This is a genomic window from Luteibacter sp. 22Crub2.1 (assembly GCF_900167995.1).
Lineage (GTDB): Bacteria > Pseudomonadota > Gammaproteobacteria > Xanthomonadales > Rhodanobacteraceae > Luteibacter > Luteibacter mycovicinus.
Genome location: NZ_FUYT01000007.1, coordinates 225,381 through 267,439 on the forward strand (window position 1 = coordinate 225,381; position 42,059 = coordinate 267,439).

The 42,059-nt window shown below is 65.4% G+C and carries 29 protein-coding genes (1 of these 29 only partly in view); 8 read left to right on the forward strand and 21 right to left on the reverse strand.

The annotated features are described in order from the left end of the window. Both rpsA and cmk read right to left on the reverse strand, forming a co-directional pair. A protein-coding gene (gene rpsA / locus B5X73_RS09560) for a 30S ribosomal protein S1 (RefSeq protein WP_036113984.1) crosses the window boundary here: on the reverse strand, positions 1 to 93 show its 5' end (the start). 1,581 nt of this gene lie to the left of the window's left edge; 93 of the gene's 1,674 nt are visible here — the first part of the coding sequence; it begins with the start codon at positions 91 to 93; its stop codon lies beyond the left edge, outside the window. 171 nt (positions 94 to 264) lie between these two features. Continuing rightward, positions 265 to 945 carry a (d)CMP kinase gene (gene cmk, locus B5X73_RS09565; RefSeq protein ID WP_079521488.1) on the reverse strand — a complete coding sequence of 227 codons (681 nt, stop codon included), beginning with the start codon at positions 943 to 945 and terminating at the stop codon, positions 265 to 267. Positions 946 to 1,062: 117 nt separating this feature from the next. Here cmk and B5X73_RS09570 point away from each other — a divergent pair, with 117 nt between their 5' ends. Further along, the gene (locus B5X73_RS09570) at positions 1,063 to 1,335 is read left to right on the forward strand and encodes an acyl-CoA-binding protein (protein WP_079521489.1); all 273 of its coding nucleotides are present in this window, start codon (positions 1,063 to 1,065) and stop codon (positions 1,333 to 1,335) included. 101 nt (positions 1,336 to 1,436) lie between these two features. Here the strand turns inward: B5X73_RS09570 and treY are convergent, their stop codons facing one another. From treY to asnB, 15 genes are all read right to left on the reverse strand, one after another. Further along, entirely contained in the window at positions 1,437 to 4,049 is a 2,613-nt protein-coding gene (gene treY, locus B5X73_RS09575; RefSeq protein WP_079521490.1) for a malto-oligosyltrehalose synthase, read from the reverse strand. Further along, positions 4,046 to 6,124, reverse strand: coding sequence for a 4-alpha-glucanotransferase (gene malQ, locus B5X73_RS09580; protein WP_079521491.1), 2,079 nt, complete (start codon positions 6,122 to 6,124; stop codon positions 4,046 to 4,048). The genes treY and malQ overlap by 4 nt, the downstream gene beginning before the upstream one ends. 3 nt (positions 6,125 to 6,127) lie before the next feature. Then, positions 6,128 to 7,879, reverse strand: coding sequence for a malto-oligosyltrehalose trehalohydrolase (gene treZ, locus B5X73_RS09585; protein ID WP_217699758.1), 1,752 nt, complete (start codon positions 7,877 to 7,879; stop codon positions 6,128 to 6,130). Further along, positions 7,876 to 9,984: a glycogen debranching protein GlgX gene (gene glgX / locus B5X73_RS09590; protein ID WP_079521492.1), complete on the reverse strand. Its 2,109-nt coding sequence runs from the start codon at positions 9,982 to 9,984 to the stop codon at positions 7,876 to 7,878. Before glgX ends, treZ begins: the two co-directional genes overlap by 4 nt. Positions 9,985 to 9,995: 11 nt before the next feature. Beyond that, complete coding sequence (glgB, locus tag B5X73_RS09595) at positions 9,996 to 12,182, reverse strand: 1,4-alpha-glucan branching protein GlgB (RefSeq protein ID WP_079521493.1); 2,187 nt, start codon at positions 12,180 to 12,182, stop codon at positions 9,996 to 9,998. Next, positions 12,179 to 15,496 carry a maltose alpha-D-glucosyltransferase gene (gene treS, locus B5X73_RS09600; protein WP_079521494.1) on the reverse strand — a complete coding sequence of 1,106 codons (3,318 nt, stop codon included), beginning with the start codon at positions 15,494 to 15,496 and terminating at the stop codon, positions 12,179 to 12,181. The genes glgB and treS overlap by 4 nt, the downstream gene beginning before the upstream one ends. A 3-nt stretch (positions 15,497 to 15,499) precedes the next feature. After that, entirely contained in the window at positions 15,500 to 18,781 is a 3,282-nt protein-coding gene (locus tag B5X73_RS09605) for a maltotransferase domain-containing protein (RefSeq protein ID WP_139382717.1), read from the reverse strand. Positions 18,782 to 18,917: 136 nt separating this feature from the next. Beyond that, complete coding sequence (locus B5X73_RS09610; RefSeq protein ID WP_079521496.1) at positions 18,918 to 19,556, reverse strand: FMN-binding negative transcriptional regulator; 639 nt, start codon at positions 19,554 to 19,556, stop codon at positions 18,918 to 18,920. A 1-nt stretch (position 19,557) separates the two neighbouring features. Continuing rightward, on the reverse strand, positions 19,558 to 20,637 hold the full coding sequence (gene zipA, locus B5X73_RS09615; protein ID WP_079521497.1) for a cell division protein ZipA: 1,080 nt from the start codon (positions 20,635 to 20,637) through the stop codon (positions 19,558 to 19,560). Positions 20,638 to 20,663: 26 nt separating this feature from the next. Continuing rightward, positions 20,664 to 24,164, reverse strand: coding sequence for a chromosome segregation protein SMC (smc, locus tag B5X73_RS09620; protein WP_079521498.1), 3,501 nt, complete (start codon positions 24,162 to 24,164; stop codon positions 20,664 to 20,666). Positions 24,165 to 24,171: 7 nt separating this feature from the next. Next, positions 24,172 to 24,435 carry a BolA family protein gene (locus tag B5X73_RS09625; protein ID WP_079521499.1) on the reverse strand — a complete coding sequence of 88 codons (264 nt, stop codon included), beginning with the start codon at positions 24,433 to 24,435 and terminating at the stop codon, positions 24,172 to 24,174. Beyond that, the gene (locus B5X73_RS09630) at positions 24,432 to 24,731 is read right to left on the reverse strand and encodes a YciI family protein (RefSeq protein WP_079521500.1); all 300 of its coding nucleotides are present in this window, start codon (positions 24,729 to 24,731) and stop codon (positions 24,432 to 24,434) included. The genes B5X73_RS09625 and B5X73_RS09630 overlap by 4 nt, the downstream gene beginning before the upstream one ends. 24 nt (positions 24,732 to 24,755) lie before the next feature. Beyond that, positions 24,756 to 26,288: a lysine--tRNA ligase gene (gene lysS / locus B5X73_RS09635; protein WP_079521501.1), complete on the reverse strand. Its 1,533-nt coding sequence runs from the start codon at positions 26,286 to 26,288 to the stop codon at positions 24,756 to 24,758. Positions 26,289 to 26,378: 90 nt separating this feature from the next. Then, a protein-coding gene (gene prfB / locus B5X73_RS09640; RefSeq protein WP_139382718.1) for a peptide chain release factor 2 occupies positions 26,379 to 27,504 on the reverse strand; the annotation gives its coding sequence in 2 pieces (ribosomal slippage) (positions 26,379 to 27,428 and positions 27,430 to 27,504; 1,125 coding nt in all). A gap of 183 nt (positions 27,505 to 27,687) precedes the next feature. Beyond that, positions 27,688 to 29,358 carry an asparagine synthase B gene (gene asnB / locus B5X73_RS09645; protein ID WP_079521502.1) on the reverse strand — a complete coding sequence of 557 codons (1,671 nt, stop codon included), beginning with the start codon at positions 29,356 to 29,358 and terminating at the stop codon, positions 27,688 to 27,690. A gap of 332 nt (positions 29,359 to 29,690) precedes the next feature. Here asnB and B5X73_RS09650 point away from each other — a divergent pair, with 332 nt between their 5' ends. After that, positions 29,691 to 30,119, forward strand: a complete 429-nt coding sequence (locus B5X73_RS09650) for a hypothetical protein (RefSeq protein ID WP_079521503.1) — start codon at positions 29,691 to 29,693, stop codon at positions 30,117 to 30,119. Here the strand turns inward: B5X73_RS09650 and B5X73_RS09655 are convergent. After that, the gene (locus B5X73_RS09655; RefSeq protein ID WP_079521504.1) at positions 30,083 to 31,441 is read right to left on the reverse strand and encodes a formimidoylglutamate deiminase; all 1,359 of its coding nucleotides are present in this window, start codon (positions 31,439 to 31,441) and stop codon (positions 30,083 to 30,085) included. The two genes, B5X73_RS09650 and B5X73_RS09655, sit on opposite strands and share 37 nt — an antisense overlap. A gap of 123 nt (positions 31,442 to 31,564) precedes the next feature. On the opposite strand from B5X73_RS09655, the gene B5X73_RS09660 reads away from it, so the two are divergent. The 3 genes from B5X73_RS09660 to hutI all read left to right on the forward strand — a co-directional run bounded on the left by B5X73_RS09660 (position 31,565) and on the right by hutI (position 35,786). Further along, on the forward strand, positions 31,565 to 33,136 hold the full coding sequence (locus B5X73_RS09660) for a bifunctional GNAT family N-acetyltransferase/carbon-nitrogen hydrolase family protein (RefSeq protein ID WP_036114014.1): 1,572 nt from the start codon (positions 31,565 to 31,567) through the stop codon (positions 33,134 to 33,136). Between the two features lie 65 nt (positions 33,137 to 33,201). Next, a complete protein-coding gene (locus B5X73_RS09665; RefSeq protein WP_090352548.1) occupies positions 33,202 to 34,554 on the forward strand; it encodes a chloride channel protein in 1,353 nt (450 codons plus the stop codon). Beyond that, a complete protein-coding gene (gene hutI, locus B5X73_RS09670) occupies positions 34,551 to 35,786 on the forward strand; it encodes an imidazolonepropionase (RefSeq protein ID WP_079521506.1) in 1,236 nt (411 codons plus the stop codon). Before B5X73_RS09665 ends, hutI begins: the two co-directional genes overlap by 4 nt. Before the next feature lie 71 nt (positions 35,787 to 35,857). On the opposite strand, the gene B5X73_RS09675 is transcribed toward hutI, so the two are convergent. The 3 genes from B5X73_RS09675 to B5X73_RS09685 all read right to left on the reverse strand — a co-directional run bounded on the left by B5X73_RS09675 (position 35,858) and on the right by B5X73_RS09685 (position 39,712). After that, the gene (locus B5X73_RS09675) at positions 35,858 to 37,156 is read right to left on the reverse strand and encodes a hypothetical protein (protein ID WP_079521507.1); all 1,299 of its coding nucleotides are present in this window, start codon (positions 37,154 to 37,156) and stop codon (positions 35,858 to 35,860) included. Continuing rightward, complete coding sequence (locus B5X73_RS09680; protein WP_176167797.1) at positions 37,153 to 39,252, reverse strand: type IV secretory system conjugative DNA transfer family protein; 2,100 nt, start codon at positions 39,250 to 39,252, stop codon at positions 37,153 to 37,155. Before B5X73_RS09680 ends, B5X73_RS09675 begins: the two co-directional genes overlap by 4 nt. Before the next feature lie 127 nt (positions 39,253 to 39,379). Next, positions 39,380 to 39,712, reverse strand: a complete 333-nt coding sequence (locus B5X73_RS09685; RefSeq protein WP_079521509.1) for a hypothetical protein — start codon at positions 39,710 to 39,712, stop codon at positions 39,380 to 39,382. Between the two features lie 201 nt (positions 39,713 to 39,913). On the opposite strand from B5X73_RS09685, the gene B5X73_RS09690 reads away from it, so the two are divergent. The 3 genes from B5X73_RS09690 to B5X73_RS09700 all read left to right on the forward strand — a co-directional run. Beyond that, a complete protein-coding gene (locus B5X73_RS09690; RefSeq protein ID WP_079521510.1) occupies positions 39,914 to 40,933 on the forward strand; it encodes a hypothetical protein in 1,020 nt (339 codons plus the stop codon). 83 nt (positions 40,934 to 41,016) lie between these two features. Beyond that, positions 41,017 to 41,670: a class I SAM-dependent methyltransferase gene (locus tag B5X73_RS09695; RefSeq protein ID WP_079521511.1), complete on the forward strand. Its 654-nt coding sequence runs from the start codon at positions 41,017 to 41,019 to the stop codon at positions 41,668 to 41,670. A gap of 87 nt (positions 41,671 to 41,757) precedes the next feature. Further along, on the forward strand, positions 41,758 to 42,059 hold a 302-nt coding region (locus B5X73_RS09700; RefSeq protein WP_139382720.1), incomplete at its 3' end, for a helix-turn-helix domain-containing protein.

A 42,059-nucleotide genomic window follows, 5' to 3' on the forward strand; every position in this document is an offset into this window, starting at 1 on the left:
TTCCACAACGATACCCGTGACGATGGAGCCGGGCTTCAGCTTCGAAATGGCCTGCTGGCTCTGTTCAAACAGTTCGGCAAAACTTTCAGTCATGTTGATTCCAGGGTTATGAAAGGTCGTACCCGGCGCCTGCGTAACATCAATGAACGCGTGCGGACAGGGGACCCACCGGTTGTGGGCGCAATAAGAGGGCCGTTATGGGGCCGCTCCGCGCCGTTGCCAATATCCCGCGCACACTGCGCGGGGGTCGTGCCGGATGCGCCCTTACGGACGCACCACGGCGAATACTCGTTCCACCACCACGTCGATCGGCATGCCGGTGGTATCGATCACCACGGCGCCCTCGGCGGGCTTCAACGGGGCCACGAGCCGCGACGCGTCACGCTCGTCGCGAGCCTCGATCTCTCGTTGAAGGACGGCAAGTGTAACGCTCAGCCCCTTATCCTTCAACTGCTTATAGCGCCTTTTCGCGCGCTCGGCGGCACTGGCCGTGAGGAAGAACTTATGCGCCGCATCCGGGAAAATCACCGTCCCCATATCCCGGCCGTCGGCGACCAGCCCCGGGGCCTTGCGGAAGCCGTGCTGCATGTCCACCAGGGCCTGGCGGACGCTGGGGATCACCGCGATGGCCGAGGCCGCGGCCCCGGCCGTCTCGGTCCGCAGCTCGTCCGTGGCGTTGTGGCCGTTGACCAGAATGTAGGTCTCATCGCCACTGGGACTGGGTTTGAAGCGGATCTTCACGGTCTGAGCGCAGCGGGTGACCGCGTCGACATCGGACAGATCGATCCCCTCCTCGCCCGCCGCGTAGCCCACCGCCCGGTAGAGGGCGCCGGAGTCCAGCAGGTGCCAGCCGAGTTTCTCCGCCACCAGGCGACTGATGGTGCCCTTGCCCGAGCCCGAGGGCCCGTCGATGGTCAGGACAGGAGCAGCAGCCGATGGGGCCATGGGGAAACCTCGTTCGCGAAACGGGCATGATATCGCGTCGGCGCCCGGCAGTCGGCGCATGGACGCGCCCGTCCGTGCATGCTACAAGCGCCCGAACGATCGACCAGGCGCCCTTCCATGTCCGACGACCTCCGGAGCCAGTTCGAGCAGGCTTACCTGGACATCACCCGTCTGGGGCGTCGGCCGGACAATGACACGCTGCTGCGGATCTACGCCCTCTACAAACAGGGCTCCGAGGGCGACGCCGTGGGGCCGAAACCGGGCTTTTTCGATTTCGTGGGCACGGCCAAGTACGAGGCCTGGGTGAAGCTGACGGGGATGCCACAGGCGCAGGCGCAAGAGGAATACGTCGCACTGGTCAGGTCGTTAGGGGCCGAGGGGACGGGCTGATGGCGGTCTCAGGGGGCCCCGGCCGCCCTGACGAGGGAAGTTCCCACCGAACCGGCGCTCACCGGATAACTCGGTTCGGCGGGGCACGCTACCGGTGACTGCTAGGAAGCGCGCTGCGCCAGCCACGCCGCTACCGGCAATTCGCCAAAAAGCGTGGCTACCTCGATCGGCCCGCCGTCGACCCGCCCTTCCCCGAAAATACTCATCCAGCGCCCATCAGGAAGGGTCAACGACGTACCCTCCCAGTGGTCGGCGCCGATCGCTGGCGCGTCGCTGCCAGCGATCCATTCCGCCGTGTGCCGGGCGACCGCGATGAACAGGCGCTGCCCGCGATGCTCGCGGACGAACGCAAGAACATGCTCCGAGGCGGGGCCTTCCACCGCCAGGGCGCGGTAGCTGCCGCGGGCAAACAGCTCCGGGTGCTCGCGGCGCGTCGCCAGGAGCCGGGCGATCACCGACTGCTTGATCGCGCCGTCGCGCCAGTGCGTCAATGCCTCGAAGGGGGTCTCCGCCAGTTCCAGGGAGGCGGCGCGCGCCAGGAAATCGACCGGTCGCCGGTTGTCGGGATCGACCAGACTGAAGTCCCAGTAATCCGTACCCTGGTAGAGGTCGGGCACACCGGGCGTCGTCAGTCGCAGAACGGTCTGGGCCAACCCGTTGGCCGCGCCAGGCGAGGCGATGTAATTGGCGAAAGCCGCCAGCTCCGCCGCGACATCGCTGGACAGGATCGTCCGCAGGAAGTCTTCGCAGGCATCTTCGTAAGGCTCGTTGGGCGACGTCCAGCGCGTCCAGCGCTTGGCCTCACGCAGCGCCTTGCGCTGCCAGGCGGCGATACGCGAGGCGAACCGCTCGACGCCGTCGGTATCGTCGGGCGACAGGTGCAGAGGCCAGGCGCCGACCAGCATCTGGTAAAGCATCAGCTCATCGCCCGCCGAAGGCGCCATGCGCCCATCCGCCCGTTGCCGGAAGTCCGCGTGGCGAACACGCCAGCGCTCCGCGGTAACGACCCAGCGTTCGCTTACCTCGGACAGTACCGCCAGCCGGGCGCGCAGATCTTCGCCACGTTTGTGGTCGTGCGTCGCCGTCGCCAGCAGGTTGTGCGGCAAGGTATCGGCACGCATCGCACAGCGCGCATGGAAGTCTTCCATCGACATGGCCATACGCCCGGCGTCGACACCCACCTCGTTACGCGAGAGCAGGCGACCGTAGCGATAGCCGGCGGTGTCTTCGACGGCCTTGGCCGCCACCGGCGAGGTCGCCTGCTGGAACACCGCGATGGCGCGCTCGCGTGCCCGGCGTACGGGACCCGGTGGCAGCGATCGGGGCGCTTCCCCGCCAAGCCACAATGACACGAGCTGCAGCAGATCACTGTCTTCGAGCCGCAGGGTCCGTGAAGCGCCTTCCACCGCCCGGGCGAAGAAGACGTCGTCGATGGCGTCTCGCCCCGCGCCACCCGCATACGTGCGGTAGACAGGGAAGTGCACCAGCAGCTCGACGATCACCCGGCGGACCGCCGCCAGCGACACGTCGCGCGTGGCGACGTTGGCGCGTGCGGCCGTGAACAGCGCTCGTGCGGTGCGATCGAGCTCGGATTCGAAGCTGTCGACCAGAATCTGACGGCGTGCCCGCACCGCCTGCGTGCCGAAGTCCGCCGACTCACCGGTGAGCTTGCGCCACAGTTCGGTAAGTGGCGCTTCGCCACGCTGACAGTGCAGGACGGCCGAGACCTGGTCCATGAACTCGTAGCCCGTGGTGCCGTCGGTGCGCCAGTCCAGCCGGAGATCTTCGTCTTCGGCCAGGATCTTCTCGACGACGAGATAAGCGGCGTCGTGCGGCGCGGAGGATGGCCGTTGCGTACGCAGCGTTTCCAGCCGGTGGCGCAACTGCCGGCAGTAGCGACGCGGATCGGCGAGACCGTCCACATGGTCGCAGCGCACGCCATCGATCAGCCCTTCGGCGTAAAGACGGAAAATCGTCTTGTGCGTGTCCTCGAACACCGCGGTTCGCTCGATGCGAAGACCCGCCAGTTCGTTGATGTCGAAGAAACGACGGTAGTTGACCATGTCGCTGGCCAGCTTCCAGAACGCAAGCCGGTAATGCTGCTTTTCGATCAGAGCATGCAGCTTCGCCCTGCCCGTCTCCGTCGATGGGTCGTGCTCGTCGACCGCGTCATCGCCCAGTCCGGCAACGGAGGCTGGCGACAGCGGAAGACGATCGTCGTAGATGCCCAACATCCAGGTATCGCCGCGACGGCGCAGGCGCAGATGCCCCGACTGCAAGGTTTCCTCGTAACCGGCACCGAGGATCGGCAAGAGCACGCGACCGCGAATCAGCGGATCCGGCGCGGTCCATTCGATATCGAAGTAACCCGCGTAACTGCTCTCACGCCCGTTCCGCAGCACGTCCATCCACCAGGCGTTCTCGGTGCCGACGCCCATGTGGTTCGGCACGATGTCGACCACGAGACCCATGCCGTGCTCGCGCAGGGCGGCGACCAGACGGCGCAACGCGTCCTCACCGCCGATCTCTGGGTTGACCTCGTGGCAGTCGACCACGTCGTAGCCATGCGTCGAACCCGCACGCGCCTTAAGGATCGGCGACGCGTAGAGGTGACTCGCACCCAGCCGGGCGTAATAGCCGACGACGCCGACCGCGTCGTCCAGAGTGAAGCCCGCATGGAACTGCAGGCGAGCCAGCGCGCGCGGCGGGCTCATGTCCGGTTCCGGGTTTTGTCGATCGCCGCGCAGACCGCGTTGGCAATCGGGCCATCGAACAGGCGGGTGGACGAGTCGGGCATGCGCCGCCGCCAGTTCGGATGAATGGCATCGGTGGGGCCCGGAAGATTCGGCTGCTCATGCAGGCCGAGGATGTCCTCCACGGGGAAGATCGCCAGCGGTGCGGGCGCCTGAGACACGTGGCGCGCCGCCGCGACCACGACAGGAGAAATATCGTCCGTCGCGGGTGGCGCATCCTCGTTCCAGGCCGAGCCCGACGCGCACATCGCACGCCACAGCGCCGCGCGTTCCTTCTCACGCTGCGCCGCTTCGTCGACAGCGGGATCGTCCAGGCCGGTGCGCTTACGCCAATCGACATCGCGCCCGCTCCACCATCCCGCCACGGTCGAGACATCGTGGGTGCTCGTCGTCGCCATGGCATTGTCCGACCATTCGCGTGGCGACACGAAACCGCCGTCCGATGCACGCTCGAACCACAGCACGCGAATACCGAGCACGCCCTTATCGGCGATGGCATGACGGAAGTCGGCGGGTACGGTGCCCAAGTCCTCGCCGATGACGACGGCGCGGTGCAGATGCGACTCGAGTGCGATCAGCCGCAGCATGTCGGTGAGCGGGTAGCGCAGATAGGCCCCCTCGGTGGCGCCGGCGCCGTGCGGGACCAGCCACAGGCGTTTCAGGCCGAGCACGTGATCGATGCGGACACCGCCCGAGTGCGCGAGCGCCGCACGCAACATGCCGATGAAGCCACGGAAACCGGTTTCGCGCAGGCCACGCGGGGAGAACGTCGTCAGACCCCAGTCCTGTCCCAGCCGGTTCAGCGCGTCCGGTGGTGCCCCCACCGACAGGCCGCGCAGCATCTCCGCCTGATGCGCCCACGCATGGCTGCCACCCGAGTCCGCCCCCACGGCGAGGTCGGCGACGAGGCCGATCGCCATGCCCGCGTCACGCGCCGCTTTCTGCGCACCTTCGAGCCCTTGCGCGGCCAGCCACTGCAGCCAGGCGTGAAAGGCCACTTCGCGACCATGCTCGCGCACGAACGAAGCGACCTCGTTGCCGGCCGGGTCGTGGAATTCCGTGGGCCAGCCCTGCCAGCCACCGGGCCGGCCATGTGCGGTGAAATGCCCATGCAGCGCCTCGAAACGTGCGTGCCGCTCGAGCGGCTCGCCCTGCTCCCGCCTGAAAGCGCTGAAACGCTCCGAGTGGGCAAGATCCACCGACGCCCATTCGAACAACGACCGCAGAATGGTCATACGCGCACGGGCCGCGCGCGGCCAGTCGATCAGCTCGAGCCATTCGAGTTCGGCCAGTTCCTGACGCAGGTTGTGCGTGTCGATCACCGCGCGAACGGTCTGCTCACCACTGGTTTTCACCGGGTCGACATACAGACCGTTGAGAAACAGGCGGCTCGACGGCGCGTAGGGGCTGTAACGCTCGGGAGCGGCGGCGAACAATGCATGCAACGGGCTGATCGCGAGCGCATCCGCGCCTTTTTCCGCCGCGGCGCGCGCACAAAGCTCAAGCGCCGTGAAATCGCCGAAGCCGCCATCGCCGGGGCGACGGAGCGCGGACATCTGCACGGCCATGCCCCAGGGTCGGCGCGTACCGGCGACGTCGCCGACGCCAAAGGTTCGCGGCGGTGCGATCGCCAGCGTCACCTCGTCGTCGTCGAGCATCAACGTGTAATAGCCGGGTGTCGAGGGCGCCGCAATACCAGCCTCGCCCGACGGCAACGCGCCCTCGGCCACCTGGCCGCCTTCGCTGTCCAGCAGCTTCCACACGCGACCGCGCGGTACGGGCGGAATGGCTACCTGTGCGCCCGCATCGGCGGTAATCATGCGCGGCGGTCGTCGGCCGCTGCGCTCCTGCTCGAGCAGATTCAGGCTCGAGGAAACATCATCGGCGTTGTCCGCAGGCAGGCCGATCGCGCGAAGCACGGCACGAAGCGTGCTGGCCGGCGTGGTCTGCGGGCGGTCCAGCGCGTCGCGCCAGTCGACATCGATGCCAGCCTGTTCGGCAAGCAAAGCGAGACGATCGTCGAGGGGGGCGTTCACGGCTCAGGACTCCAGGCAGGCGACGGTACGGCGAGCAGGAAGCAGGCCGCGCGAAACGGAAGCGATATCCGCGGCATCGCCATGGAGCCATGCCGCGGACGCCGATGGTGGCCGCTGGATCGTGACGTCGGCGTCGCCGAGGTTGACGTACAAGGTAAGCGTCGCCGGTCCCAGTTTCCATGCGGCGGTAAAGGCGCGGTCGCCGACTGCCTCCGCTCCCGCCGCCCTGGCATCGCCTATGTGCGGAGCGACGTGCTTGTGCCGCTGGGCGATCAGTTCGCGAACCAGTTGCCGGCGCGCTTCACCCGCTCCTTCCTCACGGTTGGGAATGGACGCGGTGAACGTGTCGTAGTCGTTCGGATCGGGAATCTCCTCGCCGCCGAAGCTCGTGAATGCCTCGAACTCGCGACGCCGACCGTCGCGCACCGCCTTGCGAAGGTCCTCATCCTGGAAATCGGTGAAGAAGAGAAACGGCGTGCGGCTGGCCCACTCCTCTCCCATGAACAGCATAGGGACGAAAGGCGCAAGCAGCAGGAGGGCCAGCGCGGCCTCCATCGTCTCGGCGTCAATCAGCGTCGTCAGGCGGTCGCCGAACGCACGGTTGCCCACCTGGTCGTGATTCTGCAGGAAGTTGACGAAGCGCGACGGCGGCAGATGAGCGCTCGATTCGCCGCGACGCTTGCCGCCCATCGGCTCGCCCTGAAAAACGAAGCCCTCCTGCAGGCTGCGCAGAAGCTTGGGCATCGGCGCTTCGTAGTGCGCGTAGTAACCCTCGGCCTCACCCGTCAGCAGCACGTGCAGGGCATTGTGAAAGTCGTCGTTCCATTGCGCATCGAAGCGTCCCCTGCCGAGAAGGCTGGCCTGGTTCGCCTCGTTCTCCAGAATCAGGTGCACATGACGGTCCGGTCCCATGGCGCCGTGCACGCGCGCGGCGAGCGAGCCCAGCCAACCGGGATTGCCTATCGCGTGCACCGCGTCGAAGCGCAAGCCGTCGAAGCGGAATTCCTCGAGCCAGTAAAGCGCATTGTGCACGAAGAAGTCGCCGACCTGCGGCGTGGACACGCCAATCGCCGCGCCCCAGGGAGTATGTACGGAGCCATCGAAAAACGGTGATGCGTAGGCGCCCAGATAATTGCCGTCGGGACCGAAATGGTTGTAGACGACATCGAGAAACACCATCAGGCCGAGGCCGTGCGCTGTGTCGATCAGCGACTTGAGGTCTTCGGGTGAGCCGAACGCGTCCGTCGGGGCATATGGTAGGACGCCGTCGTATCCCCAGTTCCGCTCACCGGGGAATTCGGCGATCGGCATGAGCTCCAAGGCCGTGATGCCCAGCGAGGCGAGATGCGGCAGCACCATTTCCACACCGTGATAGCCGCCCAGCGCACCGACATGCAATTCGTAGATCACGGTGTCCTGCCAGGGACGCCCCTGCCAGGCGCCGTTCCGCCACTCGAAGGCCTGCGGATCGGTCACCACACTGAAGCCGTGCACATCGCCGCCTCGCTGCCGGCGCGACGCGGGGTCGGGTACCGCTGTGCCATCCGGCAGACGAAAGCGGTAGCCCGATCCAATCTCCGCGGGGCAGATGCATTCGAACCAGCCATCGTCCAGCGCACGCATCGTCGACGTGTGCCCGGTATCGCACTCGATCGACACGCTGTCGACATCGGGTGCCCACAGACGGAAGCGCGCCTTGCCCTCGCCCAACGGCTTCACGCCATAAGGCATGGCATGTACGTAACGCGCGCTCACGCGGGTTCGGTCCGCACTGTCGCTGCCAGCAACAGGACGCTCCGTCCCTCCACTTCGATCGTCGGCTCGGTCCACGGTAGCTCCGGCGCCAGGGGCGCGGCAGTGTTGCAACGCAGGCGCCAGTTGGCGGCGGGCTGCGGAAGGTGGAAAACATGCGTCTCAGGCGTGGCATTGATCAGAATCAGCGTCACGTCGGCTCGTTTCTCTCCGTACGCCTGGGCGCGCCGCAAGGCCAGCAGGCGCCCCTCGGTATAACCCCAGGTCTCCAGCGTCATTTCGGCGCCGCTTTCGTCGAACCACACGACTTCGCGCATGCCGGGCGCGACCTCCTTGTCGCCCCGCAGGAAGTGCGCGGCCCGCAAGGTGGGATGTTGTTCGCGCAGGCGTATCAGGCGGGAAACGAATTCGGACAACTCGCGACCCGGATCCGAACTGGCCAGCTTCCAGTCGTACCAGGACAACTCGTTGTCCTGGCAATAGGCATTGTTGTTGCCGCTCTGCGTGCGACCGAACTCGTCGCCACCGAGCAGCATCGGCGTGCCGTGCGAGAAGAACATCGTCGCCAGCATCGCGCGCTTCTGCCGGTCGCGCTGGGTACGGATGGAGGGATCGTCGCTCGGCCCTTCGACACCGTGGTTGTAGCTTTCGTTGTCGTTGCCACCGTCACGGTTTTCTTCGCCGTTGGCATCGTTGTGCTTGTCGTTGTAACTGACCAGGTCTTCCAGCGTGAAACCGTCGTGCGCCGTGATGAAATTGACCGATGCCCACGGCTTGCGCTTCTGGTGGTCGAAGAGCTCGCCAGACGCCTGAAGCCGACCCGCAAGCGCGCCGCGCATGTTCGAGTCGCCTTTCCAGAACTTCCGGATATCGTCACGGAACTTGCCGTTCCACTCGGCAAAGCCCGGCGGATGATTGCCCAGCTGGTAACCGCCTGGACCGATGTCCCACGGCTCTGAAATAAGTTTGACGTTGGCCAGCACCGGATCCTGCCGCATGGCATCGAACAGGCCGCAACAGGGGTCGAACCCATGCTCTTCGCGTCCCAGACTGACGCCGAGATCGAAGCGGAAGCCGTCCACATGAAAGGTCTGGACCCAGTAGCGCAGTGAGTCCATCACCATCTGCAGCACACGCGGGTGCGCCGTATTGACCGTATTGCCCGTTCCTGTGTCGTTGATGCAATAGCGCGGGTTGTCCGCCATCAGACGGTAGTAGCTCTTGTTGTCCAGGCCCCGGAAGGACATGGTGGTGCCCAGTTCGCTGCCCTCGCAGGTGTGGTTGTAGACCACATCCAGGATCACCTCGATGCCCGCCGCATGCAGCGCCTGCACCGCGGCACGGATCTCGTTGAGCGCACCTTCGGCAAGATACGCCGGTTCCGGAGCGAAGAACGACAGCGTGTTGTAACCCCAGTAATTGCGCAGCTTCATCTCGGCGAGACGCCGGTCCTGAAGAAACGCATGCACGGGCAGCAGTTCGACGGCCGTGATCCCCAGCTTGACCAGATAGTCGATGACGTAAGGATCGGCCAGCGCGATGAAGGTGCCGCGCTCGTGCGGCCGGATACGCTTGAGCGTTCGCGTTATCCCCTTGAGATGGGTCTCGTAAATGACCGTCTCATTCCAGGGGGTATGCGGGCGATTGTTCTGCGTCCAGTGCATCGGCTCGTCGACCACGACCGCCTTGGGCATCGCCGCGGCGCTGTCGCGACGATCGAACGACAGATCCGCGCGTGGCGAGGACACACGGTAGCCGTGAAGCGCATCGGACCAGCGAACCTGTCCATGGAGCAGGCGGGCGTAAGGATCCAGCAACAGCTTGTTCGGATTGAACCGGTGTCCCTCTTCCGGCTCATACGGACCATACGCCCGGAAACCGTAAAGCATCCCGCCACGTACACGTGGCAGGTAGCCATGAAACACCTCATCGGTACATTCGGGGAGGTCGTATCGCGCGATCTCGCGCTTACCGGATGGATCGAACAGACACAGTTCGATGCGCTCCGCGTGGGCGGAGAACACCGCGAAATTCGTTCCCATGCCGTCGCAGGTGGCGCCAAGGGGATGCGGCGTACCGGACTGCATGCGCTCGGGAAGTGCGGGCATCGGATTCCTCGTCAGTCGGCCACGAAGATGACCGTGGAAAGGGGTGGCAGGCTCAGCACCAGCGAACGATCGAAGCCATGCGATGGCACATCCTGCGTGTGCCGCTCGCCTTCGTTGCCGACGCCGGAGCCGCCGTAATCGGAAGCATCCGAGTTGAACGCTTCCTTCCAGCGGCCGCCGTCGGGCACGCCCAGGCGGAAGCCGTGACGCGGCGTGGGCGTCATGTTGCTGACCACCAGGGCCGGCCGTCCATTCTCCGCGAAGCGAAGCCAGGCAAAGATGCTCTGCGACGCATCGTCCCCGATCACCCAGCGGAAGCCGCGTGGATCGGTATCCCATGCGTGCAGGGCCGGCGTCGACGCATAGACCCGGTTGAGGTCGCGTACGGTCTTCTGCACACCGAGGTGCAGCGGGTTGTCGAGCAGCTCCCAGGCGATCTGCGCATCGTGATTCCACTCGTGTGGCTGCGCGATTTCGCCACCCGTGAACAGCAGTTTCTTGCCCGGATGACCCCACATGAAACCGTAGTAGGCACGCAGGTTGGCAAAACGCTGCCACTCGTCGCCGGGCATGCGTCCCAGCAACGACCGTTTGCCGTGCACGACTTCGTCGTGTGACAGCGGCAGCACGAACTTCTCGGAATAGGCATAGACCATGCTGAAGGTCATTTCGCCATGATGAAACTGGCGGTACAACGGATCGCGCGACATGTATTCGAGCGAATCGTGCATCCAGCCCATGTTCCACTTGAAGTCGAAGCCAAGGCCGCCCTGCTCCACCGGCTGGGTCACGCCCGGCCACGCGGTCGATTCCTCGGCGATGGTCATGCAGTCCGGATGCCGTTCCGCGACGAGCTGGTTCACCCGGCGCAGGAAGGCGATCGACTCGAGGTTTTCGCGGCCGCCGTACTGGTTCGGCACCCACTCGCCGTGCTTGCGCGAGTAGTCGCGATACAACATCGACGCCACGGCGTCCACACGCAGGCCGTCGACGTGAAAGCGCTCGAGCCAGGCCAGCGCGCTGGCGACCAGGAACGCGGATACCTCGTTCCGGCCGAGATTGAAGATCAGCGTGTTCCAGTCCTGATGGAAACCCTCGCGCGGATCGGCATGTTCGTAGAGCGGCGTGCCGTCGAAGTGCGCCAGACCGTGGATGTCCGTGGGGAAATGCGCGGGCACCCAGTCGACAATGACGCCGACGCCCGCCTCGTGGCAGCGGTCGACGAAGCGCGCGAACGCCTCGGGCGTACCGAACCGCGACGTCGGGGCGAACTGTCCCAGTGGCTGATAACCCCAGGATCCGCCGAAGGGGTGCTCCGACACCGGCAGCAGTTCGATATGGCTGAAACCCATTCCCGCCACATACGGGATCAGGCGTTCGCCCAGTTCATCCCAGTGCAGCTCGCGCCCATCGGGACCGCGCAGCCACGATCCGGCATGCAGCTCGTAAATCGACAGCGGGGAGCCCGCATGATGCAACGAACCGCGGCGACGCATCCATTCGTCGTCCGTCCAGCGGAACGCGGTCGGATCGGCAACGATCGACGCGGTAGACGGCGGCAGCTCAGCCGCGAGGGCGACCGGATCGGCGCGCTGGGTCAGCGATCCGTCGGCACCCCAGATCTCGTACTTATAGCGTGCGCCAGGCAGCAAGCCGGGCACGAAGAGTTCCCAGACACCCGCCGGTACACGCTTGCGCATGGGCAAGCGACGCCCGTCCCAGCTGTTGAAGTCGCCCACGACACTGACCCGCTGCGCATTCGGCGCCCAGACGGCGAAGCGTACGCCGTTCACGCCGTCGACCGTGACCGGATGCGCGCCAAGGCATAGAAACAGCTCCGTATGCGTTCCGGCGGACAGGCGCTGCAGGTCGTCGTCAGTGAGGAGGTTACCGAAACGATACGGATCGTGCGTGTCATGGGCGGCCGCAGGCCAGTGAACACGCAAGCGGTAATCGTCGTCGGATTCCGGGAAACCGGCGAACAAGCCGCCGTCGTGTACCTGCTTCAGCTCGCCCAGCGAACGTCCGGTCGCATCGATCAACTCCACACCCTGCGCCCCCGGCTGCAAGCTGCGCACGACCCGCCTGCCCTCGACGATGTGCGGACCGAGCAGAGCGAAAGGATCGCCGTGCCGTCCGTCGACGAGTGCGTCGACGGCGGCGGGATCGGTCAGGCCATAGGTACGGGGATCGGTCACGTGTCTTCCTTCAATTCTCGGGATGTCTCACCGCGCGCGGCGTGCAGCAGCCCGCGCACCGGCACATCGACCCAGCCGGGGCGGTTCGCCGCTTCATAGTTCACTTCGTACGCCGCCTTCTCGATGACGAACAGCTCCAGGATGGGTGCCAGCGTCTCGCCATCGACCCAGCGTACCGGTGCCGCGTCGAGGACGGCGCGATAGGCCGCCAGGAAGACGCGCGACGAACGCTCGCGGAAGCGGGACAGGTAATCGCCGAAGCCTTCGTCCTCGATCGGAGCAAGGCCATCTTCACCCCGGCGCGCCATGGCGGCCGCATAGTCGAGCGAACGCAGGAAACCGGCGACATCTCGCAGCGGGGAGCCCTTCGCCCGGCGCTCGTCCAGCGAACGAGCGGGTTCGCCTTCGAAGTCGATGATGTACGCGTCGTCCTGCACCACAAGGATCTGGCCGAGGTGGAAGTCGCCATGCACCCGGGTTTTAAGCGCGGATACGCCCGCCTTCGCCAGCTTGCCCACGCGCTCGTCCAGCGTACCCACGAGACCTCTGAGCGCCTCGACATCGGCAGCCACCGTCTCCGACAGATCGGCAAGGTGGTCGATCGACACCAGCGCACGGCCGATCTGTGCACGAACGCTGTCGCGTACCGCGTCGACGTCGGCGGCGCTCGCCTTTTCGGGCGAGAACGCGGGAATCTCGGACGGCTGCGCAAGCAAGGCGTGCAACTCGCCCAGACGCGTGCCCACCGCGGTCGCGAACGCGTCGTACCCCGCCTCGATCTCCGCCTTGCGCTCTTCCTCGTCGGAGTGACTGTATTCGTCGTAGCTGCGACGAAGGAAGTCGAGCGTCCACCGCCAGGCATCGCCCTGATTGCGCAGAAAGCCCTGCAACACGGCCAGCGTGGTGCGGTCGCCGTTTTCGCCGATGCGGACCACCTCACCGAGCAACGGCGAGGTGTTGGCGTAGCCGTGTTCGGTGAGGAAGCGACCCATCTCCACTTCCGGATTGATGCCGACGGAGGTGCGTCGGAACAGCTTCACCACACCGGCGTCGTGCATGATCATCGAGCTGTTGGATTGCTCAGCGGTCAGCCACCGGCTTTCGATGGCCGGGTCGAAGGTGACCCCGGCGAACGCATCGGTCGTCTCGAAACGTACGACACCGGTGTTCACCGGCAATTCGATGCCCTGACGCAGCCCGATCAACAGGCCGGAGGCGAAGGCGTCCAGGGCGAATCCGTCGGTAAGCAAGCCGATGCGACGACCGCGACGCACGCGTGCCAATGCAAGCTGCTGGGCACGCGCTGTCGGGCTCTCGTCTTCCCAGACGATGCCGACCGGCAGACTGTAACGTTCAGTACCACCGTCGGCAAGCGTCGCTTCGACCTCGGTGAAAACGAGATCGTCGCCATGGTCCGGCCACGGCACCGCGTAAAGGATCTTCGAGCTCTCGATACCGCGATCCTTGGAGGCGAACCAACGCCGCACTCCGAGGTAGCCAGGCAGCACCTGCTTCTCGATCACGCCACGGTGATGCGCCATGACCGGCCCTTCCACCAGCGCGCCGCGCACCACCAGCGTCTCGTAATCGGGCAGCGGCTCGGCGGGCACTTCGTGCCACTCCGGCATCTGCGCGTTGGGGCAGATCTGGAAGGCGTAGAAACCGTACGCGGGCAGCGTCAGCAGATAGGGCAGCTGACCGATCGGCGGGAACGACGAGCCGCCCATGATCTCAATGGGAACCTGTCCGTCGAACGCGGCCACATCGAGCTCCACCGCCTGCAGCGAACGGGACATGTTGGCGACGCAGAGCAGGTGTTCACCCTCGAACTCGCGCAGATACGCCAGCACCTTGCGGTTACCCGGATAGAGAAACTTCAGCGTGCCGCGGCCGAATGCCTTGTAACGCTTTCGCACGGCAAGCATGCGGCGCGTCCAGTTGAGCAGCGAATGCGGATCGCGCCCTTGTGCCTCGACGTTGATGGCCTGGAAGCCGTACAGCGGGTCCATGATCGGCGGTAGCACCAGGCTGGCCGGATCGGCCCGCGAGAATCCGCCGTTGCGGTCGACGGACCACTGCATGGGCGTGCGTACGCCGTCTCGATCGCCGAGATGAATGTTGTCGCCCATGCCGATCTCATCGCCGTAATACAGCACCGGCGTGCCCGGCATCGAGAGCAGCAACGCGTTCATCAGCTCGATGCGACGACGGTCGCGCTCGAGCAAGGGGGCGAGACGCCGACGGATACCCAGGTTGATACGCGCACGACGGTCGGCCGCGTAGGTCTGCCACAGGTAATCGCGTTCGTTGTCCGTCACCATCTCGAGCGTGAGCTCGTCATGGTTACGCAGGAAGATCGCCCACTGGCAGTTCTCGGGGATCGCCGGCGTCTGCCGCATGATGTCGGTGATCGGAAAGCGGTCTTCGCGCGCGATCGCCATGTACATGCGCGGCATCAGCGGAAAGTGGAACGCCATGTGGCATTCGTCGCCGTTGCCGAAATAGTCCTGCGTATCCTCCGGCCACTGGTTCGCTTCCGCGAGCAGCATGCGATCCGGGTAATGCTGGTCGATCTCCGCACGCATCAGCTTGAGGATGTCGTGTGTCTCGGGAAGGTTCTCGTTGTTGGTCCCTTCGCGCTCGATCAGATAGGGCACGGCGTCCAGTCGCAGGCCGTCGACGCCGAGGTCGAGCCAGAAGCGCATGACTTCGAGCACCGCCTTGATCACCGCGGGGTTATCGAAGTTCAGATCCGGCTGATGCGAGAAGAACCGGTGCCAGAAGTACTGACCCGCCACCGGATCCCAGGTCCAGTTGGACTTTTCGGTGTCGAGGAAGATGATGCGTGTGCCGTCGTAGGCCTGGTCGGTATCGGACCAGACGTAGAAGTTGCGCGCTGCGGAACCCTTCTTCGCCTCTCTCGCCCGCTGAAACCACGGGTGCTGGTCGGAGGTGTGGTTGATGACCAGCTCGGTGATCACGCGAAGGCCGCGCTTGTGCGCCTCAGCGATGAACCGTTTCGCATCGGCGAGCTTGCCGTAATCGGGATGCACCGACTTGTATTCGGCGATGTCGTAGCCGTCGTCGCGCCGCGGACTCGGATAGAACGGCAGCAGCCACAACGTGTTGACGCCCAGCTCGGCGATGTAGTCCAGCTTCTGAATTAGGCCTTCGAAATCGCCCACGCCGTCGTCATTGGCATCGAAGTACGACTTCAGATGGACCTGATAAATGATCGCATCCTTGTACCAGAGCGGATCGCTCGAAAAATCGGGAGCGATCGTCTGTTTATTTCCCTTACCGCGTGTTGCCATGGATCAGACTCCAGGGAGACGGACGTGCCAGATCGCGTAGGGCTGGCCGAGGCCGAGCCATACGTTCTGACGGGCACCGCGCCAGGCGATGGGTTGGGTATGCAGAAGGTCGTGTACGTCGATGGCGGCGTCGTCGGCCAGGCCCCAGTCGCCAAGCGGCAGCGTGAGGTCCGCGGACTGGGCGTTGTGCGGGTCCATGCTTATCGCGACAATCACGAGATCGTCACCGGAGCGCTTCTCAAAGAAGAGCACCTGATCGTTGCTCGCCGGCAGGAAGCGCAGTCCGAGGTGCGACTGCAGCGCCGGGTGCGCGCGCCGGATGTGGTTGAGCTGGGTAATTTCCGCAACGATGTTTCCGGGGGCGTTGAAATCGCGGATGCGGATTTCGTACTTCTCGGAATCGAGGTACTCCTCCTTGCCGGGCATCGGCGCGGACTCGCAGATCTCGAATCCCGAATACATACCCCAGAGGCCGGAGAGCGTCGTCGCCAGCGCGGCGCGGATCAGGAAACCCGGGCGCCCCGAGGTCTGCAGGAAGTACGGGTTGATGTCCGGTGTATTGACGAAGAAGTTGGGCCGGAAAAAGTCTTTCGGTTCCGTCGTCGTCAACTCGGTCAGGTAGTCGATGAACTCCTGCTTCGAATTGCGCCAGGTGAAATAGGTGTACGACTGACTGAAGCCGACCTTGGCCAGGCGATACATCGGCTTTGGACGGGTGAACGCCTCGGAAAGGAACAGCGTGTCCGGATACTTAGCCCGCACCCGGGCGATCATCCATTCCCAGAACGGGAACGGCTTGGTATGCGGGTTATCGACACGGAAGGTGCGTACACCCTCCGCGGCCCAGAACAGGACGGAGTCGCACAGCGCCTGCCAGAGCGAGGGGATCGCGCCGTCGGCATAGAAATCGACATTGACGATGTCCTGGTATTTCTTGGGCGGGTTCTCGGCGTATTTGATGCTGCCGTCCGGACGCCAGTCGAACCACTCCGGATGTTCCTTCAGCCAGGGGTGATCCTGCGAGCACTGAATGGCGAAGTCCAGTGCCAGCTCCAGCCCGTGGTCGTGCGCGGCGTCACGCAGAGCGCGGAAGTCCTCGAGGGTGCCCAGTTGCGGATGGATGGCGTTATGGCCGCCGTCCGGCGAGCCGATCGCATACGGACTGCCCGGGTCATCGGGACCGGGCGTCAGCGTGTTGTTGGGACCTTTGCGGAACGCGGTGCCGATCGGGTGAATCGGCGGGAAGTAGAGCACGTCGAAACCCATGTCGCGGATCGCCGGCAGCCGCGCGATGGTATTGCGGAAGGTCCCGTGCCTGGCTTTGTCATCGGTCATCGAACGCGGAAACAGTTCGTACCAGCTGGCGAAGACCGCTTCGCGACGATCCACCTCGAGCAGATACGTGTCGGTGACGCTGGAGCGGACCCGGGGATCGGTCGCCGCCATGAGCGCCACCGTCGTCTCATCGAGCAGCAGCACGAGTCGCTGTGCGTCATCGGCCTTGCCGAGTGCCGCCGCCAGGTTACGCAAGGCCTTCGCCCTGGGACCGGCGGCATCTTTGGCCCGGGCTTCGACGAGCAGGCGTCCCTCTTCCAGTTCCAGCGCGAGAGAGACACCGGCGGCGTGTTTCACCTCGATCTCGTGGTGATAGCTGGCGAAGCGGTCATGCCAGGCTTCCACCTGGAACTCATAGCGGCCGACACGCGTCGGTACGAAGCTCGCCGTATGAATGTCGTTGTTCACCGGTTCCATGACGACTTCGCGCCATGTCCGCTCGTCCTGTGCGCGGTAACGCAGGCGTGCAGCCAGTATCTCGTGGCCGTCCATGAAGATGTCCGCCGTCACCTCCACCGATTGACCGACGACGCGTTTGGCCGGAAAGCGGCCCGCGTCCACCGTCGGCTGCACGGCTTCGATCATGACGCGAGGCGCACGCGAGGCCGCCTGTAGGAATTCCTTCTGCACACTCGCTCCCATCTTTCGTTTGGCTGGCGCGGACGGCACACCGGTGAGGGTCAGGACGGCGCCGGGTGCCAGAAGCATTCCGTCGCCCTGATCGAACACCTTGCGTCCGTCCGGCGTGACCCAGGGGGCGAAATGCGCGGCCGCGCCCGCCAGCGCCTGCGCGGCACCGACCGGTGCGTCACGGTCCAGAGAGGCGTTGACCAGGGTCAGGGTGGCACGGGATGCCTTTCGCGCATCGGGTCCATCGACCGTGAGGAACACGGCGACGTCGCGGCCCGTCGTGATCAGGGGGGCCGCCGGCACATCGTCACCCACGGCCGCGTTGGCGGCACGGACCGTCGCCGTCAGGTCGAGGGCAGCATTCATGGCGAGCGCAACGAGCGTGACCGCAAGGCCACGTCGCGGATCCAGCGCGTCGTGCTGGGCAAACTCGAAACCGACCGGCATCATCCAGCCCGCTGGCGATGTCGCCGCGAAGGCGATCGCCCGCTGATAGGCGTGCTCAAGTTGATTCTCCTCGCCCAGTTCATCGCCGAGCCGCTTCGCGAACGGTTCCTCCACGCAAGCCAGCGCCGGCGCGACGGTGGCGAGACGCGCGGCTTCTTCCGCGAACCACGGTGCACGAAAGTCCCACCAGTTGGCCGACGAGACGACCGCGTCGAATCCGGCACCTTTCAGGTTGGCGAGATCGTCAGCGGAAAGCCCGGGCGTCCAGGCGAGGAACGCGGCCTGCGACGCATCGGCGTGCGTGTTGCGCACCGCATCGATCAGGCTCTTCCAGCGCGAAGCGCGCAGCCGCTGCGGGTGCACGACGCGAAAGCCTTCGACGCCCGCGGCGGTCCAGCGGTGCAGGCGATCGACCCACCACTGCGTGGCCGCTTCGGCAACCTCGGGGTCGTTCAGGCGCCAGCGGACGCTGTCGCTCTCCGCGGGGGTCCAGCGCGGATCGGGCGTGCCGTGCTGCGCGGCAACCGCGCGAAACCACTCCGGATGCTCCTGGCGAACCGGCGCATCCGAGGCCACCTCGTCCAGAGAAAGGTCCAGCCACAACTCCATGCGGTGATTGCGACAGGCCTTCGCGATCTGCGCAAGCCGGGTGACCGCATCGCCGTCGTCCGCCACCGCCCCGTTCAGCCGGTCGAAGTCGCGTGTAACGAAAACGTCACCGGTGACCGAAGCATCGAACGGGGGTGCCACCAGCAGTTGCCGGAACCCGAGCGACGCCGCGTGCTCGATCCACGCATTCCAGGCGGTCATCGGCCCGGCGAGCAGCGGATGCAGATAGTAGATTCTGAAAGGCGCTCGCGTGCTTTCCGACATGTGAATCGCATTCCTCTGGGGGAAGGACACAAGCATGCCGGGCGGGATGTATGCATCGTGCCAATACCCGGACACGCGAAGACCTTCACAGTGACGCAGAGGGGTGTTGCGGCAGCGTGAATACGCTGCCGTTAATTCACACGTTTCGAGCGGCGAGCATCGCTGCCGCGACGGCCTGTTCGTCGTCACCGGGGCGCTCGGCAAGCAGCGTCGCGGCTCCGATGCGGTCGGCGTCCGTACGATTCTGGCCCAGCTTCCACTTGCCCTCGATGCGGTCGATGGCGATGCGGATACCGACGATGCCGCGGTACATGGCGGCCAGATACTCGGCCGGGGCATCGCCCACCTGCCACGGCAGGGCCTGCGCAGCATCCTTTTCGGACTGGGCGGTCAGACGGTCCAGCAAGGCACGGAGCAAGGTCGGCTCCGTGAACGTCTCCGGGTGCCCATAGACGTGCACCGCGATGTAGTTCCAGGTCGGAACTTCGCGGTGGTGCTCGGCCTTGCCGGGATACCCGTTGGGTGAGATGTAGGCGTGCGGACCCGCGAAGATCGACAGCGCCTCCCCGACGTGACGTGTCACATGGTCGTTGCCGCGCGCCACATGGCAGTAGAGCGTGCCGTAGGGCCCCTCGTCCGGCGCCAGCACGAAAGGAACGTGACTCGCTTCGATGCCGCCCTCACCGGCCGTCACCAGCGTGCCGAACGGATGGCGCCGGATCGCCTCGTGCAGGACGGGCAGACGATCTTCGGCGAAGGCCCTGGGCGTGTACACGTTACTGGCCGAACTTGATCTCTTCGCCTTCGTGCCCGCGGTCCCAGCCACGCAGCTCGTCGCGGATGTGTGCGATGCGCTGGCGGCCGAGCGCGTTGCGCTCCTCGTCCAGGACCAGGCCGTCGAGCAACTCGCCCAGGCGCTGCGCGGTGGGCAGCATCGCGTCCCAGGCGTCCAGCGCGGGCACGGGACCCGGCAGCGCCATGAAGAACGACAGACCCGAGGTCTGCAACGTGGCGATGCGTGCCATGTCGAAGTTGCCGGGCTTGGTCAGGTTGGCGACGCTGAAAATCGGACCCTGCTCCGGATGGCCGTCGACGAGCCGGTGGTAAATCCCCATGTCGCCGAACTCCAGGCCGGCCTTTTCGGCGGCCACGACGAGATCGGAACCGTTGAACCGGGTGCCTTCGCGGGCGACGACGTAGAGGCTGACGATGCGCTCGACCGGCGCGTGCGGCGGGCGGCGGCCGAGATCCGAGCGCGGAGGGGTCTTCGCCACCGGCGCGGGAGCCGGCGCGGGGGGGCGCACCGGCACCGGCGCGGGGGCCGGGACAGGCGTCGGCGCAGACGCGGCCACACGCGGCTCGTCGTCGAGATTGAACGGCAGGTCCAGATCGAAACGTGGCTCGGTGCGCTGGGCGGGACGCGCTACGGGCGCGGATGCCGCCGGAGCCGGTGCCGCCGGCGCCACGGGCGCGGCGGACGCCGTCCGCTCACCGGCCAGCGATGCACCGAGGCGCTCCAGCTCCGCCCTCAGGTCCACATCGAGCTCGGCCTGTTTCGGTCGCGGATTGAACAGCGGGTCGTTGGCGTCGTCCTCGCGCAGCTCGTCGCGGGCGCTGAAGGACACGTTGTCCCGCTCGTCGTATGCCTCGCGCGCATCGGCGCCACCGTCCTCGTCGCTGAAGACCGGTTCGCGGCGCTCGCGGGCACGCTCGGGCTGTTCCGGCACCGGCTTGCGGCGACCCTGCTCCTTGCGCGGCTGACCGAACAGCCAGAGCAGCACCATCACGACGATGCCGACGAAGAGCATCGGGATGCCCACTGCGGGATTCCAGGCGAGGCCGATGGCGGGATTCATGGTTCGATTTCCTTGAAGAACGGTACTTAGGCGGCGCCGACGAGCTTGGACGCTTCGGCCAGATCGACCTGGACGAGGCGCGACACGCCCGGCTCGCGCATGGTAACGCCGCAGAGCTGATGGGCGGCCTCCATCGTGGCCTTGTTATGGCTGACGAAGATGAACTGCACCTTCTCACTCATCTCGCGGACCATGGCCGAGAAGCGGCCCACGTTGGCTTCGTCCAGCGGTGCGTCCACCTCGTCGAGCAGGCAGAACGGCGCCGGGTTGAGGCCAAATATCGCGAAGACGAGTGAGACTGCCGTGAGCGCCTTCTCACCGCCGGACAGCAGCGTGATGTTGGAGACGCGCTTGCCGGGTGGCCGGGCCATGATCGACACACCGGTGTCGAGGAGGTCTTCGCCGGTGAGCTCGAGGTAAGCGTGGCCGCCGCCGAACAGCCGTGGGAACAACTCCTGCACACCCGCATTGACGCGGTCGAAGGTCTCCTTGAAGCGCTGGCGGGTCTCGCGATCGATCTTCTTGATCGCGCCCTCCAGGGTTTCCATCGCGCTGGTCAGGTCGAGCAGCTGCGCATCGAGGTATTCCTTGCGCTGCGACTGCTCGGCGTGCTCCTGGATCGCGGCCAGGTTGACCGGCTCCAGACGGGCGATCTTGCCGGAAAGATCGACCAGCTGCTGCTGCCAGCGCTCCGGCTCGGCGTCTTCGGGCAGTTCGGTGAGCAATGCTTCGAGTTCGAGACCCGACGCCACGATGGCCTGGGCCAGCTGTTCGGCACGCAGCTGCAAGGCCTGCGCGGCGAGACGCTTTTCGGACACGTTTTCACGCACCTGATTGAGCACGTGCTCGACGCGCTGGCGCTCCTGCTCGAGCCGGCGGAACTCGGCGTCGCAGTCTTCGAGCGCACGACGTGCGTCGACCAGCTGCTTGTCGACCAGCAGACGCTGGTCGAGGTAGGTCTGCCGCTCGGCTTCGAGTTCCGCAATGGGATCGGAACCGGCAGCCAGCTGTTGATCGATCTCATCGCGGCGAGCGGTCACCTGGCGCAGCTGGGTATCCAGACGCGCAAGAGCCTGTTCGAGCGACCCCAGCGCCGAGCGCTTGGACTCCATGCTCAGTGCGAGCTGGTGCGACTGGTCAGCCGCTTCGCGCGCATTGATACGGGCTTCTTCGCGCGCTTCGAGCAACTCGCGACGCTCGTTTTCGAGACCACGGCGCTCGTCCTCGCGATCGCCCATGTGGCCGACGGCCTCATCGAGGCGCGCGCGGGCATCACGGGTCTGGCCCTGCAGTTCGTCGAGCTGATCGACGATGACGGAGATTTCGCCGCCGACCTTCTCGGCGCGGGCGCGCGCCGTTTCCATCTTGCCGCGATGGCTCTGCAACTGACCGGCGAGCTCGGACAGACGGCGATGCGCGGCGTAGAGATCGCGCTGGGCGTCGTCACGCTGACGCTCGGTCTCGAACTTGCTGGTACGCAGGGCTTCCAGCTGTTCGGTACGTTCTTCGAGAGTGGCTTCGAGGGTTTCGATCTGCCCGGCGAGCTGGCGGATCTCGCGTTCGCGGGCGAGCACGCCGACCTGATTGCCCTGCGCCCGCAGCACACGGGCCCAGCCCGGACCCATCCATGCGCCATCGCGCGTGATGACGGACTGGTGCGGCTGCAGTGAAGCGAGCCGTGCGGCGGCGGCTTCGACCGACTCCGCGACAAAGACATTGCTCAGCAGTGCGACGGCGGCCACCGGGCCACGCACGTGCTCGGCGAGGGTACCGGGGGCGCCGGGGCCGCCCTGCTCCCTGGCGAACAGCGCGACATCGGCCTGACCGAGCGCTTCGAATTCGGGCAGCAAGGCGTCGATCGAGTCGACCAGCACCCCGTCGAGGACGCCGGCGAGCACGGTTTCCACCGGCGACTCGTAGCCGGCGTAGACCTGCAGCGATTCGCCCAGGCGACGCGAGCGGTCGAGACCGAGGCGCGACAGCCAGCCACTGGCCGCGGTTTCTTCCTGGCCCAGCGCGGCACTCTGCAGGGCTTCGAGCGAGGCCTGGCGGCCGCGCGCGGTCTGCAACTGCTGACGCCCGTCGTTCAGTGCGGTCTGCACCTGGCGCTCTTCGTCGAGCACGCGCTCGTACGCGACCTTGTGCTGGTCGAGCACGCCGCCCAGCTGCTCCACCTTCTCGCGCTGGGTATCGTGTTCGACATCGAGTTGTTCGGAGGCGGCGTCGAGCGCGGCGATGTCGGTCGCCTTCTGTTCGGCATCCAACGCCTCTTTGCGACGCGACAGGTCGACCGTCTGGCGGTCGAGATAGGCCAGCTTTGTCCGCTCGACCTCGGCCGCGCGGCTGGACTCCGACGCACCCCGCGTATGGGTATCCCAGCGCTGCTGCCAGTCGGCCAGCTTCGACTCGGTGGCACGAACCACGTCGCCCGTCTCGTCCTGGATCTGCTGCAGGGCTTCGAGCCTGGGCTCGCCCTCGGCCAGTGCCATGCGCAGGGTCTCCACCTGCTCGCGGTCGGCGCCGATGTGGCCCTGCAGTTCTTCGAATTCGCGCTCGGCTTCGCCACGCGCGCGCGTCAGTCGCTCGCTGAGGTCGCGGCTATGCCGCACCTGCTGCTCGACACGGGCGATCTCGGAGCCGACCTTGTAAACCTCGGCCTGAACCTGATTGAGGTGCTCGCTGGCGCCCTGGTGGCGCTCGCGCACGCTTTCCATCTGTGCCTCGACCTGGCGCTGGCCGGCGAGGTGTTTCTCGATCTCGAGTTCCGCCTCGCGCAGACCGGAGCCTTCGCCTTCGTGGCGGCGATGCAGCGTGCGGTACTCCAGCGCGCGGAGCTCGGCTTCGCGGCGGGTGTGCTCTTCCTTGAAGGCCTTCCAGCGCTCGGCGGCGCGGGCCTGGCGATTCAGGTGGTCCAGCTGTTTGTCGACCTCGTCGCGCACGTCACGCACGCGGTCGAGGTTCTCGCGGGTGGCCTTGATGCGGCTCTCGGTTTCCTTGCGGCGCTCCTTGTACTTGGAGATGCCGGCGGCTTCTTCGAGATGGGTGCGCAGTTCTTCCGGCGCCGCCTCGATGATCTGGCTGATCATGCCCTGCTCGATGATCGAGTAGGAACGCGGGCCCAGGCCGGTCCCAAGGAACAGGTCGGTGATGTCACGGCGACGGCAACGCGCGCCGTTGAGGTGATACGAGGACTGGCCGTCACGACTGACGATGCGCTTGACCGAGATCTCGGCGAAGCTGGCGTACTCGCCCTGGATGGTGCCGTCGCTGTTGTCGAAGATCAGTTCGACCGTGGCCTGGCCCACCGGCTTGCGCGCGCTGGAGCCGGAGAAGATGACGTCAGTGAGGGAGTCGCCGCGAAGACGGCTGGCCGCGGATTCACCCATGACCCAACGGATGGCGTCGATGATGTTCGACTTGCCGCAGCCGTTCGGACCGACGACGCCGGTCATATTGGTGGGCAGGTGCAGCGTGGTGGGGTCGACGAAGGACTTGAATCCCGCCAGCTTGATCGTGGTCAGACGCATGTTTTCTTTATTCCCCGGGGGCCTTGGCCTCGATCGCCAGCGCGTGGATGCCGTCCGGCATCATCTCGGCCAGCGCAGCATAGACCATGCGATGCCGCTGGATCGGGTTCTTGCCGGCAAAGGCCGGACTGACGATACGGGCGAAGAAATGCCCCCTGCCCTCGCCCGAATGCCCGGCGTGCTTGTGGCCCTCGTCGATCACGTCCAGCTCGACCGGGGCCAGGGCCTCGGTCAGCAGGACCCGGATGCGCTCGACTTTCTCGGCCGTCACGGCAGCACGACGCGGAACGGGCGGACCGTCACGTCGCGGTACACGCCGGCTTCGACATAAGGATCCGCGCCAGCCCAGGCTTCGGCGGCCGCCAGGTCGCTGAACTCGGCCACGATCATGCTGCCGGTGAATCCGGCCTCACCCGGGTCGTTCGAATCGATGGCCGGGAACGGGCCGGCCAGCTTCAGGCGGCCCTCGTCTTTCAGGGCGTTGAGGCGCGCCAGGTGAGCCGGGCGCGCGGCAAGGCGCTTTTCCAGCGAATTCGGGTGATCCAGTGCGACGATGGCGTAGAACATCGATGTCTCCGGTAGCGAGGCCGGTCAGGCCTCGGGGCGCATGGTCGGGAACAGCAGCACGTCGCGGATGGACGACGAACCGGTCAGCAGCATGACGAGGCGGTCCATGCCGACGCCGAGTCCACCGGTCGGCGGCAGGCCCACTTCGAGCGCACGGATATAATCGGCGTCGTAGTGCATGGCTTCGTCGTCGCCGGCATCCTTGGCGTCCACCTGGGCCTGGAAACGCGCGGCCTGGTCTTCGGAATCGTTGAGCTCCGAGAAGCCGTTGGCGATTTCCTTGCCGTTGATGAACAGCTCGAAGCGGTCGGTGATGCCCTTGTCGGTATCGCTCTCGCGCGCCAGCGGCGAGACTTCCACCGGGTGATCGGTGATGAAGGTCGGCTGGATCAGCGTGTGCTCCACCGTCGCCTCGAAGATCTCCAGCAGCAGCTTGCCCCAGCCGTACGACGGCTTGACCTGGATCTTCAGCCGCGCGGCGTGCGCGGCCATGGCGTCACGGTTGCGCAGGTCGGCCGGCTTGATCTCGGGATTGAGTTCGAGCACGGCGTCTTCCATACGCCAGCGACGGAACGCCGGAGCCAGGTCGACGGTCGCGCCGTCCCACTCGATGGACGTCTGGCCGATGACCGCCTCGGCCGAGGAGCGAATCATGCCCTCGGTGATGTCCATGATCTCGTGGTAGGTGGCGTACGCCTGGTACAGCTCGAGCATGGTGAACTCGGGATTGTGTCGCGTGGACACGCCCTCGTTACGGAAGTTGCGGTTGATCTCGTAGACGCGATCGAAGCCGCCCACGACCAGGCGCTTGAGGTACAACTCCGGCGCCACGCGCAGGAACAGCGGGATATCGAGCGCATTGTGATGCGTGGTGAACGGACGCGCGGTGGCGCCGCCCGGGATCACGTGCATCATCGGCGTTTCCACTTCCATGAAGCGGCGCGGTTCGGCTTCGAGCCAGCGACGCACGTGGCTGATGATCTTCGAACGGAGCGCGAAGGTGCGGCGCGACTCCTCGGTGACGATCAGGTCGACGTAGCGCTGGCGGTAGCGCTGCTCGACGTCGGCCAGGCCGTGGTGCTTGTCCGGCAGGCCGCGCAGCGACTTGGTCAGCAGACGGATGGCGTCGACCTTGATCGACAGCTCGCCGGTTTTCGTGCGCATCAACAGGCCTTCGGCACCCACGATATCGCCGAGGTCCCAGCGCCTGAAGGCGTCGTAGGACGCTTCGCCCAGCGTGCCCTGGTGAACGAACAGCTGGATGCGGCCGGTACCGTCCTGCATCTGCACGAAGCTGACCTTGCCCTGCCCGCGCATCAGAATGATGCGGCCGGCCACGGTCACGCGACGCGGCGCACCCTCGATGGCCTCGGCCGTCCAGGTGTCCTTGTCCGCGAATTCGTCCTGCAGGTCGCCCGCGAAACTGTCGACCTTGAAGTCGTTGGGATAGGCGATGCCCTGCGCGCGCAGCGCTTTCAGTTTCTCGCGACGCTCGGCGATGAGGCGGTTCTCCTCGGCGGCGGTGGCGGGCGTGGCATCGCGGGTATCGTCAGTCATGGAAAGGGCAACATGTTTGATGGATGAAAGTAGGAGCGCGCCCTGTGCGCGATGCTCTCCAATCGCGCGCAGGCTGCGCTCCTACCGCTGTCACGCGTCGACGCGCTTGGAACCGGCTTCGAGGCCGGACTTCAGGCTGGCCTCGACGAATTCGTCGAGATCGCCGTCGAGCACTTTCTGCGTATCGGAGCGTTCGAGCCCCGTGCGCAGGTCCTTGATGCGGGACTGGTCGAGCACGTAGTTGCGGATCTGGCTGCCCCAGCCGATGTCCGACTTGGTCGCCTCTAGGGCGTCCTTCTCGGCATTGCGCTTCTGGACTTCCAGCTCGTACAGCTTCGCTTTCAGCATCTTCATCGCGCGGTCGCGGTTGGCATGCTGGCTGCGCTCGGTCTGGCAGGCCACGACCGTGTTGGTGGGCACGTGGGTGATACGCACCGCCGACTCGGTCTTGTTGACGTGCTGGCCGCCGGCGCCGGACGAACGGTAGACGTCCGTACGCAGGTCGGCCGGATTGATGTCGATCTCGATGTTGTCGTCGACTTCCGGCGAAACGAACACCGAGGTAAAGCTGGTGTGCCGGCGGTTGTCGGAGTCGAACGGGCTCTTGCGGACCAGGCGGTGCACGCCGATCTCGGTCTTGAGCCAGCCGTAGGCGTAGTCGCCTTCGACGCGGAACGTGGCGGACTTGATGCCCGCAACTTCGCCCGCGCTGACTTCCATCATTTCCGTCTTCCAGCCGCGCGACTCCGCCCAGCGCAGATACATGCGCAGGAGGATTTCCGCCCAGTCCTGGGCCTCGGTACCGCCGGCACCTGCCTGGACGTCGACGAAGGCCGCCGCCGAGTCGAGCTCGCCGGAGAACATGCGCTGGAATTCGAGCTTGCCGACGCGGGCGTCGACCTTTTTCAGGTCGTCGACGATGGACTGAACGGTGGCGTCGTCGCCATCCGCGGCGGCCATCTCGAGCAGCTCACCGGAGTCGTCGAGCGTGCCGGACATCTCGTCGATGCCGGTGACGATGCCGTCGAGCTGGGCGCGTTCGCGGCCGAGCTCCTGTGCGCGCTTGGGGTCATCCCATACGGTGGGACTTTCCAGCTCGCGATTGACTTCTTCTAGGCGTTCTTTCTTGACGGCGTAGTCAAAGATACCCCCTAAGCGACTCGACGCGGCCCTTGAGGTCCGCAATCTGCGCAAGGATCGGATTGGTCTCGATCATGGTGTGTCTGGCCTGATGACGCGGCGCGGAAGGCGCCGACTAAAGCGGCCGATCTTAACAAATCCTGGGGTGGGCCGCATGGCGGGCGGAGGCCGCTCCTGTAGGAGCCCGCCCTGCGGGCGATGGGACTGCGGCAAGACCCCATCGCCCGCAGGGCGGGCTCCTACGGACGAGCGGCTGCCCTCAGGCCGGCAAGGCCTCCTGGTGAACCCCTCGCACGGCCCGGCCCGACGGGTCGGCGGCGGCCGCGAAGGCCGGGTCCCACGCCAGCGCGGCCGGGGACGAGCAGGCGATGGACTTGCCGCCGGGCACCGTGGCCGCACAGGCCTCTCCCGGGAAATGGGTCTCGAAGACGGTACGGTAGAAGAATGCCTCCTTGGTCGCCGGGGTGTTCACCGGGAAGCGGGCCGCGGCGGCCGCGAACTCACGATCAGAAACCATCGTCTCGGCATGCGCCTTCAGGCCGTCGATCCAGCCATAACCCACGCCGTCGCTGAACTGCTCCTTCTGGCGCCAGAGAATCGAATCCGGCAAGGCGCCTTCGAAGGCCTCGCGCAGCAGGCCCTTCTCGATACCCTTGCGGGCGACCATCTTGGCCTCGGCGTCGATCGACATGGCCGTTTCGAGAAATTCCGTATCGAGGAAGGGCACGCGGGCTTCGACACCCCAGGCCGACATCGACTTGTTCGCACGCAGGCAGTCGTAATAATGCAGCGCGTCCAGCTTGCGCACGGTTTCCTCGTGGAAGGCGCGGGCCGACGGAGCCTTGTGGAAGTACAGGTAACCACCGAAGACCTCGTCGGAACCCTCGCCCGAGAGCACCATCTTCACGCCCATCGCCTTGATCCGTCGCGCCAGCAGGAACATCGGCGTGGATGCGCGGATGGTGGTGACGTCGTAGGTCTCGATGTGGCGGATGACTTCGGGCAGCGCGTCGAGGCCTTCCTCGAAGGTGTAGCGGAAGCCGTGATGGACGGTACCCAGCGCCTCGGCCGCGATCTCGGCGGCTTTCAGGTCGGGCGACCCTTCGAGCCCGATGGCGAATGAATGAAGGCGCGGCCACCAGGCTTCGCCACGGTCGTCTTCTTCGATACGGCGGCGCGCGTAACCCGCGGCGACCGCGGCGACCAGCGACGAATCCAGACCGCCCGACAGGAGCACGCCATACGGCACATCCGTCATCATCTGGCGATGCACGGCGGCTTCGAACGCGGTACGGAGATCTTTCGGGTCGATGGTCTTGCCGACGGTCGCATCGTAGTCGCGCCACTCAGGCGTCCAGTAACGCACGGCCTCACCGGTCTGGCTGTCGTAGACATGGCCCGGCGGGAAGGGCGCCACGTCCGCGCAGACACCGACCAGCGACTTCATTTCCGACGCGACGCAGAGGCGGCCTTCGCGATCGTGGCCCCAGTACAGCGGGCAGACGCCGACCGGATCGCGGGCGATGATGTAACGCTGGCGGCCCGCGTCCCAGAGCGCGAAAGCGAAGATACCGTTGAGCTGACCGAGGAAGTCCGCCCCGTGCTCGCGGTACAGCGCGTTGATCACCTCGCAGTCGGAGCCCGTGGTGAACGGATAGCTGCTGGCGGCGCGAATCTCACGATGGTTGTAGATCTCGCCGTTGACGGCCAGGGCCAGGTCGCCTTCTGGGGAACGCAGCGGCTGGGCGCCACTGGCGGGGTCGACGATGGCGAGGCGTTCGTGGACGAGGATCGCGCCGTCGTCGACGTAGACACCGCTCCAGTCCGGCCCGCGATGGCGCTGCCGCTGCGAAAGGGACATCGCCTCACGGCGCAGCGCGACCAGGTCATCACCGGCCGCGAGGCCGAACATCCCGAAGATCGAACACATGGTCTTGCTCCTGACTATCGATGGGGAAACGCGCAAAGAAAAAGGCCCGCCTGGTGAGGGCGGGCCTTTGGTGTCTGGTGGTTTGTCTCGCAACCGCCTACACGCCGACCCTCCCGAGGTTCCGGGCATTATTGGTATTGGCGTTATTGGCGGCGAGGCGGGTCATGAGTCGAATAGAGCATGAAGATCGCTGCAATGCAACACCCTCCCCCGTGATTGCTACTCTGTAGGAGCGCACCCTGTGCGCGATGTCACGTTGCGGGGGCGGCACTCGCAAGAAAGCGTCGCGAGCGGGGCTCGCTCCTACACGACTTCCGGAACCGAGGTACCCCATGACTCCCCTCCTCGCGCTCGCTCTTCTCTCCACGGCCCAGACCGCGCCGGCATGGATCGCCGGCGACTGGGATCCCTACAGCAACGCCTTCACCGGTCTGCGCATCCTCACCGTCGGCAAGGACTCGCTCACCTGGCACGGCTGCCAGAACGCGCACTTCGATGTCGTCGACGCGAAGGACAACACGCTCACGATTCGTCTTGCAAAGAACACTGCCTGCAGGCTCGACGATGAGCCGCCGACCCGCATCGACACCGTGCGCTTCACGCTGCGCGACAACCACTGCGACCTTGCCGTATCGATCTACGCGTCGCCCGATGCGCTGGCCCGGAACGAGCCCGCCGCGGAAGGCCTCTACGGCAAGTCGAAATGCCCGTCGGGCCCGGCGGCTCAGGCGGCGACCAACCTTTCGACCACACCGCGATAAGCCTCGGCGGCACGCGTTTCGGCGGCGTGCGCGAAGTCGCGCACACGCCACGTGCCGCCCACCATCACGTCACGCACCAGCGGCGTGTTGCCGGCGAACAGGAAGCTGTCGATCACGTCCGCTTCGCCGCGCGCCGCCAGCAACGGCGAGCGATCGTCGAGGACGAGCAGGTCCGCGCGTGAGCCGGGCGCAAGACGTGCCACGTTGACGCCGGCCGACTGCGCGCCGCCGTCCAGAGCGCGCTGCCACAGGACCGTACCCACGCTTTCTTCCGGCCGACGCGCCGCCACATTGCGATGCCGGGTCAGCAGGCGCTGGCCGTATTCGAGCCAGCGCAACTCCTCCACCGGCGACACCGAAATGTGCGAATCGGAGCCGATGCCGAGCGTGCCGCCCGCATCGATATAGGCCGCCAGCGGGAACAGGCCGTCCCCCAGGTTCGCTTCCGTCGTCGGACATAGCCCGGCGACGGCACCGGTCTTCGCGAGCCGGTCGGTTTCGTGCGGCGTCAGGTGGGTGGCATGGACCAGCGTCCAGCGCGCGTCGACGTCCGCGTGGTCGAGCAACCATTCCACCGGACGCGCGCCACGCGCGGCGAGGCAATCCTGCACTTCGCCGATCTGCTCGGCGATATGAATGTGGATCGGCAGGTCACGGCAGACGCCCGTGGCGAGCAGCGCACGCATCGCCTCCTCGGGAACGGCGCGCAGCGAATGCAGGGCCACACCCAGACGCAGCATGTCGTTCTGCAGAGGCGCCAGGCGCTCCAGCAACGCGACATACTGGCCCACGTCGTTGCGGAACCGCTGCTGGCGCTCGTTCAGTGCCCGACCGTCGAACCCGCCCGTCATGTACAGGACGGGGAGCAGCGTGAGGCCGATCCCGGCTTCCCTGGCCGCCTCGATCAGCGCCAGCGACATCGCGGCCGGATCGGCGTAGGGCACGCCCCGGGGACCGTGGTGCAGGTAATGGAACTCGCAGACCTGGGTGTAGCCGGCCTTGACCATCTCGATGTAGAGCTGGGTCGCGATGGCCTTCATGTCGTCGGGGTCGATCGCCTCCGCGAAGGCATACATCGTCTCTCGCCAGGTCCAGAAACTGTCCTCGCCCGGACCGCGACGCTCGGCCATGCCGGCCATGGCGCGCTGGAACGCGTGCGAGTGGAGGTTGGGCATGCCCGGCAGCACGAAGCGGCCGATGCGCTCGTCCGGGCCCGGTGAGGCATCGGCGAAGCGACCGGCGGCCACCGCGATACCACCCTCCCCCGAGCGCCATCCGCGGTCGTGCCAGAGATAGTCGGCGGCGAGCTTCTGGTGTGACATGGGGAGATGTCCTTGGGGGGGTAGTCGCGACATGGTATCGCGGGCGGGGCCCGCTCCTGCATGGGGACGGCAGGCGATCGCGGGTCTGTCGGTGATTTCATCGCGCGGGCGCATAATGGGGGGATGACCGAGATCAACTCCGCTCAGGCGCCGAAGCTCACGCTTCGGCTTGCACGCCTCGCCGACGTGCCCGAACTCGTCGCCCTCACCGCCCGTGTCTACACGGCCGAGTGGGGTCATTCCGCCGAGATGCTGCAAGGCCAGCAGACCCACTTCCCCGAAGGCCAGTTCGTGGTCGAGTACGAGGGAAAGATCGTGGGTTTCTGCGCCACCTTCCGGATCAACGAGGCGCTGGCCCTGGCGCCGCATACGTGGATGCAGATCACCGGCGGCGGTTTCGCCTCGCGCCACGATCCCAAAGGGGACTGGCTCTACGGCATGGAAGTCGTGGTGCACCCCGACTACCGCGGCATGCGCATCGGCCAGCGGCTGTACATGGCCCGCAAACGTCTGTGCACCGAGCTCAAGCTGCGTGGCATCGTATTCGGCGGTCGCCTGCCGGGTCTCTCCAAAGCCATCGGCCGCTATGGCAGCGCCGAGGCTTACGTCCAGGCCATCGTCGACGGCAGCCGCCGCGACGCGACGCTGAGCTTTCAGTTGCGTAACGGCTTCGAGGTCATCGGGCTGCTGCGCGAGTACGTGCCGTCCGACCACGAATCGCTCGGCTATGCGGCGCATCTGGTCTGGCGCAACCCGCAGTTGCTCAACCACCCTGACACGCCGAAGGTGTCGCAGTCGCATCGACTGCCCGACTCGGTGCGCGTGGCATCCGTGCAGTACCAGCAGCGGCGCATCGCATCGTTCGCCGAGTTCGCCACCCAGGTGGAATACTTCGTCGACATCGCCGCCGATTACGACGCCGACTTCGTCGTCTTCCCCGAGCTGATCACGCTGCAGCTGTTGTCGATCGAAAACGCCGAGCTGTCGCCAGTGGATTCGATCCGCCGCCTCTCCGAGTACACCGACGAGGTCAAGGCTCTCTTCCATCGCCTGGCCGTGCACTACAACATCAATATCATCGGTGGTTCGCACCCGACCCGGCAGCCCAATGGCGACATCCACAATGTCTGCTATGTCTGTCTGCGCGACGGCTCGATCCACGAGCGCGAGAAGCTGCATCCGACGCCCAGCGAGAAGAACGTCTGGAACATCACCGGCGGCGACAGCGCTGCGACGATCCAGACCGACTGCGGTCCGATCGGCGTGATGATCTGCTACGACTCCGAGTTCCCCGAGGTGGCCCGTCACCTCACCGACCAGGGTGCGCTGATCCTGTTCGTCCCGTTCTGCACCGACGTGCGCGAGGGCTACCTGCGTGTGCGTTACTGCTCGCAGGCACGCGCCATCGAGAACCAGTGCTACGTGGTGCTTTCGGGCAACGTGGGCAACCTGCCCGGCGTGAACAACTTCGACATCCAGTACGGCCAGAGCTGCATTCTGACGCCGAGCGATTTCCCGTTCGCGCGCGACGGTATCGCCGCGGATTCCACCCCGAATATCGAGACGGTGCTGTTCGCCGATCTGCGGCTGGAAAGCATTGCGCGCGCACGCAATGCCGGTGCCGTGCAGAACCTTAAGGACCGTCGTTTCGACCTCTACCAGGTACGCTGGGCACGACATCTGGAGGGCAAATGAACGAACTTCCTCCCGACATCGACCCGACGCCGGGCGCCGAACCCGCACCGGGGCATCCATCGCGCATGGCCCGCCTGCGTGAGTTGCGCCGGCACGAATGGTTGTCGCCCAGGCAGTGGCGTCGACGCATCCTGTTCTGGACGGGCGCCATCGTCGTCGGCCTGTCCGCCGTCTTCTTCGCCAAGGCCGCGGATTACGCCTTCGAGCTGTTTCACAGCGTGGCATCGCATGGCTGGTGGGTACCGTTGTTCATCACCCCGCCGATGTTCGCGCTGCTCTGCTGGCTGACACAGGGGGCGCTGAAAGCGACGCGGGGCTCGGGTATTCCGCAGGCCATCGCGGCACTGAAGGTCGAGGACGAGGGTTTTCGTTCCCGCCTGCTGGCGCTGAAGGTTGCGCTCGGCAAGATGGCTCTGACCCTTGCCGCGCTGCTCGGCGGCGCCTCGGTCGGTCGCGAAGGCCCGACCGTGCACGTCGGTGCGGGGCTGCTGTATTCGATGGGCCGGCGCTTCGGCTTCGACGACCCTGCCGCGGCGGGCCGTTTCATTCTTGCCGGTTCGGCGGCCGGTCTGGCGGCGGCGTTCAATACCCCGCTGGCGGGCATCGTGTTCGCCATCGAGGAAATGTCCGGCACTTTCGAGCACCGCATGAGCGGCACGCTGCTCACCGCCGTCTTCGTCGCCGGCGTGGTCTCCCTGGGCATCGTCGGCAACTACGCCTACTTCGGCGACATCACGGCCACCCTGCCCCTCGGCCGCGCGTGGATCGCCGTGCTGCTCACCGGGCTCGTCGGCGGTCTGGCCGGAGGCCTGTTCGCCCGGCTGATCATTCCGTCCACGCTGGGACTGCGCGGTGCGATGGGCCGTCTGCGCGCGCGTCAGCCGATCGTCTTCGCCGCGGCCTGCGGTCTGGCCCTGGTGCTGCTCAGCCTGCTCAGCGCCAACGGTCTGTATGGCACCGGTTATGCGCAGGCACAGGACATCCTGCAGGGACATAGCGACACCGGCCCGCTGTTCGGCGTGCTCAAGTTTCTGGGCAACATCGCGTCGGCGTGGGCAGGTATTCCCGGTGGCATCTTCTCGCCCGCACTGGCGGTGGGCGCGGGCTTCGGTGGCAACATCGCTCAGCTGCTGCCCGGCGCGGACACCTCCGCCGTGGTGCTTCTGGGCATGGCGGCATATCTGTCCGGCGTCACCCAGGCACCACTCACCGCCACGGTGATCTCGCTGGAACTGACGGCCAACCACATGATGGCCCTGCCGATCATGGCCGCCTGCCTGCTCGCGCGCGGCGCGTCGGCTCTGGTCTGCCGCGTTCCGGTGTACAAGGCTCTGGCCGACGTACTGATCGTGCAGTACGAGGCCGAACGCGCGCGTCGCGAAACGCCTCCCACTCCCGAGCCGAGCCCCTCGCCATGACCGCCGATACCCGCTGGGACCACCTCCTCCTCGATGTCGGGCTGGCCACGCTGACCGACAACGGCGAGGCTTACGGTGCGATCGAGCAAGGCGCCATCGGCTGGCGGGACGGCGTCATTGCCTTTGTCGGACCTCGCGCCGAGCTGCCCGGCGATCCGCACGCGCTCGCCCATCGTGTCGAGTCGCTGCCGGGTTGCTGGGTCACGCCCGGTCTTGTCGATTGCCACACGCATCTGGTCTTCGGCGGCGAGCGAGCGCAGGAATTCGAGCAACGGCTGGAAGGCGCCACGTACGAGGAGATCGCCCGCGCCGGTGGCGGCATCGTGTCGAGCGTGCGCGCCACGCGGGCGGCGAGTGAGGACGAACTGCTGCGCCAGTCGCTGCCCCGTGCGCGGGCCCTGCTCGCGGATGGCGTCACCACGCTGGAGATCAAATCCGGCTACGGCCTGGAGCCGGATGCCGAGCGGCGCATGCTGCGCGTCGCACGACGCATCGGGGAAACGCTGGGCGTCGATGTACGCACCACGTTTCTCGGCATGCATGCCCTGCCTCCTGAATATGCCGGACGGCGCGACGAGTACGTCACGCTGGTCTGCGACACCATGCTGCCATCGCTCGCGGACGAAGGTCTGGTCGACGCGGTGGACGCCTTCTGCGAAGGCATCGGCTTTACGCATGCGGAGACGGACCGGCTGTTTGCGAAAGCGACCGCGCTTGGCCTGCCGGTCAAGCTGCACGCCGAACAACTCTCCGACCTCAGCGGCGCGGCACTCGTCGCGCAGTATGGGGGCCTGTCCGCCGACCATCTCGAATGGACCAGCGAGGAAGGCGTCCGGGCGATGTCGGCAGCCGGTACGGTCGCCGTGCTCCTGCCCGGCGCGTACTACGCATTGCGTGATACGCGTCCGCCGCCCATCGACCGCTTTCGCGAGCATGGCGTCGCGATGGCTGTCGCGACGGATCTGAACCCCGGCACCTCGCCCCTGCTTTCGCTACGCCTGGCGATGAGCATGGCCTGCACGCTGTTCCGCCTCACGCCGGAAGAAGCGCTTCGCGGGGCCACGGTTAACGGCGCGCGTGCGCTCGGGCTGGTCGACCGTGGCACGCTGGAGGTTGGCAAGCGTGCCGATCTGGCGGCGTGGAACGTGCGGCATTTGCCGGAGCTTTGTTACTGGATTGGCGGTGACCTGCTGCGTGCGAGCTGGATCGGTGGCGAGCACGCCGCTGGCTGAACGATTCATGCACAGGTCTCTGTTAGCCGGGAGTTCGAGCGTAATGACGTGATGACGGACGTGGGCGAGCTTCAGCCCATTCGAGGTCCAGACATAGCCGGACCGGACTGCGACTGTGTCTGAGTCTGTGCCTGCTGTTGGGCCTGAGCTTCGATCTGTTGCTGCTCGGAATGAAACTGGGCCCATTGCTGCGTTTGCTGCCCTGCATAAGCATTGGCATGCGCGACCGTCTGCTCGACGGTGGGCGGCGGCTTAGAGATATCGACGACAGCACGGTCACCCGGGTGACGTCCGTGCACAAGCAACGTCGAATCGTTCTGCAACGAAATACCCTGAATGTCGCCGCCCCGTATGTCGGCCTGCCGCGCGGCAAGCGTCACCTGGGCAAGTCGATCCGGCGCGGTACCCTCCGGCAGCCTCGCTCGGAGGTCATCGTAAAGCGCCGGATCCACAGAGCGCGCAAGGACGGTCGAGTCAACCGACGGCGACTTTGGAGCGGTCGTGTCGGCAACCGTATGCGGGCTCTGCGCAATTTCGCGATACGGGTCATCCGGGTGTACCTTTGCCGCCATGTGCTGACGCTCAAGTCGAACCTCACGCGCATCATTGAGGTCTCGAATCAAGGCCGGATCGGTGACGCGCTCAGACGGGCTGCGAAAGCCGAACTCCGCAACATCGGTATTCACATAGGACGTCCAGCCTTTTGAACGAGCGTCGTATTCGTAGTGGTTGATGTCACGATTGATGTGATCAGGGTCGACATACGAGGAGGAAAATGCCGCCGTGCGCTCCGCTCGGATGAGAGCACCCATGTATTCACCTTTATCGGCGACGTAATCCCCGTATTTTCCAAGGACACCATAAGTGGTATCGCCGAGGCGAGGTACACCGATGAAACGGCTATCGAGCATGGTGTGCCAGACCTTCTCTACAGCTGGCTCACCTCCGCCAGCGCGCGCCGCGTTGAGAAGTATATTCGGTGTCCAGGCATCAGCCCCGATCGACGCCTTCCCGAATGACTGAGCATGGGCATCTTGAATGTCCGCTGCCGGAAGATTCAATGCCAACTGCGGCTCGTTCTGGGCCATGTGAAGAGCGCGTCGCTGGAAGTCGTTACGGACAAGATCCCTGCCAAAAGCCTCCCAGCCGCGTTCGTCGAGAACCACATGGTCGTGGTCTTTCGCATACGACTGCGCGTAGTTGTTTGCGACAGCGCCTGGCATGTTGTCGTTCCGTACAACACCCAGCGCGAGAAGGCCGTAACCGTCTGCGCCCGCATGATTGGCGAGATAGTTCCAGTAGCGCTCACGATTCCCCGCCTCAGCATAGGCCTGAAGAATCTCCATATCCTTGTCGTTGAGGCCATTCATCGTCCGGCTCCGTTTGCCGCATTTTGCAGGGCCTGGTCGAATAGCGACCTGATCCTCGTCTCGATACGTTTCCAGTCTTTCATGTAAGCGCGAAGATAGGTGACATTCACCGCAATCTGGAACTCTTCAATCACGAACTCCTGATTACACGTACCGCGATCGATACCCGCCGCGGTATCCTCTAACCGTTCGTTGACTAAATTTGCGCCACGAATTTCTCGCGGGCTGCAAGATATGAATGTAACCGGCTTACCACCCGTTGAGTATGAAACAAACCAATCTTTGCCTAGTCCTGTGAGGTTTTCATCGTCAACAGGCGCGCCTCTTCTCGAGAGGTATGCCTTCAGTTTCGCCATATCGATGTAATACGGCACAAGACCATCGACAGCCCCTCCCTTAGTCCGAAGCGAGAGGTGATAAATCGGGTCGTCCGGTTGGTTCCATGGGTGCGGCGAAATAGAGGTTCTTACGACGTCCTCGATCGGCACCTTATCCACATATCTCGGACGAACGCTTATTGCCTCGTCAAGATAGGCGCCTGCATATGCACGGTCTCGGACAGCACCTGCCGGAAATGCCTCGAGCGTAGGCCACCGCAGCGTGAACCCTACCGACCCTTGGAAATCCGGTCCCGTCTGATGTTCATAAAGATTCATCGGAAACAAGAACGTGTTTGGCCCCAGCTTCGCCGGCACCAGCTTCTCGCTGTACCCCTCCCATTTGTAATTGGGATCACGCTTCCCAACCGCCTCCTGGAGGAAGCGCTCCTGGTCGACCGTCAGACCGTCCTTCTTCGCCTGCGCGGCGACAGCCTGGTCGGACGATGCCGGCTTGTCCTGCGAGCACGCCGTGGCTGCAAGAGCCAGGGCGGCTGTGGCGCCAATCGCGCGAAGGGTTCGTGGGGGCATGCAGGGGTCTCCGAGATCCAGGGGATCGACCGTAACAGGAGGAAGGAGGCGTGGGACGAGATGCCGGTCGCGCAGCGGCGACCGCGTGGTGCAGATAACAGGGCCAGCGAGGCTCTCGGCCACCACCATCTGCTGGCCCGGCACTAGCCGGGCAAGATCGCGACGTAATTGAGTGGCCCGCGATGGGTCGAAGTGAAGTGGACGCTGTCGGCCGGCCTCGTTAGCGAAGCCCAACATATCCATGAAGTCGTTCTCATCCGCGCGGCGTGACGGTGCCTGGACGACCCGGCAAGCCATCGCGCTCATCGCCTCGACCTCGGCACGGGACCCATAGACCTCGCGCCAACGGGCGGGCTGAGCGGTACGAAGTACAAACCGTGGTCCGTCCTGACCCGTTTCATGAAGGACACGAGACAGATTCTCGACCAGTCCAACCCGCTCGATGCCATTGATCAGACAGGTGAACTCCGCGGCGCCGGAGCGGCGCCCGAGCCCCAGTCGGATCAGGTCCCAGAGCAGAATCGTTGCCACCCGGCGCTGGTCCGGGGACAGATCGTCGCCAACCGACAGGTAAATCGAGACGGCAGCCCCATGCTGTATCGCTGCGCAGGTATCCGGGCCGGACATGACACTGCCCGCGAATGCCGTACTAAAGGCCGGCAGTGGACCCTCGACCGACGCAAGGCGCTCCCTGAGCACGCGGTTCGGCAGGCGAAGCAACGAATCAAGCCCAGCACGGGTGTCGCCGGCGACGAAACCCTTGCCGAGCATTTTCTTTATCGCCGACTTGCCGTCGGCACGTGCCCGGGACACGACCTGATGGATCATCCTGAACGTAGCCGTTGGATCGCTCTCCGATCCGCCAAGGGCTCGTCGGGCCGCCGCGTCATCGTAAACGTATCCGGCGAAAGCGGTGAAGGCATCCTTCGCTTCACGCATCGGCCTTGCGCCATAGCTGCGCTCGTCGTAGAGCATGCTGGCGATCGCCGACAGCTCCTCGCGGCGCCGATCAGCTTCCGGGGAAAAGCGGCCCAATGGGTTCCAGTGAGTCGAGATGCCGTCGGACGCGAATGGACGGATGAGCCGAACGGTCCCCAGTGTCGCTCGATAGCCTGAGGTCGCGCGCCACAAGCGGCTCTCGCAATCCAGGACGACAACGCTGCCGGGCGTATCCAGCAGAGATGACACCAACTGAGCTTCCGCCCGGGCTTCGTCCGGAACGCACAACGCGAGATGCCCTGGCCCTGCCCAGCGAAGTGCCCGACCGCCTCGCATACCGACAGCTACACCGTGATCGGCATCGAGCATACCCGCGTCACGCAGCTCGGAGCGCGTCGCGAAACGCGTGGGAAATGCCACACGACGCGCCGCCAGCCACCGGACGTAAAGCCAAAGGGCCGTCCCCCCATGCCACGAGCGGCGGCAAAAAACCCGCGGCACCGGACAGCCATATCCGCCAGACGTAAGGCGCGACGTCAGGAAGCATGCGCGCAGTCCAGTACTGTCCGTACGTATCGCCGCTGAGTGCAACGCGCTCGCTCAGACCGAGCCAGGCAAGCAACACCGCGCCCGACAAGCGAAGAGCAACCAACCACACGACAACCAATAAGGCCGACAGGGCGACCCATCCCACGGTTTTCCAACGCATCGTCACTTCATCCTTGCCGACTCGTCCCGAGTCGCGCGTGCACCATCGCTTCGTCGACTATTCTTGTCAAGGCACGACCAGCGCGACGCAAATCCGACCGAAAACTCAGAATAATTCCATCGATTTCGACCGGCATCGCCACCTAAGATCGCAGTCCCCTCGCCCATCCGGGCGTCGGCGACCACGGATGTCGAATTCGCGATGCTGCTCTTTCCCACACTTCCCCGCCTTTCGCCGGGCGTGCTTTCCCTGCTCGCCTGCGTGCTCGTGGCCTGCACGGAAACCGACGACCGCGATGAGCTGCGCGCGCGGCGCGCACGCCAGATGCGCGACGTCTCGCGCATGCTCGATGCGATGGAGGCGCAGGAAAAAGCGAGGCGACCTGTCGACGCCACCCGCACACCGGCACCGGGCGCACCGGCCTCGCGTCCCTCAGAAGAGAAAAGCGGGCGAACCGACGCTCCCGCTTCGTGGATCGTCTCATGCCTTGCCACGTTCGGTTCCGGCGTCGCCGCGATCGCGATCCGACGATGGCGACGCAAGCGACGCCTCCGTCCACTGTCACAACCGCTGTCCATCGCCGCGCATTTCAGCGACAGCCCCATCGTGCGCAGGACCGACGCACAGGGCATCCCCTCGCATCCGACGTGGGTCTACCGCACATCCCCTTTCGAAACGCCGTTGCTGTACATGGTGCCGGAATCGGTCGACCTGTTGCCGCTGCCGTCGCCTGACATCGCCATCTCGTTCGCCATACGCAGCGCACTCGGCGACGTCGAATGCCTGACCGGCGCGAGGCGCCTCTTCGCCGTACGTGAGCTCGTCGCGCGGTACTCAGGCGAGAACGAACCTCGTGATCGAGCTGGCATCCATGCCCTGATCGATGTGCACCTCGCCTGGGCGTCCTGGGTACGCGGCGACGCGCTCAAGGCGCGCCTGGCGGAGGTCGAACGGTTGTGCCACGCCATGACCGCGTCCGGGTCCGGGCAGCCCGATCCATCCATCTCGTTACTCATCGCGCGGACGGCGCTCGCACGTGCGCGCCTGTTATCGGGCAACGATGCGCGGGACGTGTGCTCCCTGGCGCTGCTGCATGCCTTCCTCGCGGAACAGGAGCCGTCCCTCACCGATCAGGCTGCCGCGTGCCGGCAGGAGATCACCGCGTTCTACGAAAGCATCCGTGAATCCACCCCGTCATTGCCCGGCGAGCCTTCTTCATGACCGTTACGACGTCTCCACACGATCCCTCCACGCCTTTCTGGTCCACCCGCTACGGCATCGCAGCGGCTGTGCCCACGGACAATATGATCGCCCGATCGCTGAAAACCTACGGCGAATGGACCGAACAGACATCGGACCTGCTCAGCGCCCTCGTCGATGAGCGGCACGTCGTGCTCGAGTTCGGTGCGGAGTACGCCGCGCACGCGCTCTGGATGTCGCGGGCCGTGGGCCCCGGGGGTCAGGTGCATATGGTCGAGCCACGACGCATCCGGTTCCAGCAATCGTGCGCGACCATCGCGCTCAACGGTCTGGATAACGTGTTTGCCCATGCGGTGTGGCTGGGAGGCTCACGTGGCCCGCACGTGCTCCGTGGCGACGGTCGTCCGGACGAGAGCGTTCGCGGCGTGACGCTCGACAGCCTCCGGCTGGCGTCGCTGCAGTTGCTCAAGATCAACGAAACGAATGCCTTGATCGACCTGATCGCGGGCGGTGTCGAAACACTGAAGACGTATCGGCCACTGATTTACGCCCGGCTTTCCGGCAGCGAACAGGCAGCCGGCGAAGTGGAAGCGATGAAGGCGCTCGGGTATCGCGTGTGGTCGCACCTGCCCTATCTGTTCAACAGGGAAAACCACGCCGGCGTCGCCCAGAACCTGTTTCCGGGCGTGGTCCAGCAAAACGTGATCGCCGCATCGGCGGGCGGCAACGTCGACTTTACGGACCTCGTCGAGTTATAGGGGTCAAAGCCCCGGAAACGAGAAACCCCGCCGAATGAACTGCACCCCAGAAGTTGGACACCCGTCCAATCTCTGGGGTGTTTTTTTATGGCGAAGTACGACGCTGCTTTCAAGATAAAAGTCGCGCAAGAGGCGGCTCAGGGGACCACGTCGGGCGGAGAGGTAGCCATGCGGCACGGCCTCGACTATTCGATGGTCCGCCGCTGGCGGGATGCCTACCTACTGCATGGGCGTGCCGGTTTGTCGCGGAAGCACACGTATTACGACGTGTCCTTCAAAATGGAAGTTCTTCAGCGAATTAAGGCTGAGGGTTTGTCGCTCAGGCAAGCCACGGCGTTGTTCAACGTCCGCAATGCCGGTCTCATCGGCACCTGGCAACGCCAGTATGA

Coding starts and splice junctions, on each gene's coding strand:
- cmk (WP_079521488.1), bottom strand. CDS start 945: ATGGCCCCATCGGCTGCTGCTCCTGTCCTGACCATCGACGGGCCCTCG.
- B5X73_RS09570 (WP_079521489.1), top strand. CDS start 1,063: ATGTCCGACGACCTCCGGAGCCAGTTCGAGCAGGCTTACCTGGACATC.
- treY (WP_079521490.1), bottom strand. CDS start 4,049: ATGAGCCCGCCGCGCGCGCTGGCTCGCCTGCAGTTCCATGCGGGCTTC.
- glgX (WP_079521492.1), bottom strand. CDS start 9,984: ATGCCCGCACTTCCCGAGCGCATGCAGTCCGGTACGCCGCATCCCCTT.
- treS (WP_079521494.1), bottom strand. CDS start 15,496: ATGGCAACACGCGGTAAGGGAAATAAACAGACGATCGCTCCCGATTTT.
- B5X73_RS09605 (WP_139382717.1), bottom strand. CDS start 18,781: ATGTCGGAAAGCACGCGAGCGCCTTTCAGAATCTACTATCTGCATCCG.
- zipA (WP_079521497.1), bottom strand. CDS start 20,637: ATGAATCCCGCCATCGGCCTCGCCTGGAATCCCGCAGTGGGCATCCCG.
- smc (WP_079521498.1), bottom strand. CDS start 24,164: ATGCGTCTGACCACGATCAAGCTGGCGGGATTCAAGTCCTTCGTCGAC.
- B5X73_RS09630 (WP_079521500.1), bottom strand. CDS start 24,731: ATGTTCTACGCCATCGTCGCACTGGATCACCCGAATTCGCTGGAAAAG.
- lysS (WP_079521501.1), bottom strand. CDS start 26,288: ATGACTGACGATACCCGCGATGCCACGCCCGCCACCGCCGCCGAGGAG.
- asnB (WP_079521502.1), bottom strand. CDS start 29,358: ATGTGTTCGATCTTCGGGATGTTCGGCCTCGCGGCCGGTGATGACCTG.
- B5X73_RS09650 (WP_079521503.1), top strand. CDS start 29,691: ATGACTCCCCTCCTCGCGCTCGCTCTTCTCTCCACGGCCCAGACCGCG.
- B5X73_RS09655 (WP_079521504.1), bottom strand. CDS start 31,441: ATGTCACACCAGAAGCTCGCCGCCGACTATCTCTGGCACGACCGCGGA.
- B5X73_RS09660 (WP_036114014.1), top strand. CDS start 31,565: ATGACCGAGATCAACTCCGCTCAGGCGCCGAAGCTCACGCTTCGGCTT.
- B5X73_RS09665 (WP_090352548.1), top strand. CDS start 33,202: ATGGCCCGCCTGCGTGAGTTGCGCCGGCACGAATGGTTGTCGCCCAGG.
- hutI (WP_079521506.1), top strand. CDS start 34,551: ATGACCGCCGATACCCGCTGGGACCACCTCCTCCTCGATGTCGGGCTG.
- B5X73_RS09675 (WP_079521507.1), bottom strand. CDS start 37,156: ATGAATGGCCTCAACGACAAGGATATGGAGATTCTTCAGGCCTATGCT.
- B5X73_RS09685 (WP_079521509.1), bottom strand. CDS start 39,712: ATGCGTTGGAAAACCGTGGGATGGGTCGCCCTGTCGGCCTTATTGGTT.
- B5X73_RS09690 (WP_079521510.1), top strand. CDS start 39,914: ATGCTGCTCTTTCCCACACTTCCCCGCCTTTCGCCGGGCGTGCTTTCC.
- B5X73_RS09695 (WP_079521511.1), top strand. CDS start 41,017: ATGATCGCCCGATCGCTGAAAACCTACGGCGAATGGACCGAACAGACA.